We start from the raw sequence: 56,684 nt of genomic DNA, 5'->3' as shown, positions 1-56,684 counted from the left end.
CGTACTTGCCAATCGGGGCAACAACCTCGCAATCAAGCGGCTTCAACTCATGCAGGATTCGCTGGTAGGTCTCCTCCTCGTGCATGGAGAGCTCCGGGTTAGCGTGCAGTTCCTCGTAGAGTCGGCGCTGCCAGGCTGCATCAACCTGGTACGTATCCAAGATGTCGGCGATGTTGCTCATAGTCTCGTTACCTCTCTACGTTCGGGGCCAAACCTTGGGTATAGCGCAGCACGTTCGGCCTAGGCGTGCATTCTTGGCCTATACGGATACTAGGCGCGACCGTTCCCACGGCACGCAAGCGCTCCAGTTCCGTGGTGACGCGGTCGTGGACATCAAAGGGCGAAAGCGTATTGACGAAGATCTGCGTGCCGCCCTCAAAACCCGCAACAGTAGAGATGCGCCACTTCACATTGATACGCCACGGCATTGGCACCTCGACATCGTGTGGTTTGTAGTGCCACTCTTCGTTCGTGGCCACACGGGTACCGGTCGCGGCGTGTGCGGCGTGGAGCAGGTCCGACATGGCACGGACCTCGTCGTCAGTGTGCAGCCATGGCTCGCATGCTTCCGACTTCGAATACACCGTCATCGTGGGGTAGCGGTGCCCCACACCGGCAACTAGGACGGCGTGGTCGTTCTCCGCGATGACCAGGTTGTTGTCGAAAGCGGGGTTCACACCCCAGTCGTTGTACATGTTCGGGTGCTGCTGCAACTTGGCGATTTCGGACTCAGCGTTGACGCCATGCTCGTCGATAGCAACCAACTGCTTATGCAGGTGTTCAAAGGACGCGCCGGCTGCGGCGAGCCAGTTTTGAAACACCACAACATAGCGGGCGTGACGGTGGTGAGTGATGAGGTCGTGCAACGAATCGACGGTGAAGGCGATGAACTGGTAATGCTCATCCGCAGTGAGCGAGCCTGAGCCTGCGAGGTCGGAGGTGTCGCGGGCGTCGTCGATAAAGTGCCGCCTTGCAATGATGACGTCGTGCCCACCACCAAAATAAGCAGGCGCGATGCTGAGCAGTTGCTCGTCCGGCAGATCCGGATCCTGACCCGACGCAGACAAGCGCGTGCGCACAATATCCAACACGTGGTGTCGGCCAGACGGGTCCGACAGGTAGCGCTCCATGTGCTCCTGCCAATCTTTTGACATTTCCGCACCATAGTTTTCGCGCCAGTAGTCGTAAGAAACGATCTCGAACAGGTTGGGCACGCGCCGAAAGTCGGCCTGTGTCGCATCGAGTTCATCCGGCATGACATTGCGCAGAATGTCGAAACCCGTGCTGGTAGTCACCAGTCGCGAACGCTCCGGGGGAGTATGCAGCATGCGGTCCGCGCAGAAATTACACGTATCGGTGTGCGCGCCGGGGCCAAGTGCTGCAGGTTCGTTCGGCTGGGGGTGAAGCGGACGGTTGCCACGGCCAGGCACCGTCCACACATGGGTTCCGGTGAACGGATTGACCTGCTTTAACGTGCCGTCCTTCATACGTTGCAGCGCTGTGTGCTGCGCGGGCGTCGGGTTGACAGCAGCGTGAGACATGAACGACACCCTACCGCCCCGAGCGTCTAGCCTTATGCCCATGTCTGTCATTCAATTCGACGTCCTCGTCCCACCCGCGGCAGCTCCAGAGGTACGCGACGCATTCCAGCGCGCCCTCGACATCCTGGTGCGCCGCGAGATGCTCACCTCCGGCAGCGTGACTATGGAGCAAGTGCGTATCGACGACACCGTGCACGCCCAGCTCGCCGAAACCTATGAACACGACCGCGGCGAGCCAGCAGACGACGCTGAAATCCACCGCTACCGCATCGAGTCCGAAGGCGCGGACAGTATTAACCGCCTCGCTATGGGGCTCTCACGCATCCTGACCCCCAAGCGCGACCTGCCACGCGACCCCGTGGCGCTCGAGGACCAGGACAAGTTCGAGGCCCCGTCGATTTATCCCTGGACAGTTGAAGTGTTGAGGTAAGCGACCGCAATCTCCGCACCGGCGCGAACGAGCTGCTCGCGGACGTCGTCAATCTCGGGCAGCGTCACTGCGAGAGTTCCGTCGGCGGGCTGCTCGTCGAAACGCCCTGCAGCAATCGCGAATACCGCACCTGCTTCCGCAGCAAGATCGCCGACCACAGACGCCACCTTGCCGGTGCCTGTCTGTCCATCGAAGCGACCTTCGCCGGTGATCACCAACGCAGCGCCATCGATCTGCTCAGTCAGCCCGTTGGAATCTGCGACAACGCGCGCGCCGGGCACGATATGCACGTGGGAATCGGTCCCGTGCAGCATGGTGGAAAGCCATGTCAGGCCGATGCCCACGCCGCCCGCCGCACCAAGCCCCGGGGTTGTGGGGTCGATCTCTGCGACCTCGCACAGTCGAGCAAGGCCACGGTCCAAGAGTTCAACATCGTCGGTGGTAGCGCCCTTTTGTGGGCCGAACACGTGAGCTGCACCGTTCGGGCCTGTTGCTGGTGCAGACGTGTCAGTGAGCAGCACCCACTCCATAGCGCCAGCAGGGACATTGACTTTGGCAGTGTCGAAATCCGCAAGGTTTTCCAAAGCGCCACCGCCAGGTTTTAGCTGATAGCCAGCAGCGTCGAGGGGGTTGACACCGAGCGCCACCAGAATGCCGGTACCGCCATCGACCGTTGCGGTGCCACCGAGACCAAGCACGATACGTTTCGCGCCGCGGGTCTCCGCATCAGCGATGAGCACACCGGTGCCGTAAGTGTCGCCGGTCAGCGGGGCCGGCTTTTCCACAGCGGGCAACCCAGAAGCAGCAGACACATCGATATAGGCGGTGGAGGAGGGGGCGTGGAATGTGTATTCGGCTTCGGTAAGGCGACCGTCTGCTGTGGTCGTCGGTAAGCAAATGCGTTCCCCCTCAAACAACGCGGACGTGCCCTCGCCACCGTCGGCCATCGGGGCAAGGATGATTTGGGCATCGCGGATCACGCTTGTCACACCCTCTGCCAGCCATTCAGCAGCCTCCTGCGCAGTAGCAGTGGACTTAAACGAATCCGGGGCGATGACGATTTTCGGCGACGGAGCCGGGTCGAAAGAGGAAGACATGCGGGCAAGTTTAACCGGAAGACCGCAAAATTCCGCGGGCGGGCGAGATGTGTTGTAGCATCTTTCCGGTAAACAATTCTGCAAGCCTATAGAAATTGGAGGCGGGGTCACATGAGTGCAATCGACCAGGAAGTTGCGAGTTTTTACGACAGGGTGCTCGAGCGAAACGCGGGAGAACCCGAGTTCCACCAAGCAGTTGCCGAGGTGCTCGACTCTCTGAAGATCGTCCTGGAAAAAGACCCGCACTACGCCGACTACGGCCTCATCGAGCGCCTCTGCGAGCCGGAGCGTCAGATCATCTTCCGCGTCCCGTGGATCGACGATGACAACAACGTGCGCGTCAACCGTGGCTTCCGTGTCCAGTTCAACTCCGCGCTCGGCCCCTATAAGGGCGGTCTGCGATTCCACCCGAGCGTGAACCTGGGCATCATCAAATTCCTTGGCTTTGAACAGATCTTCAAAAACTCGCTCACCGGTCTGCCCATCGGCGGCGGCAAAGGCGGGTCCGACTTCGACCCGAAGGGGAAGTCCGACGCTGAGATCATGCGCTTCTGCCAATCCTTCATGACTGAACTGTGGCGCCACATCGGCGAATACCGCGACGTCCCCGCGGGTGACATCGGCGTGGGTGGGCGCGAAATCGGCTTCCTGTTTGGCCAGTACCGCCGCCTGGTGGACCAGCACGAGTCGGGCGTGCTCACCGGTAAGGGGCTGACATGGGGTGGCTCCCTCGTGCGCAAGGAAGCCACGGGGTACGGCGCTGTGTACTTCACCGACGAAATGATGCGTACCAACGGCGAATCCATTGACGGTGCACGCGTGATTGTCTCTGGCTCCGGCAACGTTGCCACCTATGCGATCAAGAAGGCGCAGGCGCTTGGTGCAACTGTCGTTGGCTTCTCCGACTCCTCCGGTTGGGTGGAGACCCCGAATGGGGTTGATACTGAGCTCCTGATCGACATCAAGGAAAACCGTCGCGGACGCGTTTCCGACTATGTCGCAGAAGCCACCGGGGCGACCTACCACACCGACGGCTCCATTTGGGACCTCGAAGCTGACGTGGCGTTGCCGTGCGCAACCCAAAATGAGCTCAACGGCGAGCATGCCCAACGCCTCGTCGACAACGGTGTGAAGTACGTCGCGGAGGGCGCCAATATGCCGTCTACGCACGAAGCGACCGAGGTCTTCCGGGCTAATAAGGTCTCTTTCGGCCCAGGTAAAGCGGCTAATGCCGGTGGTGTTGCTACCTCTGCGCTGGAGATGCAGCAAAACGCTTCCCGTGACTCCTGGTCCTTCGAATACACCGACGACCGTCTGCAGCGCATCATGTCCAACATTTTCAAGACCGCTGCACGAACCGCGGAAGAATATGACCGCGCGGGCGACTATGTTGTGGGCGCAAATATCGCTGGGTTTAAAAAGGTTGCCGACGCGATGCTGGCGCAAGGCGTGATTTAGAGCTTCATCCAGTACGCTGTGCAACTATGTACCGCGTTTTTGAAGCCCTCGATGAGTTAGTGCAGACGATGGAGCAGGCCTACGGCGTGCCGATGACCTCCAACTGCATGGTGCCCCGCAATGAGATGCTCGCTCTTCTCGACGACCTCCGCAACGCCCTGCCCGGCGATCTAGACGATGCCCAGGACGTTCTGGACAAGCAGGACGAAATCCTGCGCGGGGCCCAGGAACGCGCCGACGTTCTCGTTGGCGACGCCGAAGAGGACGCCCGTCGCATCGTTTCCGACGCCCAAGCCGAATCGGAGACGGTGCTGTCGGACGCCCAGGACCACGCAACTCGACTCGTCTCGGGCGCCGAGGAAGAGTCGAACATGATGATCACCCGCGCTCGCGACATTGCAGAAACCACCATCAACAGTGCTCAGCGCGAAGCCGATCACCTTGTGGAAACCGGCAACGAGGAATACCAGCGCTCCGTCGACCAGGGCCTGAAGGAGCAGAAGCGCTTGATCTCCGAGTCTGAGGTCATGCGTCGCGCAGACGAAGAGGCACATCGCCTTGTCGAAGACGCACACGCTGAATCCTCCCGCCTGCGCGCAGAGTGCGACGACTATGTCGACTCCAAGCTCGCAGAGTTCGAGGAGACCCTCAACACCGTGCTGCGCACTGTCTCCACCGACCGCTCCGCGCTGCGTCGTGGGGCGGGCGTCTCCGGTGCAGACCGCGCTCGCCGTGGCCAGGGTGAAGCCGACGAGTACTAGCAAGGGAAGCGATTCGTTGTAGTCTGAAAGGGCTATGGCTAACAATCCTTTCGTATTTGATGTTTCCGGCGTCCTCAAAGGCGACGGACTGCCGGAAACCCTGACGCAGACGGGGCCATCCCCGTCGCGTATCGGCCCGGAAATGATCGCTATTCCTGAAGGCCGAGAGGTCAAGATAGAAGCCACCCTGACCCCACTTGGCTCCGGCATCATGGTCGATGCGACCCTGACTGCCGAATTTGTAGGCCAGTGTGTGCGCTGCCTTAAAGATCTGACCCCCACCGAAACGCTCCAGATCTCCGAAGTGTTTTCCACTTCAGATGATTTCATCACCGGAGACGCAGAGGAAGAAGAAGACCGTGGCTCGGGGGACGAAATTGCCCGTGTCGAAGGCGATACTGTCGACCTAGAGCAAGGGTTTGTGAACGAAGCTGGGCTTAACCTGCCGTTCAACCCGTCCTGCCAGCCAGAATGCGCCGGCGATACCGACGTTCCCGTGCCGGACGGTGTATCGGGCGAAGAAAACAACCTCGTCGACCCACGTTGGGCAGATCTGGAGAAGTTCCTGTGAGCCGTTCACGCAGGAAACCCGCCAACGCCGAACAAGCATGGGAAGACGCCTATGGGGCAGTAGACCATGCGCCACTGCTGGAAAAACTGGGCGTCAACATCGAGCGCGACAATCTCAAACTTGCGCTGACTCACCGCTCGTTCGCCAACGAACACAACCAACTGCCCAACAACGAGCGACTCGAGTTCGTCGGCGACGCCATCTTAGGTCTGACCGTGGCAACTAAGCTCTTTGAGCTTTACCCGTCGCGTCCCGAGTCCGATCTTTCTCCAATGCGCGCAGCGATTGTGTCGCGTTACGGCTTGTCCGACATCGCCCGTGAGATCAACCTCGGCCAGCACGTTCTCATTGGCAAAGGTGAAGAACTGACTGGTGGGCGCGATAAAGAGTCGATTCTTGCCGACACAACAGAGGCTGTGCTCGGCGCGATATATCTCGAGCATGGATTCGCGACTGCCCGCGACGTGATCCTGCGGCTTTTCGACGAGAAACTGCGTCACGCCACCGTAAGCAAAAAGAACAAGGACTGGAAGACCGCACTGCAAGTTCGTGTGGCAGAACTGAAGCTCCCTGTTGCAGAGTATCGCTCTGAGGCGACCGGTCCGGACCACGAGCAAACCTTCCACGCCGAAGCACTAATCAACGGCGTCGTGCGAGGTAAGGGCGTGGGGCCGAACAAGAAACTCGCGGAACAGGAAGCAGCGCAACAGGCACTGGTCTACCTGCGCGACCACGCTGCCGAGGCCACCCTGGGACATGCCTGAACTGCCAGAAGTTGAGGTGATCCGCCGGGGGCTCCAACAACACATAGTCGGCCTCACGTTCGGCCGCGTCGAAGTGCTTCACCCACGTGCATCGCGTGGCAACGAAGTTGATCTTGAGCGAGTGCTGCCGGGACGTACCGTCGTCGATACGGGCCGACGGGGCAAGTACTTGTGGCTACTGCTGGACAATGGGGCAGCGGTGCTGGTGCATTTGAGGATGAGTGGGCAGATGCTCGTCGCAAAGCATGGCGAAGTGACATCGCCGCATTTGCGAATTCGCGCAGACATGGGCACATGTGAGCTGTGTTTCGTCGACCAGCGCACGTTCGGATTCTGGCAATACACCGACCTCGTCGACGGGGTGCCTCGTCCTGCGGGCCATATTGCGCCGGACCCTTTCGAGGATGCATTTGATGTGCGAGAGACAGCGCGCGCGATGCGCCGGAAGAATTCGGCTCTGAAAACGGTGCTGCTCAACCAAGAAATTGTCAGTGGAATCGGCTCGATCTACGCCGATGAAGCAATGTGGTCTGCAAACCTCAAACCCTGGCGTAAAGCGCGCACCATGCGACAACGCGACGCCGAAGCAGTGCTTGAGGCATCGCGTGACGTAATGGCCCGGGCGCTCGAGCAAGGCGGCACGAGCTTCGATGCCCTCTATGTCAACGTCAACGGAGCCTCCGGATACTTCGCACGCTCTCTCAATGCATACGGTCAAGCCGGAAAACCCTGTGCGCGATGCGGAACGGAGATCGCCCGCACCGTGATCAACGGCCGTTCCAGTTATTACTGCCCGGTTTGCCAAGTGCTCTAGGTTAGAAGACATGGTTGATCAGCAGACGTTCAAAGTCGCGATGTCCCAGGTTGCCGCTGCAGTTGCCATTGTGACGACAGGGACGCAAGCATCGGCACACGGCACAACGGTCAGCGCATTCATGTCACTTTCTCTCGAACCACCGATGGTGCTGGTCTCGCTAGACCAGAAGTCATCGCTGCTCGCGAGGTTGGAGATCGGCTCACCGATCGGTATCAACGTGCTGTCCACCGAACAGAACGAGTTGGCGCGCAGGTTCGCTGACAAGCTCGAGGATCGTTTCGCGGGGGTGGATTGGCGCATTGCCGACGGCGCACCGAAACTTGCCGGCGACCACACCTGGATCGCCGGCAACGTTAGCCGCATCATCGAAGCAGGGGACCACTTCCTCGTCTTGGTTGACGTCACTGCCACCGAAGTTACCGCAAACTGCCCGCTGCTGTACTGGCAACGCGAGTTTGGCACCCACGGGCCAATCCAACCCGGAGAGGTACAGACCAAATCCATAGAGGGGTAGTGCGCTCGATCACGTTGGGTAATTGAGACAACCCAGGGATAAGCTGCCCGCCATGGATTCAGCTACCTCATTTGTCGAGGGATCGCTCAATGGCGTGATTTGGAGCCTCGTACCGTGGTTCCTCGTTGCTGCCGGCATCTACTTCGGCTTGCGCACATTATTCGTTCAAATCCGCATGTTCCCGGACATGCTCAAAGCCGTTGCAGAAACCCCGAAGGGCAAAGACCGCGAAGGTCGAGACCTCGATGAAGAGTACGGTGGCTTGTCGGCCTTCAAGGCTTTCACCATCTCTGCCGCCTCTCGTGTCGGCACCGGCAACATCGCCGGTGTCGCACTGGCAATCTCCATCGGTGGCCCGGGTGCGGTGTTCTGGATGTGGATGCTCGCCTTGCTCGGTGGTGCGACCGCATTCGTCGAATCCACGCTGGCCCAGCTGTGGAAAACCAAGGACAGCGACGGCAACTACCACGGCGGTCCGGCCTACTACATGACCCGGGGCCTCGGATGGAAGCCACTCGCGGTGCTGTTCTCTGCCTTCCTCGCCATCACTTACGGCTTTGTATACAACGCCATCCAAACCAACTCGATTGCTGAAGCGGTTTCCGGTTCGTTGGGCAACGACTCTGTCGCTGTGAAAACCATCGTGGCGGGTGTCGTCGCCGCACTCACCGCGCTCATCATCTTCGGTGGCGTTACCCGCATTGCATCTTGGACCCAGGTGATCGTTCCGTTCATGGCCGGTGCCTACATCTTGATTGGCCTCGCGGTGCTGGTGATCAATTGGCGCGAGATCCCAGGCATGTTCGAACTCATCGTTGGCCACGCACTCGGCCTCAAGCAGGTCGCAGGAGCGACCGTTGGCGCAGCCTTCGCACACGGTATGCGTCGTGGTTTGTTCTCCAACGAAGCAGGCATGGGTTCGGCACCAAACGCTGCCGCGACTGCGACCGTGTCTCACCCCGTTAAGCAGGGACTTGTGCAGGCCCTCGGCGTGTACTTTGACACCCTGCTCGTGTGCTCCATCACCGCGTTTGTTGTACTGCTCGGCCCCGCAATCACCTATGGCCGCGATGACATCCAGGGTGCCTCGCTGACGCAGTCTGCACTCGCCGATTCTGTCGGCGCCTGGGGCGCACACGCCATCACGTTCATCCTGTTCTTCCTGGCGTTTTCTTCCGTGATCGGTAACTACTACTTGGCGCAAGCTAATTTGCAGTACCTCACCGACTCCAAGTCCGCGTTGACCACGTTCCGCATTGTTGTTCTCGGCTTCGTCATCTTCGGTGCGTTCGGATCTGTGCCGCTCGTTTGGGCCCTCGGCGACACGATGGCCGGTCTTCTGGCGCTTTTCAACATCATCGCAATCGTTCCGCTCGGCGGGGTAGCGCTGAAGCTGCTGAAGAACTACAACGAACAGCGTCGCCGAGGAGAAGACCCTGTCTTCCACCGCGACATGCTGCCGGAAGTCAAGAACGTTGAGTTCTGGGACGGCTCCGACCCCGTCACCCGACGCAGCGCAGACGACCGCATCTAAGTTGTATTCTCGGGCGGTATGGCTGAGAAACGCATGACCGCCCACGTCCACGGCGAAGTCCAGGGGGTTGGGTTTCGCTGGTGGACACGCTCCCGCGCCCTCGAACTTGGGCTTGCGGGATACGCCAAGAACCTTGCAGATGGCCGCGTTGAAGTGGTTGCGGAGGGGGAGCAGGGTGGCGTCGAAAAGCTTGAAAAGCTCTTGCGGGAAACACCCTCTGGTTCGGGGCGCCCTGGGCGCGTGAACCATGTGCAAGCCCAGTACAGCGCACCGAAGGGTGCGGTAGGGTTCGACGAACGCTAAAAGCCGCGCCCGAGCGGGTAATATTGCGCGAATGCACCTGAAATCGCTGACGCTCAAAGGATTTAAGTCTTTCGCGTCCGCGACAACCATGAAATTCGAACCGGGCATTTGCGCCGTCGTCGGGCCGAACGGCTCGGGAAAATCCAACGTCGTCGATGCACTCGCGTGGGTGATGGGCGAGCAAGGTGCGAAAAACCTGCGTGGCGGGAAGATGGAAGACGTCATCTTCGCCGGTGCCGGCGGGCGCAAACCACTCGGACGTGCCGAAGTCACGCTTACTTTCGACAACACCGACAAACGATTGCCCATCGACTACACCGATGTAGCAATCACTCGCCGCATGTTCCGCGACGGTGCGTCCGAATACGAAATCAACGGCTCCAAAGCACGTCTCATGGACATTCAGGAGCTGCTGTCCGACTCCGGTATCGGCCGCGAAATGCACATCATTGTCGGCCAGGGCAAACTCTCCGAAATCCTTGATTCGCGCCCTGAAGAACGTCGCGCGTTTATCGAAGAAGCCGCTGGTGTACTGAAGCACCGTCGTCGTAAAGAGAAGGCACAGCGCAAACTTGTCGGCATGCAGGCGAACCTGGATCGCCTCACCGACCTCACCGACGAACTGGGCAAGCAACTCAAACCGTTGGCGCGGCAGGCAGAAGCCGCGAAACGTGGGGCGGCGGTGCAGGCCGAACTGCGCGACGCCAAACTCAAACTCGCAGGTGACCAAGTCGTGCGTTTGCGAGCGAAGCTTTCCGACGCCGCCCGCGCCGCCGAACTCCTCGAAGAACAGGTAGAAACCGTTACCGCGCAACTCGAGGAATACACCGAAGCGCAGGAGAGCATCGAAGCACAGCAGCAGGAAGTACAGCCCAAAGCACAAGAAGCACAGCAGGTGTGGTTTGCGCTATCGACGCTGGCGGAACGGGCGAGTGCTACGGAACGCATCGCATCGGAGCGTGCTCGGAGCCACAACGCCGATGTTGCCTATGCCGGGCAAGACCCGGAAGACCTCGAAGCACGGGCACGGATTGCCGACGAACGCTACGCGGAAGCCGTCGAAGCAGCCGAAGAAGCAGCAGAACAGCTGGAAACGGTACGAGAAGAAGTCGCGGAACGACAGGAAGCTTTCGATGAAGCTGAGCGCGAACACATGGCGCAGGTGCGTGCGATCGCGGACCGTCGCGAAGGCGTAGTGCGACTGCTTGCTCAAGAAGAATCGCAGGCGCAAGCGGTTGAAGCTGCTGAGGAGGAGATTCGGCGTTTCGACGAGACGCTTCAAGAAACCCGTGAACGTGCACGCCAAGCTGACGCTGAGGTTGTGTCCGTTGAGGAACGCATCGCGGCGTTTGAGGCGGAACGCGCTCCACTCGACGCCGCATTCGCCCGCGCCCACACCGAATCTGACGCTGCAGAGAAGCGCCTAGAGCAACTTCGTGCTGAGCAGGGCGAACACGAACGTAACGTAGCAACGCTTGAATCGCGCATTGCAACGCTGTCTGAGCAGACGCCGAAAATGGATGCCGCCGAATTGCTCGACGGTTTCTCACCGCTAGCGGGTTTGCTGACTACAGAGGCAGGTTTGGAAACGGCGCTTGCGGCGGCCCTCGGCGACTATGCCGAAGCGCTCGCAGGTGATGTGTCCGACGAGACCGTGTCGCGGTTGGGGAATGCGAGTCGTACGGTGGTCGTCGATACACGAGGCGGCTCCACATGGCGCCTGGAGACCGACGTTGAGGTGGACTGGCTGCTCGACCACGTCACGCTGGACGATGCAGTGGCTGGTCCGGTGACACGTTTGCTCGCTGACACTGTGGTCGCAAAAAATGTTGAGCTGGCTCGTGCCGTCGTCGAACAAGACCCGAGATTACGAGCCGTCACACACGACGGCGTACTTGTCGGCGAAGGCTGGATCGCAGCCGGCTCCGGGCAAGCAACCACGGTTGAAGTCTCCGCCCGCATCGAGGCTGCTCGCGTGGAACTTGAAACGGCCCGCCAACAACTCAGCGAACTCGCAGGCACGTTTGAAGGTGCGAAGGTTGCGGCGGAAGAAGCCCGAGTCAACGCCGCGTCGGCGCGTGCGTCTCTTCGAGAACACGACACCGAACTCGAAGCCTGGCGACGCGATCGCACCCGCCTGGTCAAGCAAGCTGAAGCGAACAAGTCGGAGCACGAACGAGCTGCGCAGCGCGCCAACGAAGCTGACGCACGGCTTGCGCAACGCCGCACCGAACTGGAAGAAACTCGCGACCGCCTCACCCGAGTGGACACGGACGTATCCGCCTCACCCGAGGAGCCGTCATCTGCCGAACGCGACGCTGCCCGAAACGCGCTAAACCACATCAAATCCATGGAAATGGAGGCCGTTCTCGCCGCGCGTACTGCACAACAGCGGGCAGAGGCGGAAGCGGGCAAGGGAGACGCGCTACGCCGCCAAGCCGAGCAAGAACGTCAGGCGAAAGCCCGCCATGACGCTGCGATGGCAAGGCGTCGAGCAGAGGCGGAGCTAGCGGGGGTCGTCGAGAAGCACGCGCGCGACCTTGCCGCCCGAATCGAGGACGCGTTGGCACGCGCGACGGCGCAACGCGATGAGCTCTCCGCCCAGACCGCAAGCCTGCAGGGGCAGTTGCAGCAAGCTCGTCAGCAGGTCAATGCCACGCGCCAACAATTGTCTCGATTGACCGACAACGCACACGCATCCGATATTGCCCGCTCGCAAGCACAGGTGCGTATCGACGAAGCCGAAGCCAACATCACCTCCACCCTGGGCATCGCCGTAGCCGATCTGCTTGATGGGTACACCCCAGGTGAGGACTTTGACCGCGAAGCAGAAGAGAAACGTCTCAAGCGGGCAGAAAAGGATCTGCGCGCGCTGGGTAAGGTCAACCCGCTGGCATTGGAGGAATACAAGGCGTTGGAGGAGCGGTATTCGTTTCTTTCTACGCAGCTTGATGATGTTATTCAGGCACGCAAAGACCTCACTGGTGTGATCGAGGACGTTGACGCACAGATCTTGCAGTTGTTCACCGATGCCTGGACGGATGTGGAGGCCGAGTTCCCGCGAGTGTTCCAGACGCTCTTCCCGGGTGGTGAGGCGCGCTTGGTGCTCACCGAGCCAGACGACATGTTGGCCACCGGCATTGAAATTGAGGCCCGGCCACCGGGGAAGCGTGTCAAGCGGCTTTCGCTGCTTTCCGGTGGTGAAAAATCGCTGACAGCCTTGGCGTTTCTTGTCGCTATCTTCCGTGCGCGTCCAAGTCCGTTTTATGTGCTCGACGAAGTTGAGGCGGCGCTCGACGACGTCAACCTGCGCCGGCTCATTGCCCTTCTGGAGGAACTCCGTCAGGATTCGCAGCTCATTGTGATCACGCACCAGAAGCCAACGATGGATGTTGCGAACGTGCTTTATGGCGTGACTATGCGTGGCGATGGCGTCACTCGAGTGCTGTCTCAACGCATGCAACCTGCCGGTGCAGCGCCTGGGGTATAGCATCTGGGGCGTAGCACCTGGGGCGTAGCACAGCGCAAGATGGCTACCCGGTGTCCGGTGCGAACAGGGGTGGATCTGTTCCCGGTAGTTCTTGGTCGTCGAAACTTGGGTGTTTGTCCCGAATTTTTCGTTTATGCCGCTGACCGGGTGACTGTTCGAACTGCCATGTGCTGGTCGTGGTCGGTGGCCCGCCGTCGGCTGGATGGTGGGTGATGTCCCAGGTGTCGGGGTCTTTTTCGAAGTGTCCCTTACCACCTGCTCCGTCTCTGTTGTCGTTGTTGCATCTGTGGTGTTCGCGACATAGCAGTATCAGGTTATTGAGGTCAGTGACACCTCCGTGGAGGTAGGACTGCAGGTGGTGGGCTTCGAGTTCGACGCCAGGTTTGGTGCACCCGTTCCAGGCGCAGACACCTTGGGTAGCGAGTAGGACGAGGCGCTGTTCAATCGACGCGAGGCGGGCGCGTCCGAGTGATAGTGGCACACCGGTTGCAGAGTCGAGTTGGAGAGCAAAAGTGTCTCCTGCTAAGCCCAGGTGAAGAATGTCGAGGGCAGTGAGATCCACACTGGTATTGGTGGAAAAGCGTGTTTGCCAATCAGCACCGACCAGATCTTCCAGGGTCAGTGTCACCACAACGGTTCCGATGCCGCGGTCGCGCGTGATACGTGCCTGGGAGTAGTTATCCAGGATGTGCATGAGTTGGTCGAAGCGGCGTTGTTGTTTCGTGCGGGTGTCTTTGGAGCCGTCGGGTAGGTGAGAGCCGGGGGCTTCTCCGGCGGCGAGGGCTGCTTCGAATTTTGCGCGTGATGCGGCGTCAAGGTAGAGCCGGGCGTAGGAGCCGCCGTCTGCATCGGTGGGTCCGAAGGAGATGCCTCGTTTTTTAAACGCGGCTAGGGGGTCCTTTTTCTTTTCGTAGTCCAGCCCCGCGCGGTTGGCTTTGCGGACGAGGTCGGTGACGAACTTCCGGAGCTCTTCGGGGGTCATGCGTGCTGCGGCTTCCATGGCTTGGGAGTAGCACTCGAGGTAGCCCGGGTTGGCGTGTTCGTTGAGGTCCTTGAGCGCGTTGGAGATAATGCGCTTCTTTTCTTCGGAGGCTTTCTTTTCTCGTGCAGCCTTGCGGGCGCGTTCCTGGGCTTTCTTTTCTTGTTCTTTGCGTCGTTGTGCTTCTTCTTCTGCGGCGCGCTTTTCCTCTTCGGTTTGTTCCGGGTTAGTTGGTGGGGCTGGGATATCGGGCTCGCCGAAGAGGCGCTTGCCGTGGTTGAGGAGGTCGAACGCCTGGGCACGGGAGAGGCCGAGGCGTTGCGTGAGGTATTCCACGGGATGGTTGGCGCCGACCAGGGATCCGGCATTGTCCCTTGTGCAGAGATGTGCGAAGGCGGCGTTGACGTTTCCGAGCAGTGGCAATGAGCCGTGTAGCCGCTCTATTGCTTGGTGGGTGCCGAGGAGGTGGAGGGAGTCGGGTTCCATCATGAGGTTGGACAGCGCTTCTAGTCCAGCGGTGATCTGGTTGACGTGTTGGTCGATGATGGTTGTCATGGGTCCCCCTCTCGGCTACGTGTGCTGCTAACTGAGTTGAAAATGAAGCTACAGACCAGGCCGACACGATCGCCACGCATTCGAACACCCGTTCGTATGGATGGGCCTGACCTGCAGCGTTGATTCGTCGATAAGCAATGTGTCTATTGCTGTTCCACCTTGTGTCGTGGCGGCTGGCACACTAGAACGCATGAATACCACTGAGTTGATGAACTCCCCGGCCCTTTGGGTGGCGGTTGCGGTCGTCGTTGCCGTGCTGATCATCGTGGGCATCGTCGTTGCGGGGAAGAAGCGCAAGGAGTCGAAGACCGTTTCGTTTGAGAAGCCGGAGGAGCCGAAGGAGCTCACTCAGCAGGAGAAATCCGGCAATTATCAGGCGAAGGGCGGTTTCAATTTCGCACCGGCGGATGCTCAGCCGAAGCAGCCGGAGCCGATTCGTCGTGACCAGCCGGTTCTGCCGGTAGTCGAGCCTGAAAAGGCCGAGCAGGAGCCGAAGACTGTTATCGAGAAAGCAGTTGCGCCTGATGAAGAGCCATTGCTTGTCGACGACACCACCAGCACGGAGGTAGATCAGCCAGAGCCGTCCGAGCGGCCTGTGGAGGAGCCTGTCGTTGAAGAATGTGCCGTGCCAGAACCGGAGCCGGCACCAGAACCTGAGCCGGTAGCAGAGCCGAAGCCAGCTCCAGAGCCGGTGGAGGAGCCCGTCGCAGAGCCGGCGCCAGCTCCAGAACCGGAGCCGGAACCTGCTGTCGATGAGGTAGAAACCCCTGAGGCCGAATCGGAAACGCCCGATGCGCCAGACACGCCAGACACGGCGGAGGCAGAGGAGGCTGCTGCGGCTGCTGTAGTGGCTCAAGAGGGTGCTGAAGAGGCGCTCCAGGATGGTGCTGAGGTTTCCGATGAGGCTGTCGTTGTTGAGGCCCCCGCGAGCGAACCGATCGATGACATCGCTCCAGCAGCTGGTCGCATGGGCAAGCTCCGTGGCCGCCTTTCCCGTTCTCAGAACGCCATCGGCCAGGGTCTGCTTGGCATTCTTTCCGCTGGCGATCTGGACGAGGACGCGTGGGAGGAGATTGAAGACACGCTGATCTTGGCCGATATCGGTGCGGGTCTGACGATGAAGATCACGGACAACCTGCGCGAGAAGATCGCTGAGCGTGGTGTGGAAAACGAAGCGCAGGCTCGTGCGATGCTGCGCGAAACTCTGATTGAGGCTGCCCGTCCGGAGCTCGACCGTTCGATTAAGGCGATGCCGAATGACGGCAAACCGGCCGTGATCTTGGTTGTCGGTGTCAACGGCACCGGTAAGACGACGACTACCGGCAAGCTTGCTCGTGTGCTCGTGTCTATGGGGCACTCGGTGGTGCTTGGTGCTGCGGATACGTTCCGCGCGGCGGCTGCGGACCAGTTGGAGACCTGGGGCAAGCGCGTCGGCGCTTCCACGGTTCGTGGCAAGGAGGGTGCGGACCCGGCTTCGGTGGCCTTCGATGCTGTGGCAACTGGTGTTGACGAGGGTGCTGATGTGGTGCTCGTCGATACGGCGGGCCGCCTGCACACCTCCACGGGTCTGATGGATCAGCTGGGCAAGGTCAAGCGCGTCGTGGAGAAGAAGAGCAACGTCGATGAGGTGTTGCTGGTGCTCGACGCGACGGTGGGGCAGAACGGCATTGCGCAGGCGCGTGTCTTCCGTGAGGTTGTTGACATCACGGGTGTGGTGCTGACCAAGCTCGACGGCACCGCCAAGGGCGGTATCGTTTTCCAGGTTCAGGAGGAACTTGGTGTGCCGGTAAAGCTGGTTGGTCTTGGTGAGGGCGCGGACGATCTTGCGCCGTTTGAGGTTGAGAGTTTCGTCGACGCTCTTCTCGGCTAAGCGCTTGCTTGTCGACGACCCCGCGCCCCCGGTGATGTGCCCATCACCCGGGGCGCGCGCTAGTCTTGTGGGGATTCTTTTCCGCTAGAAGCAAAAGGGAGCGTGCACACCGTGTTCGAGTCACTGTCCGACCGCCTCCAATCAGCCCTGGGTGGTCTGCGAGGCAAGGGCAAGCTCACCGAGGAGGATATTAACGCCACGGCTCGCGAGATTCGTATCGCGTTGCTGGAGGCGGACGTGTCGCTTCCGGTTGTGCGTGCGTTTATTAAGCGCGTCAAGGAGCGTGCCCTCGGTGCCGATGTTTCGGCAGCGCTGAATCCGGCGCAGCAGGTCATCAAGATTGTTGATGAGGAACTGACAAACATTCTCGGCGGTGAGACTCGCCGGTTGAATTTGGCGAAGAACCCGCCGACCGTGATTATGCTCGCCGGTCTGCAAGGTGCTGGTAAGACCACCCTGGCAGGTAAGTTGGCTAAGCACTTGGCTAAGCAGGGGCACACCCCGATGTTGGTGGCGTGTGACTTGCAGCGTCCGGGTGCGGTGCAGCAGCTTCAGATTGTTGGTGAGCGCGCTGGTGTGCCGACGTTTGCCCCGGATCCGGGTACGTCCATCGACTCGTATGAGCACGAGATGGGCACCTCGCACGGTGATCCGGTTGCGGTGGCGCAGCAGGGTATTGAGCACGCCAAGCAGAACAAAAACGATGTGGTCATCATCGATACTGCGGGCCGCCTCGGTATCGATGAGACCCTGATGACTCAGGCCCGCAACATCCGTGATGCAGTGAATCCGGATGAGGTCATTTTCGTTATTGATGCGATGATCGGTCAGGATGCGGTGTCTACCGCCGAGGCGTTCGCTGCTGGCGTCGACTTCACTGGTGTTGCACTGACCAAACTTGATGGCGACGCCCGTGGCGGTGCCGCGCTGTCCATCCGTGAGGTCACGGGCAAGCCGATTCTGTTTGCGTCGTCTGGCGAGAAGCTCGACGACTTCGACGTGTTCCACCCGGACCGCATGTCCAGCCGTATTCTCGGCATGGGTGATCTGCTGTCGCTGATTGAGCAGGCTGAGCAGACTTATAACGAGCAGGACGCTGAGGCAGCCGCAACCAAGTTGGCTTCCGGCGAACTCACACTGGAGGACTTCCTCGACCAGTTGCTCATGATTCGTCGCATGGGGCCGATTGGCAACCTGCTCAAGATGATGCCTGGCGGCAAGCAGATGAACCAGATGGCGGACATGGTCGACGAGAAGCAGCTCGACCGTATCCAGGCCATCATTCGCGGTATGACTCCTCAGGAGCGCCAGGATCCGAAGATTTTGAACGCATCGCGCCGCAAGCGCATCGCTAACGGTTCCGGTGTGAAGGTCTCGGATGTGAACCAGTTGGTGGAGCGCTTCTTCGAGGCGAAGAAGATGATGGGGCAGATGGCCAGCCAGTTCGGCTTGCCGGGTATGCCTGGCATGGGCCGAAGCGCTACTAAGAAGAAGCCGAAGGGTCGCCGGGGCAAGAACGGCAAGCGCAAGCCGGTGAAGCGCGGTGGAAATCAGGGCATGCCGAAGATGCCAGGGATGCCAGGAATGCCAGGAATGCCGGGCATGGGTGGCGGTATGCCGGATATGAAGGATTTGGAAAAGTTGCAGAGCCAGCTTCCTGCGGGCATGCAGGGCATGGATCTCAACAACCTCGATTTCAACGAGGCGATGAAGCGTATGCAGAAGGGGAAGTTCTTCTAGCGCGCAGCGCGCCGCAGCGCGAACGCTTCACAGATCAAAGGGGGGAGAGGCCAGCACTTTAGAGGGTGTTGGCCTCTTCGCCATCTTGGGCAGAGTCGGTGGCGGTTTCGGGGGCCAGCGTGGTGTCGTCGATAAGCCCAAGCTTGTTGAAGATCGGGGTGAGCTCTTCCCACATCAATGGGGCGAGCGATTCGGCGTACGCGTTGGAGATGTGATTCTGGTCGCGGTAGATGTAAATGTTGCCGATCTGCGGCGGGCAGATGCCGTCGATGCAGTACCAGCTGGCGGTGTCGATTTCCCACTGGTTGTAGCCGCCGTCGAGGAAGTACTTCGCAGGGTCTTCAGGGGAGTAGACCACGTGTGCGTCCATGGAGCAGTCGGCTTCGGAGTATCCGGCTACGAGGCACAGGTTGGGGTCCATTGGGTCGCCGTCGGGGTTGAACATCCATGGGTTGTCGCGCAGGCCGACGAATGGGATGCCGTATTCAGCGAGGCGTTGCCAGAAGTTTGCGTATGCGTCAGGCACGTAGTCCTGAGAGGCGATGCCACCGCCTGCGTGACCTGCGGGGCGTGTGGAGGTGGAGATCACCATGGCAGGGTTGAGTTCGACGAGTTCTGCGAACGCGTTCTCGCCCCATTCTGCGCATTCTGGCGAGACAATGTCGGCGTTGGCGGGGTCCCAGGGGCCTCCGACGACGAGTGGGCATTCTTGGCGCACGAATGTTGCAACTTTGAAGCCGTGGCGTTTGCCAAGGATGTCCAGTGGGATGCCGAATGGTTCGATGTGGGAGCCGCCGACCAGTGCGATGGTGGTGTCGGCTTCCAGGTCACCGTATACGCAGTGAGGTCCCGGCATGATGTCTGGGCCTTCGGGGAGGAAGACCATGCAGTTGTCCAGTCCGATTGGTGGGTAGATGCCTGCAACCAGGTTCGGGTCTGGTCGGGCTTCGACGTCGGGGACTTCGGCGCCGGCGAGTGCGAGTGCGCCTGGGTAGATGGCGGGGTCGAGGGGTTTGTCGGCGTCGTCGATACGATCGTTCCAGATTGGCTGGATGGCAAGTGCTGCGGCAAACAAAGCGGCGGTGAGCACACCACCCGTTGCGCGGAATTTTCCGGGCCACGTGCGTAGCGACGACCCCGCGTCGCGCACCGGCGTATCCATGGCACGCGGGCGCGCACGATGCTGGCGTAGTGGATCTTCCACCAGCATGTGGGTGATGTGTGCGAGGGCGAGGGACACGGCGATGACACATGCGCCGAGCCATGCTGGGGGAACGGCGTATCCGCCGAGGGCGGTGACGATGATCAAAAGCGGCCAGTGCCAAAGGTAGAGCGAGTAAGCGATCTTGCCCAGCCAGGTCATGGGTGCAGATGCCAGCACGCCGGAGACAGCGTTGCTGTTGCCTGACAGGATGACCAGTGCGGCACCGGTCAGTGGCAGCAGTGTGAGGGGGCCGGGGAATGCGAGCGACGTTGGGATAACGATGCCGGTGATGGTGATCATTGCGACGCCGAGTAGCGCAGTGAACCAGGCGAAACGCTGTGGGAAGAATCGCTCGGCTGGTACGAAGGCGAGCAGTGCGCCGAGGGAGAGTTCCCATGCGCGAGAGAACGTGGAGTAGTAGTTGGCGCCGGTGCCGACGAAACCGAAGCGGGAGGCCCAGGCGAAGGAGGCGATAGTGATGAGCGCCAGCACCCCGATAGCTACGCGCCGTGCCCAGACAGGGTTGGCTTTGAGCTTCGATACCGCAAAGGCCAGCAGGGTGCCCATGAGGATGCCGAAGATGTAGAACTGGCCCTGGACCGACATTGACCACAAGTGCTGTAGCGGGGATGTTTCCTGGCTTGCTGCAGCGTAGTCGGCATTTTGGGCGATGAGTTCCCAGTTTTGGTAGTACAGCATCGACGCTGTGACTTGGCTCGCGAGCTGCTGGCTCATCAGTTCTGGCGTAAACGCGAGAACGAGAAGGACAACGCTAACGATGACAAGTGCGAGCGCCGGTACGAGTCGGCGGATGGTGCGCCACAGGGGCCACCACGGGTTCAGGTTTGGGTTCGGACGCAGAGCGTATCGCAGTTGCCCGCCAAGGAAAAAGTAACCGGACAGCAGCAGGAAGACGTCGACGCCACCAGAGACACGTCCGACGAAGACGTGGAACAGGACGACGAGTGCGATGGCGTATCCACGCAGCCCATCGAGGTCGACGCGGTATGCGGTCGAGCCTTTTGTCGACTGTGCCGATTGTCCTGCCATCGTGTCCAACCTTGTCAACTACTTCTATTTCGTTACAGGCGACGTGTATTGCAGCTGGCAATGCGCGTCGCAATCGGTAAAGACCATACAGTCTGAACTTTGCATGACCGAACCAGCCACACCGGGGCATTGCAAGGCATTGCCGTGCGGGAGTTTGGTGTCTTGGGGTTTTAGCCCGTAAGGTGTCAAAGGTTGTCTGACGTCATTGTTGGCGTTTGGCACGACAAGTCTATAACTGCGTACGCGCCGGATCCGTCTGGATCCTTCCCAGGTTGCCTGGGAGGGGATGGTCGACCGGCCAGGCACGCGCAGGGTAAATAAGAAGGGTTGAACCGGCTCGTCGAGAAGCGGCGAGTGTCTGCACTGCCCAGTGACCTAAAGGAAGTACACCATGGCTGTAAAGATCAAGCTGCAGCGCGTTGGCAAGATCCGCAACGCTCAGTACCGTGTCGTCATCGCTGATGCTCGCACCCGTCGTGACGGTGCTGTCATCGAGAGCATCGGCATCTACCACCCGAAGGAAGAGCCGTCGCTCATCCGCATCGATTCCGAGCGCGCTCAGTACTGGCTGGGTGTCGGCGCACAGCCGACCGAGCCGGTGCTCGCGCTGCTGAAGGTGACCGGCGACTGGCAGAAGCACAAGGGCCTCGACGGTGCTGAGGGCACCCTCAAGGTTGCTGAGGAGAAGCCGTCCAAGCTCGACCTGTTCAACCAGGCTCTGGAAGAGGCTAAGAACGGCCCGACCGCTGAGGCGATCACCGAGAAGCGCAAGAAGGCTAAGGAAGACGCTGAGGCTAAGGCAGCTGCTGAGGCTGCAGCTGCCGCAGAGGCCGAGGCTGCAGAGGCTGAGGGCGAGTCCGCTGAGGCTGAGTCTGAGGAGGCTCCGGCCGAGGAGGCATAAGCCTTTCGCTTATCGACGACACCCCGCACCGCACACTTTTCGTGCCGGTGCGGGGTTTTTCGTGCTGCAGCTTTGCAAAACTTGCGTACGGTTGGGCATGTAGACATTTCCTAATCGAAAGGGGAGCGGATCATGGCTCGTACGTTTTTGGTGACTGGTGGCGCGGGCGGCATTGGCAAGGCGACTGCGGAGTTGCTTACTTCTCGCGGCCACAAGGTGATTACTGCCGATATTGCGAATGCGGATATCAATGCGGATCTCACAACTGTTGAGGGCCGGCAGGCACTCGTTGATGAGGCAACCAAGCTTTCCGAAGGAAAGCTCGACGGCGTCATTGCGAATGCCGGTATGCAGGCGCCGACGCCGAAGACCGCGCAGGTGAACTACTTCGGCGCGGTGGCAACGCTTGAGGGGCTTCGTCCGCTGCTGGAGAAGTCGGATGCGCCGCGCGCTGTGGTGACGGCGTCGATCGCATCACTGCAGCCGGCGGATGACCAGTTGATTGAAGCGATGCTTGCTGGTGATGAGGAAGCCACCGTCAAGCGTGGTCAGGAACTTGCTGACCAGGGCCCCGAAGTTGCATACCTTAACTACTCGTCCTCTAAGCAGGCCATTGCTCGTTGGGTGCGCAAGAACGCGATCTCCGAGGAGTGGGCTGGCAAGGGCATTGCGCTCAACGCTATTGCGCCGGCCGTCGTGATTTCCCCGATGACTGAAGAGCTGCGCAACACCGACGAGGGTCGTGCGCAGTTGGCACAGGTGCCGATGCCGCTGAACGGTTGGATGCCGGCAGAGGCCGCGGCCAGCTTTATTGCATGGCTGACCAGTGAGGAGAATACCCACCTGTGCGGCCAGGTTGTCTTTATCGACGGCGGCTTCGACGCCACGGTTCGTGGCGACAAGGTCTGGTAGGCCGACAAGGGCAATTTGTGGGACTGCTACCGTAGCCGATTATGGAGCTCAATATTGGCCGCGTCGTGAAGTCGCACGGCGTGAAGGGTGAGGTAGCAGTCGAGCTCCTCGCCGACGAGTCTGAAGACCACATTGTTGTCGGCGAGGTGCTCACCGGCCGCCAGGCCGGCAAGGAACAGCACTTGACTGTGAAGACGGTTCGGCCTCATCAGAAGCGCCTCCTCGTCAGTTTTGAGGAGGTGCCAGACCGCACCGCTGCGGACAGTCTGCGGGGCATGAAGTTTTTTGCAGAACCTCTGGAGCGCGACGAGGATTCCGACGAGTACTACAACCACGAACTCATCGGGTTGAAGGTCCGCCATGACGGCGATGAAGTTGGCGCTGTTACTGGCGTGATGGATGCGCCGAATCGCAAGATTCTGGAGATCGACTATCACGGCAAGGAAGTCCTCGTGCCCTTCGTTATGGAGTTTGTGCCGGATATTGACCTCGCTGATGGCTACCTGGTGATTACGCCGCCGGAGGGACTGCTTGATGTCTAACCCGAAGCCGGTGCTTCGCCTCGATGTCGTCACTATTTTTCCCGAATATCTCGACCCGCTTCGTCATGCGCTGTTAGGTAAGGCGATTGAGCAGGGAATCCTCAACGTCGGTGTGCATGACTTGCGCGATTGGGCGACGGGTAACCACAAGTCGGTAGACGCGCCCCCTCTGGGCGGTGGTCCTGGCATGGTGATGAAGCCGGAGGTGTGGGGTCCGGCGCTCGACGATATCGCTGCGGGACGCACAGGCACGGAGCTGGACTCGGCGGCCAAGCACCGGAATGACAAGTTGCGTCACGACGATGTCGCAAACGTTGCACCACGCCCTTACGAATCCCCAGTGGCAGGCGATGACGCCTCAAAGCCGCTGTTGCTCGTTCCCACACCGGCCGGAAAGCCATTTACGCAGGCGGATGCCCGTGCCTGGTCGCGCGAGGAACACATTGTGTTCGCTTGCGGGCGCTACGAGGGAATCGACCAGCGTGTCTTCGAGGATGCGAAGCAGCGCTACCGGGTGCGTGAGGTGTCCATTGGTGACTATGTACTCATTGGTGGCGAGGTCGCCGTACTGGTCATCGCGGAGGCAGTCACCCGGTTGATCCCCGGAGTGCTTGGCAACACTGAAAGCCACGAGGAGGACAGCTTCTCGGATGGGTTGCTTGAGGGGCCGAGTTACACAAAGCCTCGAGTGTGGCGGGGGATCGAGGCTCCGGAGGTACTCACTTCCGGCGACCACAAGAAGGTTGATGCGTGGCGCCGTGAACAGTCGTTGAAACGCACCCGTGCCGTCAGGCCTGAATTGCTCGAACAGGTGGAGCTCAGCGAAGACGACCGCTTCATGCTGGATTCGCGTGAGGTTATGTCGGTGTTCGAGGTGGGCGGGCAGCGTGTCGTCGCAAAGCAACTGCGACGGGCATTGAAACAGGCTGGCTACCGTGCGGAGACGATCGAGCGGAACGAAACGACGCTCATGGTGAGAGGGCGAACCGTGCTTTCGCTGGAGGATGCGACGCAGGCTGTTGCGGATGCGTTGCCGAAGGGCACGCAGTGGAGCGGGTACACGGCGGGGTAATGCCTGCTGAGGTGGTAGAAATCACCTTAGAATAATTTAAAGATCCGATCATTGGTCGCGTAATGTTTGGTGTGTTACACGCGTTGCAAAAACGAAAGGACACCCATGCTCGCGTCAGTGCTCGACCCCGCTTCGGGGCTCGCAATTGTCCTTCAAATCGCCATCATTCTTGGCGCTCTTCTGCTCGGTACGCGGTACGGGGGCCTTGGGCTCGGTCTGATCTCTGGCATCGGCCTTATGCTCATGGTCTTCGTCTTCGGTCTGGAGCCGGGCGAACCACCGGTGGGCGTTATGCTCACCATCATCGCAGTCATCGGCTGTGCGGCGACCCTCCAACAATCGCGCGGATTGGAGGTGATGATGCAGCAAGCCGAGAAGCTCCTTCGCGCCCACCCCGAACGGATCACCCTGCTGGCTCCGGTGACCACATGGTTCCTCACTGTGCTGTGCGGTACCGGCCACGTGGTGTACACCATGTTCCCGATTATCGAGGACATTGCGGTGAAGAAGGGAATTCGCCCGGAGCGTCCCATGGCGGTTGCTTCTACTTCGGCGCAGATGGGTATTACTGCCTCGCCGGTGTCGGTTGCCACCGTGTCGCTCGCGTCGATTTTGGCGGAGAACGCCGGAGTGATCGATAAGGCGTATTCGATCCCGCAGATTCTTATGGTTGCCATTCCGGCTTCGCTTTCCGGCGTGATCTTGGCCGCGTTGTGGTCGTTGCACCGTGGCAAGGATCTGGACAAGGATCCGGTATTCCAGGAGCGCATGCAGGACCCGGCGTTTGCGGAGTCCATCAACAAGTCCAGCCATTCGCTTCTGGACGAAGTCTTTCCAAAGTCCGCCCGCAACGCGGTGTGGATCTTCCTCGGTGCGATCGCGTTCGTGGTTGTTCTCGGCGCGTTTGAGGGCCTGCGTCCCGCGTTCGACGACGGTGACGGAGGCATGAAGCCGCTGTCCATGAACCTCGCCATCCAGATGGTGATGCTCTTTGCCGGTGCGATCATCTTGCTGTTCTGCAAGGTGGATCACAAGAAGATCGCCTCGACACCGGTGTTCAAGGCAGGCATGACCGCGGTGTTCTCCGTGTTTGGCGTGGCCTGGATGGCGGATACGTTCTTCGCCGCGCACATCGACCAGTTGGAGGAAAGCCTCGGTTCTGTTGTGGAAGCTGCCCCGTGGGCGTACGCCATCGTGTTGCTGATTGTGTCCAAGTTGGTGAACTCCCAGGCTGCGGCGCTGGTCGCCATCGCCCCGATCGGGCTTGCCTTGGGCATCGACCCGAAGGTCATTGTCGGCTTCTACGGCGCGGCGTATGGCTACTGGATCCTGCCCACCTACCCGTCGGATCTTGCCTGCATCGGCTTCGACCGCACCGGCACCACCCGAATTGGCAAGTTCGTGATCAACCACTCGTTCCTGATTCCGGGTGCGATCTCGGTGTTCACTTCGTGCGTGGTGGGCTCGATTCTGGCGCAGGTGCTGCTGTAAAGCTGGCACAACAACGGCGCGACTAAGATCGCCCGAATGACATCAATCGCAGTCACCATCGCGAACGAACTCAACATTCGGGAATCTCAGGTCGAGCAGGCGCTGAAACTGCTCGCCGAGGGCAACACCGTGCCGTTCATTTCCCGCTACCGCAAGGAAGCCACCGGTGGGCTCGACGACGGGCAGTTGCGCCACATTGAGGAGCGCAACATCTACCTCGTCGAGCTCGCTGAGCGCAAGACCGCGGTGCTCGAAAGTATTGAGGAGCAGGGCAAACTTACCGACGATCTCAAACGCGAGATTCTCGCAGCCGATACGAAGGCGCGCGTTGAGGACCTGTACTTGCCCTACAAGAAGCGTCGCAAGACTAAGGCGGATATCGCCCGCGAGGCAGGTCTTGAGGATTTGACGCAATTGCTTATCGACGACCCCACCGCCACCCCCGAAACCCTCGCCGAGAGGTTCCTCTCCGAAGGATTCCCGGACACGAAGGCTGCACTTGCCGGTGCCCGCGCGATTCTGGTGGACCGGTTCGCCACTGACGCCGACCTGGTCGGTGCGGTGCGTGACCGCGTGTACGAGCAGGGCACCATGCGCTCCTCGGTCGTTGAGGGCAAAGAACAGGAAGGTGCGAAGTTCGCGGACTACTTCGATTTCTCGGAGCCGTTCGACAAACTGCCCAGCCACCGCATTCTGGCGTTGCTGCGTGGTGAGAACGAGGGCGTGCTCACGCTCAACCTCGACCCGGGAGACGAGGCCGTCTTTGAGGGCATGATCGCGGATCGTTTCGATCTGCCGGTGAAGGATTCCGCGTGGTTGGCCAAGGCGGTGCAGTGGGGTTGGCGCACGAAACTGCAGGTGTCGGCCAACCTGGATACCCGCATGCGGTTGAAGGAAAAGGCCGAGGAGGGCGCGCTGCAGGTGTTCAAGACCAACCTGCGTGACGTGTTGCTCGCCGCCCCCGCAGGTCAGCGCGCAACGCTCGCGCTTGACCCGGGCTATCGCAACGGCGTGAAGTGCGCGGTTGTGGACGGCACCGGCAAGGTGCTGGCCACGACAATCGTCTACCCGCACCAGCCGCAGAACCGTTGGGACGCGTCGCGTGCCGAGTTAGCGTCGCTGGCTGCCCAGCACGGAGTCGAGCTCATCGCTATTGGCAACGGCACCGCTTCGCGCGAATCGGAGAAGCTCGCCGGCGAGGTAGCGGACCTCATCGCACAGGCTGGCGGCAAGCGCCCGACTCCGGTGGTTGTGTCCGAATCAGGCGCGTCGGTCTATTCGGCAAGCCCAATCGCAGCCGAAGAGTTCCCAGACATGGATGTCTCGCTGCGCTCCGCAGTGTCCATTGCGCGCCGCCTGCAGGACCCTTTGGCGGAACTGGTCAAGGTTGACCCGAAGTCGATCGGCGTAGGCCAGTACCAGCACGACGTGAATCAAACGGCGCTCGCACAGACGTTGGACGCTGTGGTGGAGGATGCGGTGAACTCAGTTGGCGTGGACGTCAATACCGCTTCGGCACCGCTGCTTGAGCGTGTCGCTGGTCTGTCCGGCACGGTGGCGAAGAACATCGTGGCGTACCGCGACGAGCACGGCAGTTTTGCTACCCGCAAGGAGTTGGGCAAGGTTCCGCGTCTGGGGCCGAAGGCTTTCGAGCAGGCCGCTGGCTTCCTGCGTATCCAGGGCGGGACGAACCCGCTCGATGGCTCAGCGGTACACCCGGAGGCTTACCCGGTGGTGGAGCGCGTCGCCCAGGCGACGGGCCTGAACACCGAGCAACTCATCGGCAACACGGCGGTACTCACCAAACTCAAGCCGGCGGATTTCGCTGACGACACTTTCGGTGTGCCTACCGTGACCGACATTCTCGCCGAGCTGGACAAGCCGGGGCGCGACCCGCGCCCTGAGTTTAAAACTGCGGAGTTCAAGGAAGGCGTCAACGAGGTCAAGGATCTCAAGCCCGGCATGATCCTCGAGGGAACCGTGACCAATGTTGCCGCTTTCGGCGCGTTCGTGGATGTGGGTGTGCACCAGGATGGTCTGGTTCACGTCTCCGCGATGAGCCACAAGTTTGTCTCTGACCCGCACGAGGTGGTGCGCTCCGGCGAGGTGGTCAAGGTCAAGGTGATGGATGTGGATGTCGCTCGCAACCGCATTGGGTTGAGCCTGCGGCTTGACGACGAGCCTGGCCAGCCCGGCCAGACCACCAGCCAGAAACAACGCAGCGGGCAGAGCCGTGGCCAGAACCGTGGCGGTCAGAAGCAGCGCCAGGGGCGAAACCAGAACCGGGGCGGTGATCGTCGTCAAGCAGCTGGCTCGATGGCGGACGCACTCAAACGTGCCGGATTTGGGAAGTGACCGGGCAGTATGTAGAATGCTGCAGGTTGTTGTAATCGACACGAACCGGCCGAGCGCCCTGATTAGGGAAGTGCCGCCAGGGTCCTCTGTCCGAAAACGAAAAGGATTGCTTTCATGAGCAACGGCATTATTGATCTGGTTGACGCAGGCCAGCTCCGTGACGATATCCCGGACTTCCGCCCGGGCGATACCCTCGACGTTCACGTTAAGGTTATCGAGGGTTCTGTGACCCGTACTCAGGTGTTCACTGGCTTCGTTGTGCGTCGCCAGGGCAGCGGTATCCGCGAGACCTTCACCGTCCGCAAGGTTTCCTTCGGCATCGGCGTTGAGCGTACCTTCCCGGTGCACTCCCCGAACCTGGAGAAGATTGAGGTCGTCCGCAAGGGTGACGTCCGTCGTGCGAAGCTGTACTACATGCGCGATCTGCGCGGTAAGGCTGCTCGTATTAAGGAGCGTCGCTAGTTTTAGCCGCACCACGTGCCCCGTCCGAGTTTCTCGGGCGGGGCACGTTGCGTTCTCAGGGTGTCGGGGTGCGGTGCTAACCTATCCGGCGTGACCAACGCGAATGTGCCCGCCAACGGGCAGCCCCAGACCCCTAAGCCGCACAACCCGTACGCTGCCGAGGATGCATCGTATGAGGTGAACGCTGCAGACCGCCCTGCAGACGGCGCTGCAAATGGCGCTGACAGCAGCGACGAGAAGCAGAACCTTCCCTGGTACGTCGAGATCCCGGTGGTAGTTGTGCTCACGTTGGTGATCATGTTCGTGCTGCAAACGTTTATCGGCCGGCTGTATGTCATTCCGTCGGCGTCGATGGAGCCAACGCTGCATGGCGAGGACGGTTCGGGCGACCGCATTTTTGTGGAGAAGGTCAGCTATTACTTCTCGGACCCTGAGCCGGGTGATGTCATCGTGTTCGCCGGTACGGATTCGTGGAACACGGGTTTTTCCTCCAACCGTTCTTCGAACCCTGCGATTCGTGGGTTGCAGGAGGTGGGTTCCTGGGTTGGTTTGGTGCCCAAGGATGAAAACACGTTGGTCAAGCGCATCATCGCTACCGGCGGACAGACTGTCTCGTGTCAGGCGGGCGACCCGGCGGTCATGGTTGATGGTAAGCCGATCGATCAGTCGTACATCTTGCAGCCGAACTTCTACCCGGTGGATGAGGAGACCGGATCGGATGCGTGTGGTGGTCCGTACTTCGGCCCGGTGACGGTGCCGGAAGGCCACTACTTCATGATGGGCGATAACCGCACCAACTCGCTGGACTCTCGCTACCACTTGGGGGATCAGTTCCAGGGAACTATTCCGGAGGAGAATATCCGCGGCAAGGTGCAGGCGGTTGTCTTCCCGCTGAACCGCCTTCAGGGTGTGTCGGACCCGGACATTCAGCAGTAGGGTAGTGCGCCGTCTTAAGCAGTTACGCACCTACGAGGTCGCGTTGGACAAGGCCGGGCTGGGGCCGGTGGCGGGGGTCGATGAGGCTGGTCGGGGCGCGTGCTTCGGCCCTGTGACCATCGCTGCGTGCGTCTTGCCCATCAAGCCGATTGCTGCGCTTGAGGGGTTGACGGATTCGAAGAAACTCTCGGCGAAAAAGCGCGAGTTGCTTTTCGACGAAATCCGCAACGCCGCCGTTTCCTACCGCGTCATCCACATTCCCGCGGCAGAGATTGATCGGCGCGGGATCCAACACGCCAACCTGGATGGGGCCCGGCGCGCCGTCGCAGGCTTGGATGTCGATCCGGGTTACGTGCTCGTGGACGCGTTTCGTGTGCCGGGGCTTCGCGCACCGCAACTGCCAGTTGTCGGCGGTGACTACACCGCGCGTTGTATCGCTGCGGCGAGTGTGCTGGCAAAGGTGAGCCGCGACAGGCTCGTTGTGGAGATGGCTCGGGACTATCCGCAGTACGGGTTGGAGGGCCACAAGGGCTATTCAACAAAGGTGCATATGGACGCGGTGCGCCGCCACGGGGCGAGCCCGGAACATCGTTATAGTTATGCGAACGTCAGGGACGCTGACAGGTTTCACACTGAGCTAAGGGGTCATGTATGAGCGCCGAGGATCTTGACAACTACGAGGCAGAAGTTGAGCTGTCCCTGTACCGCGAGTACCGCGACGTGGCGAGCCAGTTCTCCTACGTTGTAGAGACGGACCGCCGCTTCTACCTGGCTAATGCGGTGAAGCTGATTCCGCACACGGAGGGTGGCGACGTCTACTACGAGGTCCTCATGTCGGATGCGTGGGTGTGGGACATGTACCGTGCGGTGCGCTTTGTGCGTTACGTGCGTGTGATCACCTACAAGGATGTCAACATTGAAGAGTTGGATAAACCTGAGCTGACATTCCCGGAGTAGGGAACCGGGGCGTGCATTTGCCCGTCTAATAGGCACCAGATGTTTTGGTCCTAAAAGACAATAAGGGGGAATGTATGCACGCCAGGTATGCGGCCCAACAGGAGTTGGGCGTATTGGGGGAACGTGCTGCGGCTCGCTGGTACGCGGAGCAAGGGTATACCGTCCTTGGTCAGCGAGAACGCGTTGCTGCAGGGGAGATTGACGCAGTCGTTGAAGACGAAGACGGCACGATTGTGTTCGTCGAGGTGAAGTCGCGCAGGGGTGGCGCGTTCGGTGCCGCGGAGGCGGTCACTGCGAAGAAGTTGCGCACGATGCGTCGTTGCGCTGCGCAGTGGATGCGAGAGCATCCTGCGTTGGGGGTTCGCGCTATCCGTTTCGACGTCGTGGAGTGCGTCACCGATGGCGATGATTTCGTCCTTCGTCGTTACTTGGGGGTGGAAGATGCCGCTTGCTAGCACGATCAGCGCAACAGTTGAGGGCATCACGGCTCGGCTTGTCACTGTGGAGGCCAACGTCGGCCCGGGTCTTCCGGGGATCCACATGGTGGGGTTGGGCGATGCTGCGGTGAAAGAGTCGCGCGACCGGATTCGCACTGCGATCTCCAACTCGCAGCTTCCTTGGCCACGTACGAAGATCATGGTGTCGTTGTCGCCGGCGCATTTGCCGAAGACGGGCTCGCACTTCGACTTACCGATTGCAGCTGCCGTCTTGGGCAGTTTGGATCCGCGGGTGCAGCGCAGGTTGGAGCGCACGATGCTGCTCGGAGAGCTGGCGTTGGATGGTTCGTTGCGCCGAGTGGACGGCGTGTTGCCGATGCTGATTGCAATGCTTCACGACGACTCCACCACCGGCCCCGACATCGTCGTCGTTCCACGAGAGAACGCCGCAGAAGCCTCACTGCTCGGCATGAAGAACATCCTTGTGGCAGATTCGCTGGCGCAGGTGTGGCAGTGGCTCATCGGGGAGACAACGCTGGATACCGTCGGCGAGCCGGAGGTCCAACACGCTGCAGCGGTCGCGGACTTCAGTGACATCGCCGGAATGACTGTGGAGCGCGAGGCCCTCGAGGTCGCCGCAGCCGGTGGGCACCACGTGATGATGATCGGCCCGCCTGGCTCCGGCAAGTCGATGCTGGCAGAGCGGCTGCCTTCTATCTTGCCGCCGCTGAACATCGAGGAGATGGTGGAAGTCACGGCGCTGCACTCGGCTGCGGGAATTTCCAGTGGCGGCATTGTGTCCAACCGGCCGTTTATCGCCCCACATCCGTCGTTGACCAGGGCGGCGCTCATCGGCGGCGGTTCAGGAGTGCCTCGCCCCGGGGTGGTCAGCCAGGCCCACCATGGGGTGCTGTTCCTCGACGAAGCCTCGGAGATTTCTGCGCACGTTCTCGACGCGCTTCGGATCCCGCTAGAAAAGCGTGAGGTGCGCCTGACGCGCTCGCGCCGGGAAGTTGTCTACCCGGCTGATACGCAAATCGTTCTGGCTGCGAACCCGTGTGCGTGCCAGCGGGTCAACGGCAATTGCACGTGTCGGGTGGCTGAGCGGGCCCGGCACTTATCCAACGTTTCCGGCCCGTTGCTCGACCGGCTGGATGTGTTCATCCAGACCTCAGCGGATTCCACGGTGGTTACCCCGGGTGACGCGGAGTCGTCGGCAGTCATCGCCGAGCGTGTCATGCAGGCGCGCGAGCGTGCCCAAGAGCGCTGGTCGCAGGCTGGTATCGACGAGTCCGTCAACGCTCGCGTTGCCCCAACTTTGATCCGCAAGCAATTTCCCGCGGACGAAGCAGCGATGGCCTACCTGTCCTCGCTGCTGCGCACCGGAAGTATCACGCAGCGTGGCGTGGATCGGAGCCTGAAGGTGGCGTGGACGCTTGCGGATCTGGAAGGCGTGACGCAACCGGATATCGACCATGTGGCTCGCGCCGTCGATATGCGCACCGCACCAGAGGAGGTGGCGGCATGAGGAATGTAAGTTCGCCAGAATCCTGGGCGTATCTCAGCCGTGTTGTCGAGGGACCCTCGATCCACATTCAGGAGTTCATTACCAACGGGCGAAGCGCGGACGAGATTGCCCACGGTGTGCGCACGCGTGCAAGCTGGATCGGGGCCCTAGGACCGCAGACGCAAAACCGCTATACCTGGGACCAACCTGCGCAGGATCTCGCGCGTGCTAGGGCCGCCGGATATACGTTGCTGACTCCAGACTCGCCAGGCTGGCCTGGAGAGAACATCAAGCCCACGTTCCACTGTGAGTATCCGGACGATGATCGAAAACTTTCCCTGAACGAAGAAGCGGTTGCACCACACGCGCTGTGGGTAAAAGGTGAAGCAGACCTTGCGAAGCTACTTGCACAGTCGGTCGGCGTTGTCGGTACACGAACAGCAACGCAGTATGGACGTCACGCTACCGATGACCTTGTGCGGGGTTTGGCAAAACACCAGTACACGATCGTCTCTGGTGGTGCACTGGGTATCGACACGATCGCACACCAGGCGGCCCTCGACTGCGGCGCACCCACCATCGTGGTCGCTGCCTGCGGGCCGGGGTACGTCTACCCGCTGAGCAACGAGCCACTCTTCGATCGGGTTGTGCGCGCCGGGGGAGCCATTGTCACCGAGTACCCACCCGGCACGACCCCGGACCGGCACAGGTTCCTCACCCGTAACCGTCTCGTAGCAGGGCTGACCCAGGGCACCCTGCTGGTGGAAGCGGCGTTTCGCTCAGGTGCGTTAAACACGCTGAAGTGGGCCAATGCAATGAATAAACAAACGATGGCAGTGCCGGGCCCCATTACTGCAACGGAGTCGCTCGGCACGAACCTCGCCATTCAGAACAAGCAGGCGGCGATGGTGCTCAACGCCGACCAGATTCACGAGCACATCGTGCATACGGGGGATTTCGATGCGGGCGAGCAGATGGAAATGAAGTACCCGCCGACATTGACGCAGCAACTCAGCCACAACGAACTGCGCATTTACGACGCACTGCCACGAGCAGGCGAAGGATCGCGAACGGCTGAAGAGATCGCGGCAGACGCTGGCCTTTCCATCGGACTGGCGGTGCATATCCTGATGGATCTCGCTAAACGGGGAGTGGTGCAGCGCGAGCGGAAGGTGTGGTCCCGCACCGAGTAAACACAGAGAAAGGAGTAAACTCCTGCGACATGAGTAAAACTGTGGGGCAAGTGCAGGCTGCTGTCGACGACTTCGCCGACTACGCCTCGCTTGTCCTCGGGCGCTCCCCAAACACAGTGAAGGGGTATGTCTCCGACCTGGCGACACTCGCCGGGTACGCAGACACCTTCGACGCGTTCACCCTGGAGGCGCTTCGCACCTGGCTGGCCGACGCACTGACCGCCGGGCGCAGCCGAGCCACCCTTGCGCGCCGTACCGCAGCCGCGCGCGCATTCTCTACCTGGGCGTACCGCCAGGGCTACATCGACCACGACGCAGCAGCCCGCCTCAAAGTACCAAAAGTGAATCGCGCGCTGCCAAACGTCGTGCGAGGAGAGCGTGCCACAGAACTCGTCGAGGCGGATACCGCCGACGACGCCCACCCCGCCGAACACCTCCGTGACCGAGCCATGCTCGAGCTGCTCTACGCCACCGGCATGCGTGTTGGCGAACTCACCGGTCTCAACCTCGCCGACATTGACCTGGCTCGCGGGCTTGCCCGCGTGACCGGCAAAGGCAACAAACAACGCGTGGTCCCATTCGGGCGCGAAGCAACACTGGCGCTCAACGAGTGGCTCGAGTTCGGGCGCTCCGAACTGGCCAATGGCAAAGCAGAGGATGCGGTATTCGTCGGATCCCGTGGCGGGCGCATCGACCAACGCCAAGTGCGCCGCGTTGTCGAGCGCGCCGGGCAACGTGCCGGTGTCAGCGACATCAGTCCGCACACCCTTCGCCACACGGCCGCGACGCACATGCTCGAAGGCGGAGCGGATCTGCGTGTTGTGCAGGAAATGCTTGGGCACTCAAGCCTGCAAACCACGCAAATTTACACACACGTCTCGGCGCAGCGGCTCAAAAACGTCTACGACCAGGCGCATCCACGGGCTTAAGTCGTATTCTCGGTGGCTCCAGCAGTGTGAGCGGATCGATGTACTTGTCAGGTCCTGTAAGCGCACCCCAGTGCAGTCCGTCGTGTTCGCCAGCAAAGTGGCTTGTGGCGCGCGCAAGTCTGCCAATGATGTGGCCTTCCGTAACGTTGTCGCCAGCCTTGAGGTCTGAGCGCACTGGCTGGTAGGTCGTGCGAATGCCCCCTGGGTGGTCAATCGAGATCACAGGAGTGCCCGCGACAGTGCCGACGAACGCCACAACCCCGTCGCCCGCAGCGAGCACAGGTGCGTTGAGCTTCAAAGGCAGATCCACGCCACGGTGGCCAGGCTTCCAATTTTCCTCCGGGATTGACGCAGGACGGGATACCGCGCGGGGATACGGTGTGCCTGCCGCGGGATCGACCCAGGCAAGGGCGGTGGCGGGGGAGCACCACAGTAGGGCTCCGAGCAGGATGGTGGCTGTGGTGGTACGTGGCGTCGTCGATAGGCAATGCATGCTCTCAAAGGACCATTGCGGCGCGGAAAAGAACAGGGTCTGCGCAAAATCTGTGGATAACGGGAGTGGTTAGTGTGACTCCAGGGGAAGTTATCCACAACGTTGCAGATGAGTTTAGGTTTTTAGGGCTCATACGGGTAAGGTTGCCGGGGCAGTTTGTGCAGCACCGTAGAGCGCTGCATAGATTGACTACGCGCGCCGAACAATGGCTGCTCAGCAACGGTCCCTCTCACAGGGGTGCGGGGCAGGCACGGTGCCAGGGTGAGGGATAAAAACCCGCACGTGAGACTTACAAGTAACCGAACTACTTTCTCCGAAGGAGACATTCCCATGGCAGTTGTAACCATGCGTGAACTCCTCGACGCAGGTGTCCACTTTGGTCACCAGACGCGTCGCTGGAACCCGAAGATGCGTCGCTTCATCTTCACGGAGCGCAACGGCATCTACATCATCGACCTGCAGCAGACGCTGACCTACATCGATGAGGCATACGAGTTTGTCAAGGAAACCGTCGCACACGGCGGCACCATCCTGTTCGTCGGCACCAAGAAGCAGGCACAGGAGCCGATCCAGGAAGAGGCGCAGCGCGTCGGCATGCCGTACGTCACGCACCGCTGGCTGGGTGGCATGCTCACCAACTTCCAGACCGTATCCAAGCGTATCGGTCGCATGAAGGAACTTCAGGCGATGGACGCAGCCGAGGACGGCTACGCAGGTCGCGGCAAGAAGGAAATCCTCATGCTGACCCGCGAACGCGTGAAGCTCGAGCGTGTCCTGGGTGGCATCTCTGAGATGACCAAGGCTCCATCCGCTCTCTGGATCGTGGACACCAACAAGGAGCACATCGCCGTCAACGAGGCGCAGAAGCTTCGCATCCCGGTCGTCGCTGTTCTGGACACGAACTGCGACCCGGATGTTGTCGATTTCCCGATCCCGGGCAACGACGACGCCATCGGCGCTGTCAAGCTGCTCACCCACGTCGTGGGCGAGGCTGTCATCGCTGGTAAGCAGCAGCGCGAAGAGCGTCAGCTCGCAGCTGCACGTGACGCTGCAGGCGACACCGACGCGAAGCGTCAGGCTGAGGCAGCCGAGGCTGCTGCACAGGCCGCTGCTTCCGACGAGGTTTCCGCAGCCGATGCTGCTAAGGCCGCTGTTGCTGCAGAGACCGCTGCTCCGCAGGAAGTTGCAGAGGTCGAGCAGCCGGCAGCCGTCCGCGCTGCTGAGCAGGCTGAGGGCAAGGACGCCTAAGTCTCAAGGACACTGCAAGTCCGCAACCCAGGCGTAAGCCGCCTGGCTTCGGCCAGGATTCACGCACACCCCGCGTTCCGCTCACGTCCGCCGATTACCGGCCGGGACGCGGCGGACCGGGGTGTTCGTATTTTCCACACGTGGCAAGTCATGCCGCCGGCCAGATCGTCGGCTACGCTTGAAACGGTTGAATACCTTTACGTAAAACTTTCACGAGGAGGATCGCCCAATATGGCGAACTACACTGCTGCTGACGTCAAGAAGCTCCGCGAGATCACCGGCTCCGGCATGCTCGACTGTAAGAAGGCACTCGAGGAAACCGACGGCGACTTCGACAAGGCCGTTGAGAACCTCCGCATCAAGGGTGCGAAGGACGTGGGCAAGCGCGCTGAGCGCAACGCCCTCGAGGGCCTCGTTGCTGTTTCCGGCAACACCATCGTGGAGATCAACTCCGAGACCGACTTCGTGGCGAAGAACCAGGAGTTCAAGGACATCGCCAGCCAGATCGCTGAGGCTGCTGCTGCAGTGAAGGCGAACTCCCAGGAGGAGCTGGCAAAGGCCGACGTCAACGGTGAGACCGCACACGAGGTGCTGGAGCGCCTCTCCGCAAAGATCGGCGAGAAGCTCGAGCTGCGTCGCGCTGCCACCATCGAAGGCGACAACATTGCCAAGTACCTGCACCAGAAGGCTGCTGACCTTCCGCCGGCAGTTGGCGTACTCGTTGCCTACAACGGTGACAACGCTGAGGCTGCACACCAGGTGGCTCTGCAGATCGCTGCTATGAAGGCTCGTTACCTCAACAAGGAGGCTGTCCCGGCCGACGTTGTTGAGAAGGAGCGTGCGGTTCAGGAAGAGATCACCCGCAACGAGGGCAAGCCGGAAGCTGCCATCGAGAAGATTGTCGAGGGCCGCATGGGTGGCTTCTTCAAGGACGTTGTCCTGCTCGACCAGCCGTCGCTGGCTGACTCCAAGAAGACCGTGAAGCAGTTCGCTGACGAGAACGGCATCGAGATCACCGACTTCGTCCGCTTCGAGGTCGGCCAGGCATAAGCCAGGCGAGAGGTTTCATAGCCTCACACGCGGTGCAACCCCGTACTGTCTGTCCCGATTAGGGGGACGGGTGGTGCGGGGTTGTCGTCGTTAAGCAAGCAGTTCTGAACTCAACGCGTTGCGTGGCTAAGATCGGTTCCGAACATTTTGCAATTGGCTGATCCGCGCAAAGGAGCGTTTTCGGTGACTGACCTCAACCCCAACCGCACAGGTTTCAAGCGAGTCATGCTGAAGCTGGGGGGTGAGATGTTCGGCGGCGGCAAGGTTGGCATCGACCCCGACGTAGTCGAGTCCGTCGCCCGCCAGATCGCAGATGTCGCGCGCTCCGGCACCGAGGTCGCTGTCGTGATCGGTGGCGGCAACTTCTTCCGCGGCGCTCAGCTGCAGCAGCGCGGCATGGACCGTGCGCGCTCGGACTACATGGGCATGCTCGGCACTGTCATGAACTGCCTTGCGCTGCAGGACTTCTTGCAGCAGATGGGCATCGATTGCCGCGTCCAAACTTCGATTAACATGGCGCAGATTGCAGAGCCGTACCTGCCACTGCGTGCAGCACGCCACCTGGAGAAGGGCCGCGTGGTCATCTTCGGTGCGGGTATGGGTATGCCGTACTTCTCCACGGACACCACGGCTGCGCAGCGTGCGCTGGAGATCGGCTGCGAGGTGCTGCTCATGGCTAAGGGTGTGGACGGTGTCTACGACTCCGACCCGCGCGAGAACCCCGATGCGAAGCTCTACTCAGAGATTTCCCCTCGCGAGGTCATTGAACTTGGCCTCAAGGTTGCGGATGCCACCGCATTTAGTCTCTGTATGGACAACAACATGCCGATCCTGGTGTTTAACCTGCTCAAGGAAGGAAACATCGCCCGCGCGGTTGGTGGCGAGCAGGTAGGTACGCTAGTCGCTTAACAGCGTCTCAATATGCTGCGCCACCGTGAGCAGTTCCGGCCCGGTGAGCGTAAGGCTGCCAAGGTGCACCCCGCCGAGTGCAATCGCAGGGGTGCCGAGCATGTTGTACAGCGAGCACCACGGTGACCATTCGGTTTGCGCGTGGAAGCTCGCTTCTGGCGTGAGAGAGGGGAAATAGCCGATCCGGGGTGGTGCGAATGCGAGCGTGGGGGAGAGCACTACATCGACGTCCCATTGGGAGGCGATGAGGTGAGGCAAATCCCGGCGGTGTTGCTCGGCGGCGTCAAGGTCGCTGTTGGTCAGCTTGTGGGATTGCTCGACGAGCCAGCCGATGTATTCGCTGTCGAGCGGATCCGTCAGGTTGAAACTCGCGGTGATTGTGGTCGTGAAGTGGGCGTAGGTTTCCAGCGATTCGCGATACGGCTTGAGCTGCACCACTTCAAAGTCGAGAGCACTCGCAAGCTTTTCGACGAGCGCACCTCGCCGATCCTCCACATCCGGCCGCGCGAAGATACCGTCGGTAAGCACACCGATTCGGAGCCGCTTGCCTTTGATGCGGCGGTGCCAACCCCACAACGTGAATTGATCCGCGACGTCTTGGGTGAGAAACCCATGTGCGGCGATACCTTTGCTTGCGGGTTTGAAGCCGACGATCTCGCACGCTGCAGCGGGCACGCGTATGGATCCGCCGGCATCGGTGCCGTGTGCGGCGCGAACGGTGCCGTCGGCCACCACAACTGCGGCGCCAGTAGAAGATCCACCTGGGGTGCAGCCGGGGTAGGCCGGCGACTCGAGCACGGGAACGTCAGGGCGCTCTGCGTAGCAGGTCGCGCCCAGCTCCGAGGTCAGCGTCTTGCCGTGGATGGCGACGCCGTGCGCCAAAAGATTGGAGATAAACGGATCGGTTGCTGTTGCGGTGTAGGCGCGTGCAGGGCTGCCGTGGGTAGTGGTCATGCCAGCAACGTCGGTGCCGTCTTTGACCGGAATCTGCCAACCAGCCAGACGTCCAACGTTTGGGCGCGGCCGCGTGTGTGTGCTTGGGGGCAACGTGAACGCGGGATGCAGCATGGCGCCAGTGTAGGTGCCAGTCGCGCTGGTAGGTTAGTAGGGACGCCGAATAGAGAAAAGGTAGGGTTTTCCCATGATTGATGACGTATTGCTGGATGCCGAAGAGCGCATGACCGCCTCTGTTGAGCACGCTCGTGACGAGTTGGCCACGATTCGTACCGGACGTGCGAACCCGGCGATGTTCAACGGTGTGATGGCTGACTTCTACGGTGCACCGACGCCGATTAACCAGATGGCGACGATTTCCGTGCCGGAGCCGCGCATGCTGCTGATCAAGCCGTACGACATGTCCACCATGGGTGAGATCGAGAACGCAATCCGTAACTCTGATCTCGGTGTGAACCCGACGGATGACGGCCAGGTCATCCGTGTGTCTATCCCGCAGCTCACCGAGGAACGCCGCCGTGACCTGGTCAAGCAGGCGAAGCAGAAGGGCGAGGACGGCAAGATTGCCATCCGTAATATCCGTCGCCAGGGCATGGAAGCGCTGAAGAAGATTCAGAAAGACGGCGACGCTGGTGAGGATGAGGTCGTGACCGCCGAGAAGGCGCTGGACAAGACCACCCAGTCCTACGTTGCTCAGGTCGATGAGATCGTTCAGCGTAAGGAAGCCGAACTGCTGGAGGTCTAGCGTGCCTGCTGCTGATCAGGAGGAGCGCGCCACGCCGAGCCGCTGGCCGGTGCATGCGCCGAAGCCGAAGAACAACCCGGGGCGTGATCTGCCGACCGCCATTACGACCGGTGTTGTGCTCGGCGCGATTGTCATTGCCGCCGTATGGGTGGGGCCCAAAGCCTGGTACCCACTTGTCGCCGTCGCTGTAGCAGGAGCGATGTGGGAGGTGATGACCCGGCTGCGGGAAGCTGGTTACCAGCAGCCGCGCACACTGCTGATCATCATGGCCCAACTCATGCTGTGGTCCTCCGTGCCGTATGGCACTACAGGGCTCGTGGCGGGTTTTGCCTTCACCGTTCTAGTTGTCATGTTCTGGGGGATGTTCCACCAGGGCAGGAATAAGCGACCAGAGAATTACCTGCGCGACACGGCAGTGAGTCTGTTCGTGCTTGCGTGGATTCCGCTGTTTGGCACGTTCGCCGCAATGATTTCCTTGATTAGCCAAGGTGGGGTGGATGGTTCCGCCTACATTGTGGCGTTCATGCTGTGCGTTGTTGCCAGCGATGTGGGTGGTTTCGCTGCAGGCGTGATGTTTGGCTCGCACCCGATGGCGCCGGCAATTAGCCCGAACAAGTCCTGGGAGGGCTTCGCTGGGTCGATCGTTGCCGGAAGCATCACCGGCATCTTAGTGGTCACGCTGCTCATTCACGGCCCGTGGTGGATGGGCGTTGTGCTCGGCATCGCTTTAGTGATTTGCGCAACGATGGGAGATTTGGTGGAAAGCCAGTTCAAGCGTGAACTGGGCATCAAAGACATGTCCAACCTGCTGCCAGGGCATGGTGGCATCATGGATCGACTTGACGGGATGCTTCCCGCAGCAGCGGCGACCTACATCCTGCTCACGACCATCACGCTTATGAGCGCCTAAGCACAGACCTAGTAATTCGAAAACATTCGTGCGACATGCAAAGATGGGGCGCACTATGAGTGATTTTCCCGAGATCAAACTGCTCGCCCCAAAGCGTGGCATGCCGCCAAAGCACTTCGCTGATCTGTCGGCACAGGAGCGAATCGACGCGTTGAAGGAACTCGGGCTGCCGAAGTTCCGTGCTGATCAGATCGCGCGTCACTATTACGGCAAGTTTGAGGCAGATCCGCTGACGATGACGGATCTGCCCGAGAACCAGCGTCAGCTTGTCAAGGACGCACTTTTTCCCACGTTGTTGACCCCCGTGCGCACCGTGGAGACCGACAACGGTGATACCACGAAGACGCTGTGGCGTCTGCACGATGGCATCTTGCTGGAGTCGGTGCTGATGCGTTACCCAGGTCGCGCGACGTTGTGCATCTCCTCGCAGGCGGGCTGCGGCATGGCATGCCCGTTCTGTGCGACCGGTCAGGGTGGCCTGGACCGTAACCTGTCCACCGCGGAGATCGTGGACCAGGTGCGTGCTGCAGCCGCGATGATGGAGGCAGAAGGCTCCCGCCTATCCAACATTGTGTTTATGGGGATGGGGGAGCCGCTTGCTAACTACAAGCGTGTGGTCTCTGCTGTTCGCCAGATTACGCAGCCGTCGCCTGCTGGCTTTGGCATCTCCCAGCGCAACGTGACGGTATCCACTGTCGGACTTGCACCGCAGATTCGTATGCTCGGGGATGAAGGGCTGTCCTGCACACTCGCAGTGAGTCTGCACACACCGGACGATGAATTGCGCGACGAGTTGGTCCCGATCAACAACCGCTTCGAAGTAGCCGAAGTGCTTGATGCGGCCCGCTATTACGCGGACCAGACGGGGCGACGTGTCTCCATTGAGTACGCCTTGATTCGCGACATGAATGATCAGAACTTCCGCGCTGACATGTTGGGCAAGAAGCTTCACAGCGCGTTGGGTTCGCTGGTGCACGTCAATCTCATTCCGCTCAACCCGACACCGGGATCGAAGTGGGATGCGTCGCCGAAGGATCGGCAGGACGAGTTCGTCCGCCGTGTGATCGCCCAAGGCGTGCCTTGCACGGTGCGCGACACCAAGGGCCAGGAGATCGCGGCTGCCTGCGGGCAGTTGGCAGCCGACGAAAAGACTGGCTAGTCCGCTCAGGCAGACGGCATGAAAATACCGCCGCACCTTCGTTGGAAGGTGCGGCGGTATTTCGTCGAAAAGATTTTAGAGGGCGTGCTTGCCGGTCTTGGATTCGACCTCGATGACCTCTACGTTTTCGCGTGCCTGTGCCGGTGCGGCGTTGCGCAGGTGTGCAACACGGCTCGGCTCGATGTTGAGGGCGCGCAGCTGGCTATCGGTCAGCGACTCGTAGACATCGCCGGAGAGGGTGGCCTGGTCGTAGGTCCAGTCACGCTCCACGTAGCCGACCGGCTTGTTGTGTGACGTCACGGTACGCACCTGGTTGAGCTTCGGCTTGGTAGCCAGAAGGATCAGGGCGAGAGCAATGAGGACGGCCAGTGCGATGAGCCAAATGGTCTCAACGTGGCCCTGGTGGTTGCCAAAGTTGTAGGCGACGAGGAACGCGACGGAAATCCAACCTGCCAGCTGGATAGCGCGGTCGCTCAGCGCACTCCAACCAAATTTGGCGGACGGGACGTCAGCCTCGGATACACCGTTGTACACCTGGGGTGCGCTTTCCTTTGCGTGGGCCACTGCAACGCTCCTTGTTAACACGGGATCGATCGCAAACACGATCACCTGGAAATGATGAAACTATCGCTGCCCATCATCGCACACAGAGCGCGAAAAAGGTGACAATAGCCCCCAATGTGTTCAAACTTTCGCACCACCTCGGGGGTTTAATCCTGTTCAAGTGCCGAAATGAATCAAAACGTGTCACAATGGTTGCGTGCGAAACGTTGTAATTTTAGGTTCGACCGGTTCCATTGGCTCACAGGCTGTGGAGGTGATCCGCGAAAACCGCGACAAGTTCAACATTGTCGGGATTGCCATTGGTGGCGCCAATCCTAAGAGTGCCATTGAGCAGGCGCAGGAGTTTGGCCTGAGCGCCGACCAGATTGCCGTGCGCAATATTGAGGGTGCGAAGGAAGTCTCCCGTGCGCTTGGTGGTTACGTGATCACTGGCGAGAACTCGGCTGCTGCGCTCGTTGAATCGCAGGAGGCTGATGTGGTGCTCAACGCACTCGTTGGTGCCTCGGGCCTGCCGGCAACCATGGCTGCGCTGCGCTCGGATGCGACACTTGCGTTGGCTAACAAAGAATCGCTTGTGGCGGGTGGCCGTATCGTGCTCGACGCTGCAAAGCCCGGTCAGATTGTTCCGGTTGATTCGGAGCACTCGGCAATGGCGCAGTGCATGCGCGGCACTCGCCGTAGCGAAATCGCTCGCCTTGTTCTTACCGCATCGGGTGGTCCGTTCCGTGGCTGGGAGCGCGAGGGGCTCATGGAGGTGACCACGGAAGAGGCCGTGGTGCACCCGACCTGGTCGATGGGAACGATGAACACCATTAACTCTTCGACTCTGGTGAACAAGGGCCTTGAGCTGATTGAGGCGGCCATGTTGTTCGACATGGATCCGGACAAGATCGACGTCACGATTCACCCGCAGTCCGTGATTCACTCGTTGGTCACGTTTACGGACGGTGCAACGCTTGCACAGGCTTCGCCGCCGTCGATGAAGCTGCCTATCGCGCACGCGCTGGATTGGCCGAACCGTGTGCCGGATGTGCAGGAGCCGTTGGATTTCTCGCAGGCATTCTCGTGGGAGTTTGAGCCGCTGGACAACGAGGTGTTCCCTGCTGTGTGTCTGGCCCGTGAGGTGGCCAAGAAGGGTGATCCGTACCCGGCTATTTACAACGCTGCTAACGAAGCAGCGGTAGAGGCGTTCTTCGCGGGTCGCATTAAGTTCCCGGAGATCGTGGACATTATCGGGGAGGTCCTGGACGAGGCCGACGAGTTCGCCGCAGTCCCGAGCGATGTGTTTGATGTGATGCGGGTTGAGTCCCGTACGCGTGAGCGAGTCGCCGCGGCGATTGCGCGCATTGAGCGTTAGACCCTTGAGGTGCGGGCGGTGTGCCCGCACCTCTTCGCTGTGTGTGCTGTGGGGTGAAGCGCGATGAGTGTGTTGGGGATTGTGCTTTTCGCGCTTGCAATCACTGCTTCGATTGCGCTGCACGAAGCAGGCCACATGTTCACTGCGCGTGCGTTTGGCATGCGAGTGCGCCGGTTTTTTGTCGGTTTCGGGCCAACGTTGTGGTCGGTGAAACGGGGCGGAACAGAGTATGGGATTGCTGCGCTGCCGTTCGGTGGGTTCTGTGACATTGCGGGGATGACGGCGATGGATCCGGTCACCGAGGAGGAAGCGCCGCACGCGATGGTGAAAAAGCCTGCGTGGCAGCGTATTGCGGTGCTCTCCGGCGGGATCGTGATGAACATCTTGATCGGCGTCGTGATCATTTTTGGGGTTGCTGTCTCATCAGGTATCCGGAACCCGTACGCGGATTTCACCCCGAAGGTGGGCCAGGTCGTCTGTGTTGCCGACCAGGTGGATGAGAAAACTCTGGCGGAGTGCAGCGGACCTGGTCCTGCGGGCCAAGCGGGTGTTCGCATCGGCGACACTTTGGTGGCGGTCGACGACGAACCAATCGAGACATTCGCGGACCTGCGTACTTATGTTGCGCAGCGTCCGGGGGAGACGGTCGCGCTTGAGGTGGAGCGCGGTGGGTCGTCGCAAAGCATTGATGTCCCCGTGGCGCGGGTCGAGCGCATCGATCCTTCGACGGGCGAGCGTATCGACGTCGGCGCGGTGGGCATCGCCGCAGCTCCGGTCAAGGATGCGGTAAAGCAATTCGGGCCTGTCGAGGCGGTGCCGGCGACGGCCAAGTTCACCGGTCAGATGCTTCGAGCATCTGTTGACGGGTTGATGGCGTTTCCAGGCAAGATCCCGGGGGTTGTCGCGTCGATCTTTGGCGGGGAGCGCGACATTGAGGGCCCGATCAGTGTGATTGGGGCCTCGCGCACCGGCGGCGAGCTGGTGGAGCGCGACCAGTGGCCGGCGTTTTGGATGATGCTGGCCAGCCTGAACTTCTTCCTGGCGCTGTTTAATCTCGTGCCGCTTCCACCGCTTGATGGTGGCCATATTGCGGTGGTTATTTACGAGAAGATTCGCAATGCTTTGCGACGACTCCGTGGCCTGCCACCAGCCGGCCCGGCAAACTACGAGAAGCTGATGCCACTGACCTATTTCATGGCGGCGCTGTTGCTTGTTGTTGGTGTGTTGGTGATGGCGGCAGACGTGGTGAACCCCGTCAATCTTTTTGGGTGACGGTGCTAGAGTTATCCACCATGAGTACCCCCATCGGATTAGGCATCCCTGAAGGTCCGGCACCCACCCTGGCCCCACGTCGTAAGACCCGCCAACTGATGGTTGGAGGTGTCGGTGTTGGCTCCGATCACCCGATCACGGTGCAGTCGATGACCACGACGAAGACGCACGACATCAACGCCACCTTGCAGCAGATTGCGCAGTTGACCACGGCTGGCTGCGACATTGTGCGTGTCGCGTGCCCGAAGACGGTCGATGCGGAAGCGTTGCCAGCAATTGCTGCAAAGTCGCCGATCCCGGTGATCGCCGATATTCACTTCCAGCCGAAGTACATCTTCGCTGCGATCGACGCCGGTTGCGCAGCTGTGCGTGTGAACCCGGGCAACATCAAGGAGTTCGACGGCCGCGTCAAGGAGGTTGCGAAGGCAGCCGGTGACGCAGGCATCCCGATCCGTATCGGCGTCAACGGTGGCTCGCTGGATAAGCGTCTGCTGGAGAAGTACGGCAAGGCCACGCCAGAAGCGCTGGTGGAGTCCGCGATCTACGAGGCTGGCTTGTTCGAAGAGTACGGCTACGGCGATATTGCGATTTCCGTAAAGCACTCGGACCCGGTGCTGATGGTCGAGGCGTACCGCCAGTTGGCAGAGAAGACGGACTACCCGTTGCACCTCGGTGTGACGGAAGCTGGTCCGAAGTTCATGGGCACGATTAAGTCGTCCGTCGCCTTCGGTGCCCTGTTGTCGCAGGGTATCGGCGACACGATTCGTGTGTCGCTTTCCGCTGATCCGGTGGAAGAGATCAAGGTCGGTGACCAGATTCTGCAGTCGATGAACTTGCGTCCGCGCAAGTTAGAGATCGTTTCCTGCCCGTCCTGTGGTCGCGCCCAGGTGGACGTGTACAAGTTGGCCGAAGAGGTCACCGCTGGCCTGGATGGCATGGAGTTCCCGCTGCGTGTGGCCGTCATGGGCTGTGTTGTCAACGGTCCGGGCGAGGCGCGCGACGCTGACCTTGGTGTAGCTTCCGGTAACGGTAAGGGCCAGATCTTTGTCAAGGGCGAGGTTGTGGAGACCGTGCCGGAGTCGAAGATTGTGGAAACGCTGATTGCTCACGCGCTGCGTATTGCTGAGGAGCAGGGCCTCGAGGAGGTCGCTGGCGCCAAGGCTGAGGTCAAGGTCACCCGCTAGTATGCGTCGTGTCGTCGCAGTTGTTGCCGGGGTGGTGCTTGCGTCGTCGATAAGCGCATGCACCCCGCGCCCCAATGATGCTGAGCCAGCAGCGAGTGCGTTTTTGGAGGCGCTGGAGCGTCGCGACGTCGAGTCGTCTGCGATTGACAATCCGACGTCCGCGGCTGATTCCACGAACGCGACCTGGGATGGTTTGCAGGCAGAAGACGTCACGGCGACGCTGAAAGATGTGCGCCAGGAGGAGAATCTAGCCACCGCGACGTACGAGTTGGCGTGGCAATTGCCGCGTGACCGTGAGTTGAAGTACGACGCGCAGATGACGCTGACACAGTCTGGCGAGAAGTGGACTGTGCGCTGGCAGCCGTCGGTGTTGCACCCGCGTCTGGGTGCGCACCAGCATTTGGAGCTGCGTGCGATCGCTCCCGCACAGGCGAGTGTCGTGTCCTCTGATGGGGTGGAGTTGTTAAAGCCCGGCATCGCGTATCGGGTGTTGGTGGATACCAACGAGATGCGCACCGCCGGTGCTGCGGCATCTGCGATCAGCGGTGCTCTCGCCCGGGCGCACGAGCAGGACCGTGGCGTGCCGCTCCGCGATGCAGACACGTTGAAGGACGAGCTCGAGCGCGCCTCCGGTGTGTATTCGGTGGCGGTGGTGCCGGCAGCAGCGCGAGATGCTGTTGAAGCAGCGCTTAGCGACGAACCCGGTGTCCGGCTCAACGAAGAAGCCGCCATGGTCAACGCAAAGCCGGGTTTCGCGCCCGACATTATGGCGCGCGTGGGCGAGTTGGTGCGCGATGATCTGGTTGGTGATTCCGGCTGGAGCGTCGACATTGTCAACGAAAATGGTGCGTCGTACGAGGAGATCACCCGTCAGGATCCCGCACCGGCGCCGGCGGTGCACATCAGCTTGGATCACCGCGTCCAGGAAGCCGCTGAGCGTGCGCTCGAACCCGTTGCCGGGCAGCAGGCCATGATTGTGGCCATCAGGCCGTCTACGGGCGGGATTCTGGCTATTGCGCAGACCCCGGCTGCGGATGCGCAAGGCAATCTGGCGACGATGGGCCAGTACCCGCCTGGCTCGACATTTAAGATCATCACCGCAGCGGCGGGGCTTGCACGGCAAGGGCTCACACCAGGCTCGCCGGTGCCGTGTCCGGGCCCGATGAACCTGTATGGGCGCATCGTGACCAACTACGGAGGCTTCAGCCTCGGCACCGTGCCGTTGGAGACGGCGTTTGCGCGTTCGTGCAACACCACGTTTGCGGACATGTCGACGCGTCTCGCCCCAGGTGAGTTGCAGGACGTGGGTAAGCAGTTTGGTCTCGGGGTCGATATGCAGATCCCAGGGGTAGAGACAATCACTGGCTCGATCCCGGTCGGGGAGGAGCCCCTCGACCGCACTGAGGCCGGCTACGGCCAGGGCCTCGACCTTGCCAGCCCTTTCGGCATGGCACTGGTTTCTGCGACGGCCGCGCGTGGGTCATTGCCGGTGCCGTACCTGGTGCAGGGCGAGGAAACGAAACTCAGCGAGGACGTGCAGCCCCTTCCACCGGAAGCGATCGATCAGCTCCGCCAGATCATGGCTGCCGTGACCGGTCCAGGCGGTACCGCAGGCGGCATGAGTGCCGGCGGCGATATTCGCGGCAAAACCGGCGAGGCCGAAATCAACGGTGGGTCCCACTCCTGGTTCACCGGCTACCGCGTGGAAGACGACATCGCGTTTGCAACCCTGGTGGTCCTCGGCGGTGGTTCTGAAGCGGCAGTCGCGCTGACGAACACGATGCTTGCCAACTTGCCGCTGGGGTAGATCAGAAAGCTGGCTAGCTGCCGCAGGGCCGATTTGGCTGCGGTACTACCATGGCCTTTATGAATCCAAGAGGACTACTTACACCAGGTAAACCGACCCCAGTGCGTAAGGTCCCGGACCACATTGAGCGTCCGGAGTACGCCTGGAAAGACGATGTGCAGGAAAACGTCGGCGAACCCGTCATCCAAACGCCCGAGACGATCGAGGCGATGCGCGAGGCATCCAAGATCGCCGCTAACGCCCTCGCCCTTGCTGGTGCGGCGGTTGCGCCGGGCAAAACCACCGATGAGATCGACGGCATTGTGCACGACTACCTCATCGAGCACGGCGCATACCCCTCCACGCTTGGCTACCGAGGCTTTACAAAGTCTTCCTGCGTGTCGCTCAATGAGATTGTGTGCCACGGCATCCCGGATACGACTGTGATCCAGGAGGGCGACATCGTCAATATTGACGTCACCGCATACAAGAACGGTGTGCACGGCGACACCAACGCCACGTTCTTCGCGGGCGAGGTTGCACAGGAACACAAGGACCTTGTGAACCGTACCTACCAGGCCATGATGCGCGGCATCAAGGCGGCGAAGCCGGGCCGCGAGATCAACGTCATCGGGCGCGTTATCGAGGCGTACGCGAAGCGTTTCGGCTACAACGTGGTCACCGACTTCACCGGACACGGTGTGGGTACGACGTTCCACAACGGTCTCGTCGTCCTGCACTATGACTCGGATGCATACACGGATGTTCTCGAGCCGGGAATGACGCTGACCGTCGAGCCAATGATCAACTTGGGTGAGTTGCCGTACACCGTGTGGGACGACGGCTGGACGGTACAGAACGTCGATGGTGAGTACACCGCGCAGTTCGAGCACACCATCGTGATCACTGACGATGGCAACGAGATCCTGACTATCCCTGATGCTGATGTAGCAGCAGGCCAGCACATGCTGGGGGAGTAGGCATTGCACCTGTAGATGCAAATGCGCCCCGCGGGAATGATCCCTGCGGGGCACATTTTTGTAGGTTGCAAGGCAGACACTGACCAAAGCAAAAACCCGCTGCCGAAGCAGCGGGTTTCTATCGTCCTACGACGAAGTTGACTTAGAACTTCGGCAGCTGGATGAAGCCGTTGTAGGAAGCGAAGTTGATGCCAGCAATCACGAGGCCGACGAGAGCACCGATACCAGCGACGATGGTGCCGTCGATCCAGTAGCGTGCCCACTGCGGAACAGCCTCAGGGTTGGTCTTCTTGCCGAAAGCATCGGTCGGGTAGAAATCGCGCTCGGTGTCCTTCTCGTCGAAGTACTTGGAGGAACCCTTGCCGTTGAACAGGCCTGCGGTGCCGTCCTTGACAACGTCGCCGAAGGACTTGTCGCCCTCCTGCTTGCCAGCGAAGATGACCTGCTTGTCCTTGTCGGACTTCTTCTCTTCCGGCTTCTTGGTGTCGTCCTGGCCGTTCTGCTCGGCAGTAGCGGTGGTCTCCGGCTTCTCAGACGACTGAGCGGAAGCGATTGCGGTGCCGCCAACGAAGACGGTCAGAGCGGTTGCGGAAGCAACTGCAGCGGTGCGGAAGTTACGCATCTTGTTCCTTCTTTCGAAATGTGAGTTGGAAGTGGTTAGCGGAAATCCGCGTTATTAGAACTTGACCGGGCCGTGAACGATGAAGTTGTACAGCGGGCCAACAATGAGGCCGATGACTGCGGAAACAGTGGCGAAGATGGTTGCACCGTACGCCAGGCGTGCGTAGCGCGGCTGCTTACCGAAGTGGTCCTTATCCTTGCCGAAGATCTCCTTGCCGTCGGTGCCGCGCAGGTTGCCGTCCTTGTTGCGGAACTCGAGCCACTCGGACTGGGTGATCTTGTGGGAGGAACCCGGCTTGACGCCTTCCTTGCTGTCCTTGTCCGTGACCTCGCGGACCGGTGCGGTGTAGGGAGCCTCCGGTGCCGGGGTGCCCGACGGGTCGGTCTCAGCGGTTGCGACTGCGGTGGAGCCGAATGCCACAGCGACGGCGGTTGCGCCGGCGAGGGCTGCCTTACGGAAATTACGCATGAAACGAAATCCTTCTCTGATAGTTCTTGCACGACGTCCGGGTGGAATTCAAAGAAGTCCAGGGGCATTGAGCTCCTAGGACCGATAGCAAGCCTTAGAGGCTCGGTCCCGGTGTCTGCAACGACAATAGCCGATCGTTTCCAGCATCGTGCAAGTTTGGTGTGCGATTTGATGCAAAGATCATCAAAAGGTTGGAGTCTCTGTGTGTCCGCTGGGAATGATTGCGGGTTGATAACAATCGCAACGTGCGCTTTTCGCTTCTTGGGCAGTTGTCCCAGCGGCTTTGTTGAATGGCCCCCAAATTAGGGGGTAAAGGATAGGTTTAGACTTCTTTGAAAGTCAGATCAAGGCCCAGGATCGCGTTTTCCGTCACTTCGGCCAGTGCTGGGTGGATCCAGTACTGGCCGCGAGGGAACTCTCGAAGGTCAAGGTCGTAGGCCATGACGGTGATCATTTGCTGTATCAGGGTGGAAGCCTGTGGGCCCATATAGTGCGCGCCAAGCAGTTTGCCGGTGGTGCGATCCGCTATGAGCTTCACCAGTCCGGTGCTGTCCTCCAGCGCCCAGCCGTATGCAACGTCGCCATAGTTCTGGACCTTGACGGTGACATCGTGGCTGGCCTCGATTGCTTGCTGCTCGGTCAGGCCGACGGTGGCAATCTGCGGGTGGGTGAAGATCGCCGACGGAACATGGTCGTGCGGCATCGGGACGAGCGCGCCGTTGTCACGCCAGGTGGCAAGGACGTTGTGGGTCACCGCACGCATCTCGGCGTTGGCAACGTGCTTGAGTTGGTAGGGGGAAGAGAGATCACCAAGCGACCACACACCCTCAGCGGTCGTGCGGCCGAACTCGTCGACTTTTACGCGACCGTCGTCATGCGTTTCGATGCCACCCGCTACAACGTTGAGGGTGTCACTGTTCGGGATGCGACCGGTGGCGATGAGGAGGGCGTCGGAGGTCACCTGGGTGTCGTCGTCAAGCGTGAGCGTCACCTGGCCGCCATTCTCGGTGGCTGATGCGACCGTGCGGCCGATGTGGGTGGTGTAGCGCTGTGTGGCGATCTCGTTGAATGGATCGCGCAGATCCTCGTCGAGCGGACGCAGCAGGGGAGAGCGGCTGATGATGGTTACGTCGGTGCCCAGGGCATCGAAGACGTGAGCAAACTCCATCGCGATAAAGCCGCCGCCAACGATGGTCATCGACTTTGGCAGTTCGTCGAGGCGCATGACGTCCTCGTTGGTGTGATAGGTGACGCCCTTGGCCCACTCGGGGATAAACGGACGCGCACCGGCGGCGAGAATGATCGTGTCTGCGGTAATCGTTTCCTCTACGCCGCCGCGACCCGTCTTTAGGGTCTTCGGCCCGACAAAGGAGGCCTCCATGTCGTAGACGGTGACGTTGTCGCACTCGTTGCGACGGTAGTTTTCGCCGCCCTTGGCGATGAGGTCGATCCGGTTATCAAAGACACGTTCCTTGATGGCATCCCAGTCGGCGCCATGGAACTCAAGATCAACACCGAGTTTGCCGGCCTCTCGTGCGGCAAAGGCGTGCTCGGCGGCCAGGACGTACATCTTCGTCGGGATGCACCCCACGTTCAGGCACGTTCCACCGAATTTGCCCTTTTCGACGATAGCGACCTTCTTGTCATCGAAGTCCGGGGTCAGGATCGAGTTGCCGGAACCGGTGCCCACGATAATGAGGTCGTAGTGGGTGGAATTCGTCGCCACAGCAGACATGCTCGTCTCCTCTATATATATGTATGGATTGGGTTTAGACGTTACTGCGCCCCGGTGAGATCGTCTAGCCACGTAAACGTTGCCTTGAACGCGGACTCGCGGGCGTGGCGTTCGGAGAGGAAAACGTCGTGGCGGGCGCCGTCGATAACTCGCACTTGTGAATCTTTCCCAAGTGTCGGGGCCCAACGCTGGATCTGGTCGACGTCAAGCACGGTATCGGCCGTGTCGGCAGCGGGGGAGTACTCCTTGCCCAGGTATGAGTGCGAAGAGCACAGGGTCAGCGTTGGCACGCCGGTATCAACGTTGCCCTTGTGGATTTGTTCCTGTCCTTTAAGTACTGCCCGGATCCAGCCGAAGTACTTGCGGTGACCGACCAGCGGTTTCCAGGTGGTGTTGAAGCTCCATTCGCCGTGTTTGCTCTCGTGGATAGAGGTGCCATAGGTGCCCAGCCCGCCGCCCGGCAGTGGGATAGACGGGAAAATGGCTCCAAGCGTGTTCAGTACTGGGCGCAGGAGCTTCACCTGCCAGGTCGGGTACTGCAGGTCCAACCACGGGCTGTTGAGCGCGATTCCTTGAAGCAGTGCATGATCCGCGGGCGATTCTCGTCGTAAATGATCCGCCCACAGCGGAACAATCAACCCGCCAGTGGAGTGTGCGAGCACAACGACCGAGCCATGCTCGCGCGCGATGAGCCGCAGCGCCGTCGTGAGTTCCTCGAAGTAACGACGCATATCCAGCGTGAAGTGGAAGCGCTGGCCCTTCGTGTGCGCGCGGCCACAACGGCGCAGATCCAGCGCGTAAAAGGGGTAACCGCGTTCCACGAACTCGTCGGCAACATGGTTGTGGAAGAAGTAGTCCGACATGCCGTGGACCCACAGCACCGCGGGCTTGTTGCTTGTCGACGACCTCACGTCCCGGACCAACACCGCCTCTGGCGCATGTCCCGTGTCGGGGTCCTTATCTAATTGCAGACGCGCATGCTCGTAATTTTTACCGAGCACGTCCGGTTTCCAGGTAATTGTGTCGAGGGATGCTTCTTCTGTTTGATTCATGGGGCTGATGATACTGACCCGAAAGCGGGTGTGGGCCGTGTCATAATTCGGGCCTATGCACGTTCCGGTGCAGATAGACGTAGAATGTCTGTACTCCAAAAATTGTCGAAACACTATAAGGATGACTACGCATGTCTGACAACGGTGGTAATAAGTACGCGGACGAGGTGGACATCCTGCACGTTGGCGCTGGCATTATGAGCGCCACCCTGTGCTCGATGTTGCACGAACTGGAGCCCGAGTGGAGCCAGGTGATCTTCGAGCGCCTCGATGGTCCCGCCGAGGAATCCTCGTACGCGTTCAACAACGCTGGTACGGGTCACTCCGCTCTCTGCGAACTGAACTACACCCCGGAAAAGAACGGTCGAATCGACGTCTCTAAGGCGATGGCGATCAACGAGAAGTTCCAGGTCGCTCGCCAGTTTTGGTCCCACCAGGTAGAAAACGGTGTGATCAAGGACCCGCGCGCCTTTATCAACCCGGTGCCGCACGTTTCCTTCGCCCAGGGCGAAGACCAGATTGCATACCTGCGTAAGCGCTACGACAAGCTTTCTGCGAACCACATGTTCCCGGAGATGCAGTTCACCGATGACCGCGAGAAGTTCGCTGAGAAGCTGCCGCTGATGGCGCAAGGCCGCGACTTCGACGCTGAGCCGGTCGCAATTTCCTGGACTGATGCCGGCACTGACATCAACTACGGTTCCCTGACCAAGCAGTTCCTGGAGTCCGCTCAGGAAAGCGGCACCAAGATCCGCTACGGCCACGAAGTGCTCAACCTCAAGCGTGAGGGCAACTTCTGGAAGGTCACCGTGAAGAACGTTCGCACCGGTGACAAGCAGGTCGTCCGTGCACGCTTCGTGTTCATCGGCGCTGGCGGCTACGCCCTGGACCTGCTGCGCAAGGCAGGCGTTCCAGAGGTTCACGGTTACGCGGGCTTCCCGATCTCCGGTTTGTGGCTCAAGACCACCAACCCGGAACTCGTCCAGCAGCACAAGGCAAAGGTGTACGGCAAGGCCAAGGTTGGTGCCCCACCGATGTCTGTTCCGCACCTGGACCTGCGCGTTGTCGATGGCGAAGAGTCCCTGCTCTTCGGCCCATACGGCGGCTGGACCCCGAAGTTCTTGAAGGAAGGCTCCTACCTGGACCTGTTCAAGTCCATCCGTCTGGACAACATCCCGTCCTACCTCGGTGTCGCGGCAACCAATATCGGCCTGGTCAAGTACCTGGTTGAAGAGGTTTTCCGTAACTTCGACGGCAAGATGGACGTGCTGCACGAGTACTACCCGATGGCAGACGGCAAGGACTGGGACGTTGTCGTCGCCGGCCAGCGCGTGCAGGTGATCAAGCCGGCAGCATTCCCGCGTTTCGGCACCTTGGAGTTCGGTACCGCTCTGGTCAACGACCAGAACGGCACCATCGCGGGCATCCTCGGCGCATCCCCGGGCGCGTCGATTACCCCGGCTGCGATGCTCGAGCTGTTGGAGCGTTGCTTCGGCGAGCGCATGATCGAGTGGGCTGACAAGCTCCACGAGATGTTCCCCACGTACGGCAAGTCGCTCAAGCACGACCAGAAGGCGTACGAGGAGCAGTGGGCATGGACCCAGAAGACGCTGAAGCTCGAGGATTAATCCGCTCGCTTCACTGAACTGGCTGCCCTACGTCCCGCAGAAGGTGACGTAGGGCAGTTGTCCTTCCGGCCGGGCCATCCATTCGGGCCCGGCCTGCCCGTTGTACGGGTCGGATACTGCCGCGAGCAGTTCGTTGTACTTCGCGTAATCACCGTGCAACTCAGCGGTGTCTATCGCATCCTGCAGCATGTGGTTGCGCGGGACGAAGATCGGTCCTGGATCGCCGTTGATGCCGTGTTCGCGGTTGTAGGTGGTGATGTCGATGGCGTTGTTGAGCCCCTCGTGGTCGTCGCCGATCCAACGCTGCCACGCCTCGTCCCAGGTTGGCTGGACTGTTTTGATGTAGGCGTCAACATAATCCTGGCCCAGTAAGGGGTAAAGCGCCTCTGCCAGGCGAGCCATGTTCCAGGCGATGATGCTCGGTTGGTTGCCAAAGGCGTAGCGGCCTTGCCTGTCGATAGATGAAAACGACGCTGCGGCATCGAAGCGCTCAGTGAACGCGCATGGCCCGTAGTCGATCGTTTCGCCTGAGAGTGTCACGTTGTCGGTGTTCATCACCCCGTGGACGAAACCGATGCGCATCCAGTGCGCAACCAGGTCGAAGTGGCGGCGGGTGACGGTTTCGAGCAGGCTGGCTGCATTGTCGAAACCGGCAGCGGTGACGATCTGGCGTACAAGGTCCTCGGATTGCGTTGCCGCGTACTGGACGCTGCCGACACGAAGATGGCTTTTCGCCACGCGGACCACGATGCCGCCGGGTACGGCGCCGTTTTGGCGGATCACCTTTTCGCCGGTGGTAAGTACTGCGAGGGAACGTGTCGTCGGTACGCCGACGGCGTGCATGAACGTAGAGACGAGGTGTTCGCGCAACATCGGGCCGATCGCACCGACGCCGTCAGATCCACGCCGTGAAAACACTGTCAGGCCGGATCCTTTGAGTTGGATCTCGTGGCCGGCGATGTTGCCGAGCAGCAACGCGCGGCCGTCGCCAAGCAATGGCACAAACTGACCGAACTGATGGCCCGCATATGCCAATGCGTGCCCGCCCTGGGCGCCGGTAAGCCAGGCGAGGCCGTCGCTGCTACGCAACCAAGCGACATCGAGCCCAAGTTCTACTGCGAGAGGCTCGTTGAGAGCAACCATCTGCGGGTTCTCAAACCTTCTGCCTGGTTCAGCGTGGGCGAGCTCGGGCAGGTTCCCGGCGAATGTGTGGTCGAGCTGGGGTCGTGTCATGGTGCCACCCTAGACTGTGTCGCTATGACGAAAGGCCACATCACTCTTGTCGGCGGCGGTCCAGGCGCATGGGACCTGCTCACCATCCGAGGCTTGCGCGTGCTGGAAGCAGCGGACGTAATCCTTGCGGATCACCTTGGGCCGGCCGCGGAGCTTGAGGATTTTCTGGATCTGACCGGCAAAGAAGTCGTAGACGTGGCCAAGTTGCCCTATGCACGCCAGGTTGCGCAGGAGCGCATCAACGAGATGCTGGTGTCCTATGCGCGTGAGGGCAAGCAGGTCGTGCGGCTCAAAGGCGGCGACCCGTACGTGTTCGGCCGCGGCTTTGAGGAGCTGCAGGCATGCGCGGCTGCCGGTCTTAAGTGCTCGGTAATCCCGGGCGTGACGTCCGCGGTGTCCGTTCCTGCGGCGGCAAACGTGCCCGTGACGCAACGCGGGGTGACGCATGCGTTCACCGTGGTGTCGGGACACTTGCCGCCGGAGCATCCCAAGTCGCTCGTGGATTGGTCCGCGCTTGCACAGGTCGGTGGCACTATCGTGGTGGTGATGGGGGTGCGCAACGTGCGTGCGATCGTCGAGAAGCTGCTGGAGGCATCGCTGTCCCCGGATACGCCCGCAGCGGTGATCCAGGAAGGCGAAACCGACGCGCAGCGCGTGTTCTTCGCTACCGCCGCCACCTTGCCAGATGTGATGGAGAACAACGATGTGACTTCGCCTGCTGTGTACGTTTTTGGGGAGGTCGCAGGCCTTGCGCACGCTGGATAGTCTGATTTGGGACACGGCCGATGTTGCTGCGGGAGAGGTCGTCCTCGTGTGCAACGACCCGACACTCGATCTCACCCGCACCGCACTCGCTGCTGGGGCGAAGGTCGTGTTTTTGGACTCCGACTACTCACGCTGCCAGGAAGCAGCGTCGCTCGGTGCGGAGATTGCGGGCGATATGCGTATCGACGACTACCTTGC

Annotated in this window: 53 protein-coding genes (2 of these 53 running past the window's edge); 40 read left to right on the top strand and 13 right to left on the bottom strand. The window is 60.6% G+C overall.

The features are described 5' to 3' along the window. Together HMPREF2734_RS06700 and HMPREF2734_RS06695 are read right to left on the bottom strand one after the other, a co-directional pair. Positions 1–181: the 5' portion of an amidohydrolase gene (locus tag HMPREF2734_RS06700; RefSeq protein ID WP_070422237.1), read on the bottom strand. It extends 1,073 nt beyond the left edge of the window; only the first 181 of its 1,254 coding nucleotides appear in the window; it begins with the start codon at positions 179–181; the stop codon falls past the left edge of the window. 7 nt (positions 182–188) lie between these two features. Continuing rightward, positions 189–1,541 carry a DUF4921 family protein gene (locus HMPREF2734_RS06695; protein WP_224213725.1) on the bottom strand — a complete coding sequence of 451 codons (1,353 nt, stop codon included), beginning with the start codon at positions 1,539–1,541 and terminating at the stop codon, positions 189–191. A gap of 40 nt (positions 1,542–1,581) precedes the next feature. Here HMPREF2734_RS06695 and HMPREF2734_RS06690 point away from each other — a divergent pair, with 40 nt between their 5' ends. After that, positions 1,582–1,971 (top strand): hypothetical protein, encoded by a 390-nt coding sequence (locus HMPREF2734_RS06690; protein ID WP_070422386.1) that lies wholly within the window; start codon positions 1,582–1,584, stop codon positions 1,969–1,971. Here the strand turns inward: HMPREF2734_RS06690 and HMPREF2734_RS06685 are convergent. Beyond that, positions 1,941–3,068: a glycerate kinase gene (locus HMPREF2734_RS06685; RefSeq protein ID WP_070570038.1), complete on the bottom strand. Its 1,128-nt coding sequence runs from the start codon at positions 3,066–3,068 to the stop codon at positions 1,941–1,943. The genes HMPREF2734_RS06690 and HMPREF2734_RS06685 overlap by 31 nt on opposite strands. 111 nt (positions 3,069–3,179) lie before the next feature. Between HMPREF2734_RS06685 and gdhA the strand changes: the two genes are divergently transcribed. The 9 genes from gdhA to smc are packed head-to-tail and all read left to right on the top strand — an operon-like array spanning position 3,180 to position 13,280. Beyond that, positions 3,180–4,526 carry an NADP-specific glutamate dehydrogenase gene (gene gdhA / locus HMPREF2734_RS06680; protein ID WP_070422239.1) on the top strand — a complete coding sequence of 449 codons (1,347 nt, stop codon included), beginning with the start codon at positions 3,180–3,182 and terminating at the stop codon, positions 4,524–4,526. A 26-nt stretch (positions 4,527–4,552) separates the two neighbouring features. Beyond that, positions 4,553–5,287, top strand: a complete 735-nt coding sequence (locus tag HMPREF2734_RS06675; protein WP_070422240.1) for a DivIVA domain-containing protein — start codon at positions 4,553–4,555, stop codon at positions 5,285–5,287. Between the two features lie 34 nt (positions 5,288–5,321). Next, a complete protein-coding gene (locus tag HMPREF2734_RS06670) occupies positions 5,322–5,858 on the top strand; it encodes a YceD family protein (protein WP_070570036.1) in 537 nt (178 codons plus the stop codon). Next, positions 5,855–6,622, top strand: coding sequence for a ribonuclease III (gene rnc / locus HMPREF2734_RS06665; protein ID WP_070422242.1), 768 nt, complete (start codon positions 5,855–5,857; stop codon positions 6,620–6,622). Before HMPREF2734_RS06670 ends, rnc begins: the two co-directional genes overlap by 4 nt. Then, positions 6,615–7,436, top strand: coding sequence for a bifunctional DNA-formamidopyrimidine glycosylase/DNA-(apurinic or apyrimidinic site) lyase (gene mutM, locus HMPREF2734_RS06660; protein ID WP_070570034.1), 822 nt, complete (start codon positions 6,615–6,617; stop codon positions 7,434–7,436). Before rnc ends, mutM begins: the two co-directional genes overlap by 8 nt. 10 nt (positions 7,437–7,446) lie before the next feature. Beyond that, positions 7,447–7,953 (top strand): flavin reductase family protein, encoded by a 507-nt coding sequence (locus HMPREF2734_RS06655; RefSeq protein WP_070422244.1) that lies wholly within the window; start codon positions 7,447–7,449, stop codon positions 7,951–7,953. A gap of 52 nt (positions 7,954–8,005) precedes the next feature. Further along, positions 8,006–9,487: an alanine/glycine:cation symporter family protein gene (locus HMPREF2734_RS06650; RefSeq protein ID WP_070570032.1), complete on the top strand. Its 1,482-nt coding sequence runs from the start codon at positions 8,006–8,008 to the stop codon at positions 9,485–9,487. 18 nt (positions 9,488–9,505) lie between these two features. Continuing rightward, complete coding sequence (locus HMPREF2734_RS06645; protein WP_070422246.1) at positions 9,506–9,790, top strand: acylphosphatase; 285 nt, start codon at positions 9,506–9,508, stop codon at positions 9,788–9,790. 31 nt (positions 9,791–9,821) lie between these two features. After that, on the top strand, positions 9,822–13,280 hold the full coding sequence (gene smc / locus HMPREF2734_RS06640; RefSeq protein ID WP_070570030.1) for a chromosome segregation protein SMC: 3,459 nt from the start codon (positions 9,822–9,824) through the stop codon (positions 13,278–13,280). A 43-nt stretch (positions 13,281–13,323) separates the two neighbouring features. Here the strand turns inward: smc and HMPREF2734_RS06635 are convergent, their stop codons facing one another. Next, positions 13,324–14,814 (bottom strand): HNH endonuclease signature motif containing protein, encoded by a 1,491-nt coding sequence (locus tag HMPREF2734_RS06635; protein ID WP_070422248.1) that lies wholly within the window; start codon positions 14,812–14,814, stop codon positions 13,324–13,326. A gap of 190 nt (positions 14,815–15,004) precedes the next feature. On the opposite strand from HMPREF2734_RS06635, the gene ftsY reads away from it, so the two are divergent. Continuing rightward, positions 15,005–16,684 carry a signal recognition particle-docking protein FtsY gene (gene ftsY / locus HMPREF2734_RS06630; RefSeq protein WP_246816790.1) on the top strand — a complete coding sequence of 560 codons (1,680 nt, stop codon included), beginning with the start codon at positions 15,005–15,007 and terminating at the stop codon, positions 16,682–16,684. Positions 16,685–16,795: 111 nt separating this feature from the next. After that, positions 16,796–18,424, top strand: coding sequence for a signal recognition particle protein (gene ffh, locus HMPREF2734_RS06625; RefSeq protein ID WP_070422388.1), 1,629 nt, complete (start codon positions 16,796–16,798; stop codon positions 18,422–18,424). A gap of 58 nt (positions 18,425–18,482) precedes the next feature. Here ffh and HMPREF2734_RS06620 read toward each other — a convergent pair whose 3' ends face one another. After that, the gene (locus HMPREF2734_RS06620) at positions 18,483–20,678 is read right to left on the bottom strand and encodes an acyltransferase family protein (RefSeq protein ID WP_070570028.1); all 2,196 of its coding nucleotides are present in this window, start codon (positions 20,676–20,678) and stop codon (positions 18,483–18,485) included. A 391-nt stretch (positions 20,679–21,069) separates the two neighbouring features. Here HMPREF2734_RS06620 and rpsP point away from each other — a divergent pair, with 391 nt between their 5' ends. The 14 genes from rpsP to HMPREF2734_RS06550 all read left to right on the top strand — a co-directional run bounded on the left by rpsP (position 21,070) and on the right by HMPREF2734_RS06550 (position 34,372). After that, positions 21,070–21,579: a 30S ribosomal protein S16 gene (rpsP, locus tag HMPREF2734_RS06615; RefSeq protein ID WP_070570026.1), complete on the top strand. Its 510-nt coding sequence runs from the start codon at positions 21,070–21,072 to the stop codon at positions 21,577–21,579. A 132-nt stretch (positions 21,580–21,711) separates the two neighbouring features. Continuing rightward, complete coding sequence (locus HMPREF2734_RS06610; protein WP_070450976.1) at positions 21,712–22,491, top strand: SDR family NAD(P)-dependent oxidoreductase; 780 nt, start codon at positions 21,712–21,714, stop codon at positions 22,489–22,491. A 41-nt stretch (positions 22,492–22,532) separates the two neighbouring features. Then, positions 22,533–23,033, top strand: coding sequence for a ribosome maturation factor RimM (rimM, locus tag HMPREF2734_RS06605; RefSeq protein WP_070450978.1), 501 nt, complete (start codon positions 22,533–22,535; stop codon positions 23,031–23,033). Further along, a complete protein-coding gene (gene trmD, locus HMPREF2734_RS06600; protein ID WP_070570024.1) occupies positions 23,026–24,105 on the top strand; it encodes a tRNA (guanosine(37)-N1)-methyltransferase TrmD in 1,080 nt (359 codons plus the stop codon). Before rimM ends, trmD begins: the two co-directional genes overlap by 8 nt. A gap of 105 nt (positions 24,106–24,210) precedes the next feature. Continuing rightward, positions 24,211–25,596, top strand: a complete 1,386-nt coding sequence (locus tag HMPREF2734_RS06595) for an anaerobic C4-dicarboxylate transporter (RefSeq protein ID WP_070570021.1) — start codon at positions 24,211–24,213, stop codon at positions 25,594–25,596. A gap of 36 nt (positions 25,597–25,632) precedes the next feature. Continuing rightward, positions 25,633–27,951, top strand: coding sequence for a Tex family protein (locus HMPREF2734_RS06590; RefSeq protein ID WP_070570019.1), 2,319 nt, complete (start codon positions 25,633–25,635; stop codon positions 27,949–27,951). A gap of 114 nt (positions 27,952–28,065) precedes the next feature. Next, positions 28,066–28,413 carry a 50S ribosomal protein L19 gene (gene rplS / locus HMPREF2734_RS06585; RefSeq protein ID WP_070422256.1) on the top strand — a complete coding sequence of 116 codons (348 nt, stop codon included), beginning with the start codon at positions 28,066–28,068 and terminating at the stop codon, positions 28,411–28,413. 105 nt (positions 28,414–28,518) lie between these two features. Further along, positions 28,519–29,349: a signal peptidase I gene (gene lepB, locus HMPREF2734_RS06580; protein ID WP_371440426.1), complete on the top strand. Its 831-nt coding sequence runs from the start codon at positions 28,519–28,521 to the stop codon at positions 29,347–29,349. 4 nt (positions 29,350–29,353) lie between these two features. Next, positions 29,354–30,004 (top strand): ribonuclease HII, encoded by a 651-nt coding sequence (locus HMPREF2734_RS06575; protein WP_070570017.1) that lies wholly within the window; start codon positions 29,354–29,356, stop codon positions 30,002–30,004. Next, on the top strand, positions 30,001–30,306 hold the full coding sequence (locus HMPREF2734_RS06570; protein WP_070422258.1) for a DUF2469 domain-containing protein: 306 nt from the start codon (positions 30,001–30,003) through the stop codon (positions 30,304–30,306). The genes HMPREF2734_RS06575 and HMPREF2734_RS06570 overlap by 4 nt, the downstream gene beginning before the upstream one ends. Positions 30,307–30,380: 74 nt before the next feature. Beyond that, positions 30,381–30,761 carry a YraN family protein gene (locus tag HMPREF2734_RS06565; RefSeq protein WP_070422259.1) on the top strand — a complete coding sequence of 127 codons (381 nt, stop codon included), beginning with the start codon at positions 30,381–30,383 and terminating at the stop codon, positions 30,759–30,761. Continuing rightward, complete coding sequence (locus HMPREF2734_RS06560) at positions 30,748–32,271, top strand: YifB family Mg chelatase-like AAA ATPase (protein WP_070570015.1); 1,524 nt, start codon at positions 30,748–30,750, stop codon at positions 32,269–32,271. The genes HMPREF2734_RS06565 and HMPREF2734_RS06560 overlap by 14 nt, the downstream gene beginning before the upstream one ends. Continuing rightward, on the top strand, positions 32,268–33,443 hold the full coding sequence (dprA, locus tag HMPREF2734_RS06555) for a DNA-processing protein DprA (RefSeq protein WP_070570013.1): 1,176 nt from the start codon (positions 32,268–32,270) through the stop codon (positions 33,441–33,443). The genes HMPREF2734_RS06560 and dprA overlap by 4 nt, the downstream gene beginning before the upstream one ends. A 29-nt stretch (positions 33,444–33,472) precedes the next feature. Further along, complete coding sequence (locus HMPREF2734_RS06550; RefSeq protein ID WP_070570011.1) at positions 33,473–34,372, top strand: tyrosine recombinase XerC; 900 nt, start codon at positions 33,473–33,475, stop codon at positions 34,370–34,372. Here the strand turns inward: HMPREF2734_RS06550 and HMPREF2734_RS06545 are convergent. Next, positions 34,335–34,865 carry a M23 family metallopeptidase gene (locus HMPREF2734_RS06545; RefSeq protein ID WP_083279399.1) on the bottom strand — a complete coding sequence of 177 codons (531 nt, stop codon included), beginning with the start codon at positions 34,863–34,865 and terminating at the stop codon, positions 34,335–34,337. The two genes, HMPREF2734_RS06550 and HMPREF2734_RS06545, sit on opposite strands and share 38 nt — an antisense overlap. A gap of 330 nt (positions 34,866–35,195) precedes the next feature. Between HMPREF2734_RS06545 and rpsB the strand changes: the two genes are divergently transcribed. The 3 genes from rpsB to pyrH all read left to right on the top strand — a co-directional run bounded on the left by rpsB (position 35,196) and on the right by pyrH (position 38,072). Next, positions 35,196–36,113 carry a 30S ribosomal protein S2 gene (gene rpsB, locus HMPREF2734_RS06540; protein ID WP_070422264.1) on the top strand — a complete coding sequence of 306 codons (918 nt, stop codon included), beginning with the start codon at positions 35,196–35,198 and terminating at the stop codon, positions 36,111–36,113. A 231-nt stretch (positions 36,114–36,344) separates the two neighbouring features. Continuing rightward, positions 36,345–37,163 carry a translation elongation factor Ts gene (gene tsf / locus HMPREF2734_RS06535; RefSeq protein ID WP_070450990.1) on the top strand — a complete coding sequence of 273 codons (819 nt, stop codon included), beginning with the start codon at positions 36,345–36,347 and terminating at the stop codon, positions 37,161–37,163. 225 nt (positions 37,164–37,388) lie between these two features. Next, complete coding sequence (gene pyrH, locus HMPREF2734_RS06530) at positions 37,389–38,072, top strand: UMP kinase (RefSeq protein ID WP_070422390.1); 684 nt, start codon at positions 37,389–37,391, stop codon at positions 38,070–38,072. On the opposite strand, the gene HMPREF2734_RS06525 is transcribed toward pyrH, so the two are convergent. After that, positions 38,061–39,140 carry an amidase family protein gene (locus HMPREF2734_RS06525; RefSeq protein ID WP_141750442.1) on the bottom strand — a complete coding sequence of 360 codons (1,080 nt, stop codon included), beginning with the start codon at positions 39,138–39,140 and terminating at the stop codon, positions 38,061–38,063. The two genes, pyrH and HMPREF2734_RS06525, sit on opposite strands and share 12 nt — an antisense overlap. Before the next feature lie 73 nt (positions 39,141–39,213). On the opposite strand from HMPREF2734_RS06525, the gene frr reads away from it, so the two are divergent. Genes frr through rlmN form a run of 3 tightly spaced genes read left to right on the top strand, consistent with a single transcriptional unit; the run spans position 39,214 to position 41,840 of the window. Continuing rightward, entirely contained in the window at positions 39,214–39,771 is a 558-nt protein-coding gene (gene frr / locus HMPREF2734_RS06520; RefSeq protein ID WP_070422266.1) for a ribosome recycling factor, read from the top strand. Position 39,772: 1 nt separating this feature from the next. Beyond that, positions 39,773–40,681: a phosphatidate cytidylyltransferase gene (locus HMPREF2734_RS06515; protein WP_070422267.1), complete on the top strand. Its 909-nt coding sequence runs from the start codon at positions 39,773–39,775 to the stop codon at positions 40,679–40,681. Positions 40,682–40,736: 55 nt separating this feature from the next. Next, positions 40,737–41,840 carry a dual-specificity RNA methyltransferase RlmN gene (rlmN, locus tag HMPREF2734_RS06510; protein WP_070570009.1) on the top strand — a complete coding sequence of 368 codons (1,104 nt, stop codon included), beginning with the start codon at positions 40,737–40,739 and terminating at the stop codon, positions 41,838–41,840. A 75-nt stretch (positions 41,841–41,915) separates the two neighbouring features. Here the strand turns inward: rlmN and HMPREF2734_RS06505 are convergent, their stop codons facing one another. Continuing rightward, complete coding sequence (locus tag HMPREF2734_RS06505; protein WP_083279402.1) at positions 41,916–42,404, bottom strand: DUF2631 domain-containing protein; 489 nt, start codon at positions 42,402–42,404, stop codon at positions 41,916–41,918. Positions 42,405–42,600: 196 nt separating this feature from the next. Between HMPREF2734_RS06505 and dxr the strand changes: the two genes are divergently transcribed. The 5 genes from dxr to map all read left to right on the top strand — a co-directional run bounded on the left by dxr (position 42,601) and on the right by map (position 48,983). Then, positions 42,601–43,761 (top strand): 1-deoxy-D-xylulose-5-phosphate reductoisomerase, encoded by a 1,161-nt coding sequence (dxr, locus tag HMPREF2734_RS06500; RefSeq protein WP_070570007.1) that lies wholly within the window; start codon positions 42,601–42,603, stop codon positions 43,759–43,761. Positions 43,762–43,824: 63 nt separating this feature from the next. Beyond that, positions 43,825–45,033 (top strand): M50 family metallopeptidase, encoded by a 1,209-nt coding sequence (locus HMPREF2734_RS06495; RefSeq protein WP_070570005.1) that lies wholly within the window; start codon positions 43,825–43,827, stop codon positions 45,031–45,033. Positions 45,034–45,053: 20 nt separating this feature from the next. Continuing rightward, positions 45,054–46,217 (top strand): flavodoxin-dependent (E)-4-hydroxy-3-methylbut-2-enyl-diphosphate synthase, encoded by a 1,164-nt coding sequence (gene ispG / locus HMPREF2734_RS06490; protein ID WP_070422393.1) that lies wholly within the window; start codon positions 45,054–45,056, stop codon positions 46,215–46,217. Position 46,218: 1 nt separating this feature from the next. Then, positions 46,219–48,024, top strand: coding sequence for a penicillin-binding transpeptidase domain-containing protein (locus HMPREF2734_RS06485; protein WP_070483889.1), 1,806 nt, complete (start codon positions 46,219–46,221; stop codon positions 48,022–48,024). Between the two features lie 59 nt (positions 48,025–48,083). Continuing rightward, positions 48,084–48,983, top strand: a complete 900-nt coding sequence (map, locus tag HMPREF2734_RS06480) for a type I methionyl aminopeptidase (RefSeq protein ID WP_167594451.1) — start codon at positions 48,084–48,086, stop codon at positions 48,981–48,983. A 142-nt stretch (positions 48,984–49,125) separates the two neighbouring features. On the opposite strand, the gene HMPREF2734_RS06475 is transcribed toward map, so the two are convergent. The 4 genes from HMPREF2734_RS06475 to HMPREF2734_RS06460 all read right to left on the bottom strand — a co-directional run bounded on the left by HMPREF2734_RS06475 (position 49,126) and on the right by HMPREF2734_RS06460 (position 52,860). After that, positions 49,126–49,605 (bottom strand): hypothetical protein, encoded by a 480-nt coding sequence (locus HMPREF2734_RS06475; RefSeq protein ID WP_070570002.1) that lies wholly within the window; start codon positions 49,603–49,605, stop codon positions 49,126–49,128. A 54-nt stretch (positions 49,606–49,659) separates the two neighbouring features. Beyond that, positions 49,660–50,073 (bottom strand): hypothetical protein, encoded by a 414-nt coding sequence (locus tag HMPREF2734_RS06470; protein ID WP_070570000.1) that lies wholly within the window; start codon positions 50,071–50,073, stop codon positions 49,660–49,662. 322 nt (positions 50,074–50,395) lie between these two features. After that, complete coding sequence (mtr, locus tag HMPREF2734_RS06465) at positions 50,396–51,808, bottom strand: mycothione reductase (RefSeq protein ID WP_070569998.1); 1,413 nt, start codon at positions 51,806–51,808, stop codon at positions 50,396–50,398. Positions 51,809–51,849: 41 nt separating this feature from the next. Then, the gene (locus HMPREF2734_RS06460; protein WP_070569997.1) at positions 51,850–52,860 is read right to left on the bottom strand and encodes an alpha/beta hydrolase; all 1,011 of its coding nucleotides are present in this window, start codon (positions 52,858–52,860) and stop codon (positions 51,850–51,852) included. Between the two features lie 131 nt (positions 52,861–52,991). On the opposite strand from HMPREF2734_RS06460, the gene mqo reads away from it, so the two are divergent. Then, complete coding sequence (gene mqo, locus HMPREF2734_RS06455; protein ID WP_070422277.1) at positions 52,992–54,488, top strand: malate dehydrogenase (quinone); 1,497 nt, start codon at positions 52,992–52,994, stop codon at positions 54,486–54,488. 27 nt (positions 54,489–54,515) lie between these two features. On the opposite strand, the gene HMPREF2734_RS06450 is transcribed toward mqo, so the two are convergent. Continuing rightward, positions 54,516–55,721, bottom strand: coding sequence for a protein adenylyltransferase SelO family protein (locus HMPREF2734_RS06450; protein ID WP_070569993.1), 1,206 nt, complete (start codon positions 55,719–55,721; stop codon positions 54,516–54,518). Positions 55,722–55,745: 24 nt separating this feature from the next. Here HMPREF2734_RS06450 and cobA point away from each other — a divergent pair, with 24 nt between their 5' ends. Continuing rightward, positions 55,746–56,486 (top strand): uroporphyrinogen-III C-methyltransferase, encoded by a 741-nt coding sequence (gene cobA / locus HMPREF2734_RS06445; RefSeq protein ID WP_070569991.1) that lies wholly within the window; start codon positions 55,746–55,748, stop codon positions 56,484–56,486. Further along, on the top strand, positions 56,470–56,684 hold the 5' end (the start) of the coding sequence (locus HMPREF2734_RS06440) for a class I SAM-dependent methyltransferase (RefSeq protein WP_070451002.1). It continues 736 nt past the right edge of the window; the window shows 215 of its 951 coding nt (coding positions 1–215); its start codon is at positions 56,470–56,472; its stop codon lies off the right edge, out of view. Before cobA ends, HMPREF2734_RS06440 begins: the two co-directional genes overlap by 17 nt.

It is taken from the genome of Corynebacterium sp. HMSC055D05 (assembly GCF_001810365.1).
Lineage (GTDB): Bacteria > Actinomycetota > Actinomycetes > Mycobacteriales > Mycobacteriaceae > Corynebacterium > Corynebacterium coyleae.
The sequence above is the reverse complement of the archived record's forward strand: the minus strand, read 5'-3'. Positions and strand labels throughout refer to the sequence as shown.

Bases quoted from the DNA above. Each gene is read 5' to 3' on its own strand.
- map (WP_167594451.1), top strand. From the start codon at position 48,084: ATGAATCCAAGAGGACTACTTACACCAGGTAAACCGACCCCAGTGCGT.
- trmD (WP_070570024.1), top strand. From the start codon at position 23,026: ATGTCTAACCCGAAGCCGGTGCTTCGCCTCGATGTCGTCACTATTTTT.
- HMPREF2734_RS06485 (WP_070483889.1), top strand. From the start codon at position 46,219: ATGCGTCGTGTCGTCGCAGTTGTTGCCGGGGTGGTGCTTGCGTCGTCG.
- mutM (WP_070570034.1), top strand. From the start codon at position 6,615: ATGCCTGAACTGCCAGAAGTTGAGGTGATCCGCCGGGGGCTCCAACAA.
- rpsP (WP_070570026.1), top strand. From the start codon at position 21,070: ATGGCTGTAAAGATCAAGCTGCAGCGCGTTGGCAAGATCCGCAACGCT.
- HMPREF2734_RS06525 (WP_141750442.1), bottom strand. From the start codon at position 39,140: ATGCTGCATCCCGCGTTCACGTTGCCCCCAAGCACACACACGCGGCCG.
- HMPREF2734_RS06460 (WP_070569997.1), bottom strand. From the start codon at position 52,860: ATGAATCAAACAGAAGAAGCATCCCTCGACACAATTACCTGGAAACCG.
- frr (WP_070422266.1), top strand. From the start codon at position 39,214: ATGATTGATGACGTATTGCTGGATGCCGAAGAGCGCATGACCGCCTCT.
- HMPREF2734_RS06690 (WP_070422386.1), top strand. From the start codon at position 1,582: ATGTCTGTCATTCAATTCGACGTCCTCGTCCCACCCGCGGCAGCTCCA.
- HMPREF2734_RS06570 (WP_070422258.1), top strand. From the start codon at position 30,001: ATGAGCGCCGAGGATCTTGACAACTACGAGGCAGAAGTTGAGCTGTCC.
- HMPREF2734_RS06620 (WP_070570028.1), bottom strand. From the start codon at position 20,678: ATGGCAGGACAATCGGCACAGTCGACAAAAGGCTCGACCGCATACCGC.
- HMPREF2734_RS06685 (WP_070570038.1), bottom strand. From the start codon at position 3,068: ATGTCTTCCTCTTTCGACCCGGCTCCGTCGCCGAAAATCGTCATCGCC.
- HMPREF2734_RS06610 (WP_070450976.1), top strand. From the start codon at position 21,712: ATGGCTCGTACGTTTTTGGTGACTGGTGGCGCGGGCGGCATTGGCAAG.
- HMPREF2734_RS06560 (WP_070570015.1), top strand. From the start codon at position 30,748: ATGCCGCTTGCTAGCACGATCAGCGCAACAGTTGAGGGCATCACGGCT.
- rplS (WP_070422256.1), top strand. From the start codon at position 28,066: ATGAGCAACGGCATTATTGATCTGGTTGACGCAGGCCAGCTCCGTGAC.
- ftsY (WP_246816790.1), top strand. From the start codon at position 15,005: ATGAATACCACTGAGTTGATGAACTCCCCGGCCCTTTGGGTGGCGGTT.
- HMPREF2734_RS06695 (WP_224213725.1), bottom strand. From the start codon at position 1,541: ATGTCTCACGCTGCTGTCAACCCGACGCCCGCGCAGCACACAGCGCTG.
- HMPREF2734_RS06550 (WP_070570011.1), top strand. From the start codon at position 33,473: ATGAGTAAAACTGTGGGGCAAGTGCAGGCTGCTGTCGACGACTTCGCC.
- pyrH (WP_070422390.1), top strand. From the start codon at position 37,389: ATGCTGAAGCTGGGGGGTGAGATGTTCGGCGGCGGCAAGGTTGGCATC.
- HMPREF2734_RS06450 (WP_070569993.1), bottom strand. From the start codon at position 55,721: ATGACACGACCCCAGCTCGACCACACATTCGCCGGGAACCTGCCCGAG.
- ispG (WP_070422393.1), top strand. From the start codon at position 45,054: ATGAGTACCCCCATCGGATTAGGCATCCCTGAAGGTCCGGCACCCACC.
- rlmN (WP_070570009.1), top strand. From the start codon at position 40,737: ATGAGTGATTTTCCCGAGATCAAACTGCTCGCCCCAAAGCGTGGCATG.
- mtr (WP_070569998.1), bottom strand. From the start codon at position 51,808: ATGTCTGCTGTGGCGACGAATTCCACCCACTACGACCTCATTATCGTG.
- HMPREF2734_RS06635 (WP_070422248.1), bottom strand. From the start codon at position 14,814: ATGACAACCATCATCGACCAACACGTCAACCAGATCACCGCTGGACTA.
- HMPREF2734_RS06470 (WP_070570000.1), bottom strand. From the start codon at position 50,073: ATGCGTAATTTCCGTAAGGCAGCCCTCGCCGGCGCAACCGCCGTCGCT.
- mqo (WP_070422277.1), top strand. From the start codon at position 52,992: ATGTCTGACAACGGTGGTAATAAGTACGCGGACGAGGTGGACATCCTG.
- HMPREF2734_RS06565 (WP_070422259.1), top strand. From the start codon at position 30,381: ATGCACGCCAGGTATGCGGCCCAACAGGAGTTGGGCGTATTGGGGGAA.
- HMPREF2734_RS06645 (WP_070422246.1), top strand. From the start codon at position 9,506: ATGGCTGAGAAACGCATGACCGCCCACGTCCACGGCGAAGTCCAGGGG.
- HMPREF2734_RS06675 (WP_070422240.1), top strand. From the start codon at position 4,553: ATGTACCGCGTTTTTGAAGCCCTCGATGAGTTAGTGCAGACGATGGAG.
- smc (WP_070570030.1), top strand. From the start codon at position 9,822: ATGCACCTGAAATCGCTGACGCTCAAAGGATTTAAGTCTTTCGCGTCC.
- HMPREF2734_RS06590 (WP_070570019.1), top strand. From the start codon at position 25,633: ATGACATCAATCGCAGTCACCATCGCGAACGAACTCAACATTCGGGAA.
- HMPREF2734_RS06545 (WP_083279399.1), bottom strand. From the start codon at position 34,865: ATGCATTGCCTATCGACGACGCCACGTACCACCACAGCCACCATCCTG.
- HMPREF2734_RS06655 (WP_070422244.1), top strand. From the start codon at position 7,447: ATGGTTGATCAGCAGACGTTCAAAGTCGCGATGTCCCAGGTTGCCGCT.
- rpsB (WP_070422264.1), top strand. From the start codon at position 35,196: ATGGCAGTTGTAACCATGCGTGAACTCCTCGACGCAGGTGTCCACTTT.
- HMPREF2734_RS06475 (WP_070570002.1), bottom strand. From the start codon at position 49,605: ATGCGTAACTTCCGCACCGCTGCAGTTGCTTCCGCAACCGCTCTGACC.
- cobA (WP_070569991.1), top strand. From the start codon at position 55,746: ATGACGAAAGGCCACATCACTCTTGTCGGCGGCGGTCCAGGCGCATGG.
- rimM (WP_070450978.1), top strand. From the start codon at position 22,533: ATGGAGCTCAATATTGGCCGCGTCGTGAAGTCGCACGGCGTGAAGGGT.
- HMPREF2734_RS06670 (WP_070570036.1), top strand. From the start codon at position 5,322: ATGGCTAACAATCCTTTCGTATTTGATGTTTCCGGCGTCCTCAAAGGC.
- dprA (WP_070570013.1), top strand. From the start codon at position 32,268: ATGAGGAATGTAAGTTCGCCAGAATCCTGGGCGTATCTCAGCCGTGTT.
- HMPREF2734_RS06650 (WP_070570032.1), top strand. From the start codon at position 8,006: ATGGATTCAGCTACCTCATTTGTCGAGGGATCGCTCAATGGCGTGATT.
- HMPREF2734_RS06595 (WP_070570021.1), top strand. From the start codon at position 24,211: ATGCTCGCGTCAGTGCTCGACCCCGCTTCGGGGCTCGCAATTGTCCTT.
- HMPREF2734_RS06495 (WP_070570005.1), top strand. From the start codon at position 43,825: ATGAGTGTGTTGGGGATTGTGCTTTTCGCGCTTGCAATCACTGCTTCG.
- tsf (WP_070450990.1), top strand. From the start codon at position 36,345: ATGGCGAACTACACTGCTGCTGACGTCAAGAAGCTCCGCGAGATCACC.
- gdhA (WP_070422239.1), top strand. From the start codon at position 3,180: ATGAGTGCAATCGACCAGGAAGTTGCGAGTTTTTACGACAGGGTGCTC.